Source organism: Streptomyces sp. NPDC053076 (assembly GCF_044546845.1).
Lineage (GTDB): Bacteria > Actinomycetota > Actinomycetes > Streptomycetales > Streptomycetaceae > Streptomyces.
In genome coordinates this window covers 651,769-709,439 of sequence record NZ_JBITZL010000002.1, presented here as the reverse complement: position 1 = coordinate 709,439, position 57,671 = coordinate 651,769, and the positions used below count along the sequence as shown (strand labels likewise).

General features: G+C 72.6%; 42 protein-coding genes and 3 tRNA genes (1 of these 45 running past the window's edge). 26 read left to right on the top strand and 19 right to left on the bottom strand.

Features of this window, described 5'->3' with window-relative positions:
• On the top strand, positions 1-625 hold the 3' portion of the coding sequence (locus tag ACIGYR_RS10380; RefSeq protein ID WP_399595830.1) for a pyroglutamyl peptidase. 617 nt of this gene lie to the left of the window's left edge; the window shows 625 of its 1,242 coding nt (coding positions 618-1,242); its start codon lies beyond the left edge, outside the window; the stop codon is at positions 623-625.
• Here the strand turns inward: ACIGYR_RS10380 and ACIGYR_RS10375 are convergent.
• The gene (locus tag ACIGYR_RS10375) at positions 615-1,421 is read right to left on the bottom strand and encodes an EI24 domain-containing protein (RefSeq protein ID WP_399595832.1); all 807 of its coding nucleotides are present in this window, start codon (positions 1,419-1,421) and stop codon (positions 615-617) included. The two genes, ACIGYR_RS10380 and ACIGYR_RS10375, sit on opposite strands and share 11 nt — an antisense overlap.
• 42 nt (positions 1,422-1,463) lie before the next feature.
• On the bottom strand, positions 1,464-1,901 hold the full coding sequence (locus ACIGYR_RS10370) for a MarR family winged helix-turn-helix transcriptional regulator (RefSeq protein ID WP_399595833.1): 438 nt from the start codon (positions 1,899-1,901) through the stop codon (positions 1,464-1,466).
• Positions 1,902-1,990: 89 nt separating this feature from the next.
• Between ACIGYR_RS10370 and ACIGYR_RS10365 the strand changes: the two genes are divergently transcribed.
• Together ACIGYR_RS10365 and ACIGYR_RS10360 are read left to right on the top strand one after the other, a co-directional pair.
• A complete protein-coding gene (locus ACIGYR_RS10365) occupies positions 1,991-2,989 on the top strand; it encodes an NADP-dependent oxidoreductase (protein WP_399596515.1) in 999 nt (332 codons plus the stop codon).
• Between the two features lie 95 nt (positions 2,990-3,084).
• A complete protein-coding gene (locus ACIGYR_RS10360) occupies positions 3,085-3,504 on the top strand; it encodes an organic hydroperoxide resistance protein (RefSeq protein ID WP_399595835.1) in 420 nt (139 codons plus the stop codon).
• A gap of 454 nt (positions 3,505-3,958) precedes the next feature.
• Here ACIGYR_RS10360 and ACIGYR_RS10355 read toward each other — a convergent pair whose 3' ends face one another.
• The gene (locus ACIGYR_RS10355) at positions 3,959-4,990 is read right to left on the bottom strand and encodes a hypothetical protein (protein ID WP_399595836.1); all 1,032 of its coding nucleotides are present in this window, start codon (positions 4,988-4,990) and stop codon (positions 3,959-3,961) included.
• Positions 4,991-5,190: 200 nt separating this feature from the next.
• On the opposite strand from ACIGYR_RS10355, the gene ACIGYR_RS10350 reads away from it, so the two are divergent.
• The 8 genes from ACIGYR_RS10350 to ACIGYR_RS10315 all read left to right on the top strand — a co-directional run bounded on the left by ACIGYR_RS10350 (position 5,191) and on the right by ACIGYR_RS10315 (position 15,615).
• Positions 5,191-6,348: a mandelate racemase/muconate lactonizing enzyme family protein gene (locus ACIGYR_RS10350; protein ID WP_391838604.1), complete on the top strand. Its 1,158-nt coding sequence runs from the start codon at positions 5,191-5,193 to the stop codon at positions 6,346-6,348.
• A complete protein-coding gene (locus ACIGYR_RS10345) occupies positions 6,345-7,349 on the top strand; it encodes a zinc-binding dehydrogenase (protein ID WP_399595838.1) in 1,005 nt (334 codons plus the stop codon). Before ACIGYR_RS10350 ends, ACIGYR_RS10345 begins: the two co-directional genes overlap by 4 nt.
• A 187-nt stretch (positions 7,350-7,536) precedes the next feature.
• Positions 7,537-8,538 carry a hypothetical protein gene (locus tag ACIGYR_RS10340; RefSeq protein WP_391838601.1) on the top strand — a complete coding sequence of 334 codons (1,002 nt, stop codon included), beginning with the start codon at positions 7,537-7,539 and terminating at the stop codon, positions 8,536-8,538.
• A 4-nt stretch (positions 8,539-8,542) separates the two neighbouring features.
• Positions 8,543-9,652 (top strand): multiple monosaccharide ABC transporter substrate-binding protein, encoded by a 1,110-nt coding sequence (chvE, locus tag ACIGYR_RS10335; protein ID WP_399595840.1) that lies wholly within the window; start codon positions 8,543-8,545, stop codon positions 9,650-9,652.
• Positions 9,653-9,696: 44 nt separating this feature from the next.
• Positions 9,697-11,247 (top strand): multiple monosaccharide ABC transporter ATP-binding protein, encoded by a 1,551-nt coding sequence (gene mmsA / locus ACIGYR_RS10330; RefSeq protein WP_399595841.1) that lies wholly within the window; start codon positions 9,697-9,699, stop codon positions 11,245-11,247.
• Complete coding sequence (gene mmsB, locus ACIGYR_RS10325; RefSeq protein WP_399595843.1) at positions 11,244-12,488, top strand: multiple monosaccharide ABC transporter permease; 1,245 nt, start codon at positions 11,244-11,246, stop codon at positions 12,486-12,488. The genes mmsA and mmsB overlap by 4 nt, the downstream gene beginning before the upstream one ends.
• A gap of 126 nt (positions 12,489-12,614) precedes the next feature.
• Entirely contained in the window at positions 12,615-13,781 is a 1,167-nt protein-coding gene (locus tag ACIGYR_RS10320; protein ID WP_399595844.1) for an aldose epimerase family protein, read from the top strand.
• 100 nt (positions 13,782-13,881) lie between these two features.
• Positions 13,882-15,615, top strand: a complete 1,734-nt coding sequence (locus ACIGYR_RS10315) for a pyridoxal phosphate-dependent aminotransferase (protein ID WP_399595847.1) — start codon at positions 13,882-13,884, stop codon at positions 15,613-15,615.
• 123 nt (positions 15,616-15,738) lie between these two features.
• Here ACIGYR_RS10315 and ACIGYR_RS10310 read toward each other — a convergent pair whose 3' ends face one another.
• Together ACIGYR_RS10310 and ACIGYR_RS10305 are read right to left on the bottom strand one after the other, a co-directional pair.
• On the bottom strand, positions 15,739-16,383 hold the full coding sequence (locus ACIGYR_RS10310; RefSeq protein WP_391838590.1) for a DUF4360 domain-containing protein: 645 nt from the start codon (positions 16,381-16,383) through the stop codon (positions 15,739-15,741).
• A 192-nt stretch (positions 16,384-16,575) separates the two neighbouring features.
• Positions 16,576-17,034, bottom strand: a complete 459-nt coding sequence (locus ACIGYR_RS10305) for an RrF2 family transcriptional regulator (RefSeq protein ID WP_399595848.1) — start codon at positions 17,032-17,034, stop codon at positions 16,576-16,578.
• A 74-nt stretch (positions 17,035-17,108) separates the two neighbouring features.
• Between ACIGYR_RS10305 and ACIGYR_RS10300 the strand changes: the two genes are divergently transcribed.
• The 3 genes from ACIGYR_RS10300 to ACIGYR_RS10290 all read left to right on the top strand — a co-directional run bounded on the left by ACIGYR_RS10300 (position 17,109) and on the right by ACIGYR_RS10290 (position 22,221).
• On the top strand, positions 17,109-20,063 hold the full coding sequence (locus ACIGYR_RS10300; RefSeq protein ID WP_399595850.1) for a beta-galactosidase: 2,955 nt from the start codon (positions 17,109-17,111) through the stop codon (positions 20,061-20,063).
• A 302-nt stretch (positions 20,064-20,365) separates the two neighbouring features.
• Positions 20,366-20,995: a toxin-antitoxin system, toxin component family protein gene (locus ACIGYR_RS10295; protein WP_399596517.1), complete on the top strand. Its 630-nt coding sequence runs from the start codon at positions 20,366-20,368 to the stop codon at positions 20,993-20,995.
• A complete protein-coding gene (locus tag ACIGYR_RS10290) occupies positions 20,992-22,221 on the top strand; it encodes an MAB_1171c family putative transporter (RefSeq protein WP_399595851.1) in 1,230 nt (409 codons plus the stop codon). Before ACIGYR_RS10295 ends, ACIGYR_RS10290 begins: the two co-directional genes overlap by 4 nt.
• 203 nt (positions 22,222-22,424) lie before the next feature.
• Here the strand turns inward: ACIGYR_RS10290 and ACIGYR_RS10285 are convergent, their stop codons facing one another.
• Entirely contained in the window at positions 22,425-23,270 is an 846-nt protein-coding gene (locus ACIGYR_RS10285; RefSeq protein WP_391838582.1) for an SMP-30/gluconolactonase/LRE family protein, read from the bottom strand.
• On the bottom strand, positions 23,267-24,040 hold the full coding sequence (locus tag ACIGYR_RS10280) for an IclR family transcriptional regulator (protein ID WP_391838580.1): 774 nt from the start codon (positions 24,038-24,040) through the stop codon (positions 23,267-23,269). The genes ACIGYR_RS10285 and ACIGYR_RS10280 overlap by 4 nt, the downstream gene beginning before the upstream one ends.
• 152 nt (positions 24,041-24,192) lie before the next feature.
• Here ACIGYR_RS10280 and ACIGYR_RS10275 point away from each other — a divergent pair, with 152 nt between their 5' ends.
• The gene (locus ACIGYR_RS10275) at positions 24,193-24,750 is read left to right on the top strand and encodes a hypothetical protein (RefSeq protein WP_399595852.1); all 558 of its coding nucleotides are present in this window, start codon (positions 24,193-24,195) and stop codon (positions 24,748-24,750) included.
• A gap of 12 nt (positions 24,751-24,762) precedes the next feature.
• On the opposite strand, the gene ACIGYR_RS10270 is transcribed toward ACIGYR_RS10275, so the two are convergent.
• Both ACIGYR_RS10270 and ACIGYR_RS10265 read right to left on the bottom strand, forming a co-directional pair.
• The gene (locus ACIGYR_RS10270) at positions 24,763-25,596 is read right to left on the bottom strand and encodes an oxidoreductase (RefSeq protein ID WP_391839698.1); all 834 of its coding nucleotides are present in this window, start codon (positions 25,594-25,596) and stop codon (positions 24,763-24,765) included.
• 207 nt (positions 25,597-25,803) lie between these two features.
• Positions 25,804-26,682, bottom strand: coding sequence for a RimK family alpha-L-glutamate ligase (locus tag ACIGYR_RS10265; RefSeq protein ID WP_399595853.1), 879 nt, complete (start codon positions 26,680-26,682; stop codon positions 25,804-25,806).
• A 447-nt stretch (positions 26,683-27,129) separates the two neighbouring features.
• On the opposite strand from ACIGYR_RS10265, the gene ACIGYR_RS10260 reads away from it, so the two are divergent.
• Together ACIGYR_RS10260 and ACIGYR_RS10255 are read left to right on the top strand one after the other, a co-directional pair.
• Positions 27,130-28,653 carry an acyl-CoA synthetase gene (locus ACIGYR_RS10260; RefSeq protein WP_399595854.1) on the top strand — a complete coding sequence of 508 codons (1,524 nt, stop codon included), beginning with the start codon at positions 27,130-27,132 and terminating at the stop codon, positions 28,651-28,653.
• Positions 28,646-30,085 (top strand): carboxyl transferase domain-containing protein, encoded by a 1,440-nt coding sequence (locus ACIGYR_RS10255; protein ID WP_399595856.1) that lies wholly within the window; start codon positions 28,646-28,648, stop codon positions 30,083-30,085. The genes ACIGYR_RS10260 and ACIGYR_RS10255 overlap by 8 nt, the downstream gene beginning before the upstream one ends.
• 1 nt (position 30,086) lies before the next feature.
• Here ACIGYR_RS10255 and ACIGYR_RS10250 read toward each other — a convergent pair whose 3' ends face one another.
• Positions 30,087-33,704 (bottom strand): S8 family serine peptidase, encoded by a 3,618-nt coding sequence (locus tag ACIGYR_RS10250; RefSeq protein WP_399595858.1) that lies wholly within the window; start codon positions 33,702-33,704, stop codon positions 30,087-30,089.
• Positions 33,705-33,927: 223 nt separating this feature from the next.
• On the opposite strand from ACIGYR_RS10250, the gene ACIGYR_RS10245 reads away from it, so the two are divergent.
• From ACIGYR_RS10245 to ACIGYR_RS10225, 5 genes are all read left to right on the top strand, one after another.
• On the top strand, positions 33,928-34,437 hold the full coding sequence (locus ACIGYR_RS10245; RefSeq protein WP_399595860.1) for a CU044_2847 family protein: 510 nt from the start codon (positions 33,928-33,930) through the stop codon (positions 34,435-34,437).
• Positions 34,437-36,257: a trypsin-like peptidase domain-containing protein gene (locus ACIGYR_RS10240; RefSeq protein ID WP_399596519.1), complete on the top strand. Its 1,821-nt coding sequence runs from the start codon at positions 34,437-34,439 to the stop codon at positions 36,255-36,257. The genes ACIGYR_RS10245 and ACIGYR_RS10240 overlap by 1 nt, the downstream gene beginning before the upstream one ends.
• A 40-nt stretch (positions 36,258-36,297) precedes the next feature.
• Positions 36,298-37,332 (top strand): AAA family ATPase, encoded by a 1,035-nt coding sequence (locus ACIGYR_RS10235; RefSeq protein ID WP_391838566.1) that lies wholly within the window; start codon positions 36,298-36,300, stop codon positions 37,330-37,332.
• Positions 37,322-40,975, top strand: a complete 3,654-nt coding sequence (locus ACIGYR_RS10230; protein WP_399595862.1) for an SAV_2336 N-terminal domain-related protein — start codon at positions 37,322-37,324, stop codon at positions 40,973-40,975. Before ACIGYR_RS10235 ends, ACIGYR_RS10230 begins: the two co-directional genes overlap by 11 nt.
• Positions 40,976-41,134: 159 nt before the next feature.
• A complete protein-coding gene (locus ACIGYR_RS10225; protein WP_399595863.1) occupies positions 41,135-42,172 on the top strand; it encodes a rod shape-determining protein in 1,038 nt (345 codons plus the stop codon).
• Positions 42,173-42,421: 249 nt separating this feature from the next.
• Here the strand turns inward: ACIGYR_RS10225 and ACIGYR_RS10220 are convergent, their stop codons facing one another.
• The 5 genes from ACIGYR_RS10220 to ACIGYR_RS10200 form a co-directional block, all read right to left on the bottom strand.
• Positions 42,422-43,813: a protein kinase gene (locus tag ACIGYR_RS10220; protein ID WP_399595864.1), complete on the bottom strand. Its 1,392-nt coding sequence runs from the start codon at positions 43,811-43,813 to the stop codon at positions 42,422-42,424.
• A gap of 367 nt (positions 43,814-44,180) precedes the next feature.
• Positions 44,181-44,576, bottom strand: coding sequence for a RidA family protein (locus ACIGYR_RS10215; protein WP_399595865.1), 396 nt, complete (start codon positions 44,574-44,576; stop codon positions 44,181-44,183).
• 563 nt (positions 44,577-45,139) lie between these two features.
• Positions 45,140-45,213, bottom strand: a tRNA-Ile gene (locus ACIGYR_RS10210).
• Positions 45,214-45,387: 174 nt separating this feature from the next.
• A tRNA-Asn gene (locus ACIGYR_RS10205) sits at positions 45,388-45,460 on the bottom strand.
• A 6-nt stretch (positions 45,461-45,466) separates the two neighbouring features.
• A tRNA-Asn gene (locus ACIGYR_RS10200) sits at positions 45,467-45,539 on the bottom strand.
• Between the two features lie 158 nt (positions 45,540-45,697).
• Here ACIGYR_RS10200 and ACIGYR_RS10195 point away from each other — a divergent pair.
• From ACIGYR_RS10195 to ACIGYR_RS10180, 4 genes are all read left to right on the top strand, one after another.
• Positions 45,698-46,003, top strand: a complete 306-nt coding sequence (locus ACIGYR_RS10195) for a YtxH domain-containing protein (protein WP_391838556.1) — start codon at positions 45,698-45,700, stop codon at positions 46,001-46,003.
• Between the two features lie 58 nt (positions 46,004-46,061).
• Positions 46,062-47,513, top strand: a complete 1,452-nt coding sequence (locus tag ACIGYR_RS10190; RefSeq protein WP_391838554.1) for an FGGY family carbohydrate kinase — start codon at positions 46,062-46,064, stop codon at positions 47,511-47,513.
• A gap of 153 nt (positions 47,514-47,666) precedes the next feature.
• The gene (locus ACIGYR_RS10185) at positions 47,667-49,400 is read left to right on the top strand and encodes an ABC transporter ATP-binding protein (protein ID WP_399595868.1); all 1,734 of its coding nucleotides are present in this window, start codon (positions 47,667-47,669) and stop codon (positions 49,398-49,400) included.
• Complete coding sequence (locus ACIGYR_RS10180; protein WP_399595870.1) at positions 49,400-51,325, top strand: ABC transporter ATP-binding protein; 1,926 nt, start codon at positions 49,400-49,402, stop codon at positions 51,323-51,325. Before ACIGYR_RS10185 ends, ACIGYR_RS10180 begins: the two co-directional genes overlap by 1 nt.
• Before the next feature lie 34 nt (positions 51,326-51,359).
• Here ACIGYR_RS10180 and ACIGYR_RS10175 read toward each other — a convergent pair whose 3' ends face one another.
• The 4 genes from ACIGYR_RS10175 to ACIGYR_RS10160 form a co-directional block, all read right to left on the bottom strand.
• Positions 51,360-52,604 (bottom strand): RNA polymerase sigma factor, encoded by a 1,245-nt coding sequence (locus ACIGYR_RS10175; protein WP_391838549.1) that lies wholly within the window; start codon positions 52,602-52,604, stop codon positions 51,360-51,362.
• A 289-nt stretch (positions 52,605-52,893) separates the two neighbouring features.
• Positions 52,894-54,804, bottom strand: a complete 1,911-nt coding sequence (gene dnaG, locus ACIGYR_RS10170) for a DNA primase (protein WP_391838547.1) — start codon at positions 54,802-54,804, stop codon at positions 52,894-52,896.
• Between the two features lie 125 nt (positions 54,805-54,929).
• Positions 54,930-56,195, bottom strand: coding sequence for an NAD(P)/FAD-dependent oxidoreductase (locus tag ACIGYR_RS10165; protein ID WP_391838545.1), 1,266 nt, complete (start codon positions 56,193-56,195; stop codon positions 54,930-54,932).
• Positions 56,196-56,299: 104 nt separating this feature from the next.
• Positions 56,300-57,574, bottom strand: coding sequence for a deoxyguanosinetriphosphate triphosphohydrolase (locus ACIGYR_RS10160; protein ID WP_399595872.1), 1,275 nt, complete (start codon positions 57,572-57,574; stop codon positions 56,300-56,302).
• Positions 57,575-57,671 lie beyond the last annotated feature (97 nt).

Sequence of the window (57,671 nt, the reverse complement as noted above, 5' to 3'; positions counted from 1 at the left end):
CGTCTTCCCGGTGCGCTGGCAGGACTTCGCCGAGGGCACGGTGGAGCGGACGCTGCGGCCGTATCTGCCGAAGGCCGACCTGTTCACCACCGTGAGCCAGGGCCGCGCCGGCCGGTTCGACATCGAGCGCACCAACGGCGCCTGGCGGGGCGGCTTCCCGGACAACGACAACGTCTCGCGGACGGAGACGGTCCCGGTCGACGACCCGGCGACGCGGCCCCAGTGGACGAGCACGACCCTGCCGTACGCCGCCGTCGTGGCCGCGCGGACGGGACGCTTCCCCGTCTACGACCACACGGAGGTGACCGAGATCCCGGCGGGAGGCGCCGGTCCCGTCGTACGGCCGGACGGCCCGACCCCCGGTTCGACGGCCCGTGCCGGGGGCGGCGGCGACTACCTCTCCAACGAGATCGCCTACCGGGCCACCCTGCTGCGGGACCGGCTCGGGCTGCACGGCACCCTGCCCGGCGGGCACGTGCACACGCCGGTCCTCCAGTTCGGCACCGGCAACACCGACCCGGCGACCGGTACCGTCACCGACCCGGAGTTCGTACGGAACCGGCTGGACATCATCGCGCAGGTGCGGTCGATCGTGACGGTCGCGCTCGACGCGGTCACGGGGTGACGTCCTCCGCGTCGATCCGCCCGCCGGGGGCGGTGGAGTCGTCGGCGGCGCTTTCCTCGCCCAGCAGGTCGCGGGCGAGGAGCGTGGCGCCCGCGACCGCGCCCGGCATCAGGAACACCGCGACGAACGGCACCAGGAAGGCCAGGCCCAGGGGGGTGCCGAAGCCCCAGACCAGGGTCTTGCGGGAGCGGAGCAGGGTGAGACGGGCGCGCAGTTCGACGCCCCGGCGCTGCATCGCCACGGCGGCGAGTTCCTCGGTGAGGAAGAAGCCGGTGACGAAGAACCCGATCACGGGGACGACGGTCTGCCCGACGAAGGGCAGGAACCCGAGGGCGAAGAGCAGCACCCCCCACACGCCGGCCCGGACCAGCACGCGCAGGCTGTCCCGGGCCGATATCCACAGCTCGCGCCAGAGCGGGAGGTCCGACTGGACGGCGGTGCCGTCGGGTGAGACGTCGGCGTCGACCCTCTCCGAGAGGTTCTCGTAGAAGGGCTGGCCGACCAGCAGGGTGACGGCCGTGAACGTCAGCACGGCCAGCAGCAGGCCGAGGGCGAAGAGCACGGCCGTCAGGAAGCCGCGGAACAGGCCCTGCCAGGGGCCGGCCCAGTCGTCCGCGAACGGGGTCGCCCAGGTGACGGCGTCCGCCCCCCAGACGGCTAGCGCGACCAGCGCGGCCGCGTACAGCACCAGTGTGATCAGGCCGGGCAACAGCCCGAACCCGAACTGGCGCCCGTGCCGCGTCACCCACCGCTGGCCCTTCAGCAGATAACCGAAACCCACCCCAAGATCGCGCATGGCGAGGACTTTACTGGGCTCGGCGCGTGGCCACGCGGGCGCTCAGCCCGCCAGCATGCGGCGCAGCAGATCCCGCAGGGAGCGCCGCTCCTCGTCCGACAGCCCGGCGAGCGGCTCGCGGGCGAAGTGGAGTCCCTCGCGCAGCTCCCGGGCCACCTGGCAGCCCTCCTCGGTGGCGGCGGCCACCTTCACCCGGCGGTCGGCCGGGTCGGGGCGGCGCTCCACCAGGCCGCGGGACTCCAGGCGGTCCACGATCCCGGTCACGTTCGACGGCTCGCACTTCAGCTTCTGCGCCAGCTTGCGCATCGGCAGCGGCTCCTGCGAGAGCAGGCTGAGGAGCCGGGCCTGCGGGCCGGTCAGCGCGTGCTCGCCCGCCGCCTCCTCGTAGTCCGCGTAGAAGCGGGCCACGACGTCACCGATCAGCTCGACGACCTCCATGGTGAGGGCGTCGGGGCGACGGGTCTTCGATGGGGTGGACATGCCCACCAGGATACCCGGTTACTTGACATCATGAAATATTCAGGCGCATGGTTGTTTCAGGTACTGAAGTAACTATGGAAGGCTCCGTCATGATCAACCGCGAGTGGCACCTGCTCAGCCGTCCCGTCGGCTGGCCGAAGCCCGAGGACTTCGCCCTGGTCGAGGCGCCGGTCCCGACCCCGGGTGAGGGCCAGGTGCTGGTGCGGAACAAGTACCTCTCGGTCGACCCGTACATGCGCGGCCGGATGAGCGCCGCGAAGTCGTACGCCGCCCCGTTCGAGCTGGACAAGGTCATGCAGGGCGGTGCGGTCGGCGAGGTGATCGAGTCGAACGCCGAGGGCGTCGCGGTCGGTGACCACGTCCTGCACTTCTTCGGCTGGCGCGAGTACGCGGCCATGGACGCCAAGCACGCCGTCAAGGTCGACCCGGAGGCCGCGCCCCTGTCGACGTACCTCGGCGTCCTCGGCATGACCGGCCTCACCGCCTACGCCGGCCTGCTGCGCACCGCCTCCTTCAAGGAGGGCGACGTGGTGTTCGTGTCGGGCGCGGCCGGCGCCGTCGGCAGCCAGGTGGGGCAGATCGCCAAGCTCAAGGGCGCCTCCCGGGTCATCGGCTCGGCCGGATCCGACGAGAAGGTCAAGCTGCTGGTGGACGAGTACGGCTTCGACGCCGCGTTCAACTACAAGAACGGCCCGGTCGCCGAGCAGTTGCGGCAGGCCGCCCCCGACGGCATCGACGTCTACTTCGACAACGTCGGCGGGGACCACCTGGAGGCGGCCATCGGGTCGCTCAACGAGGGCGGCCGGATCGCGATCTGCGGCATGATCTCGGTCTACAACAACACCGAGCCCGCCCCCGGCCCGAAGAACCTCGCCCGGCTGATCCAGACCCGCGGCCGGATCGAGGGCTTCCTGGTCGGCGACCACTACGACCTCCAGCCGCAGTTCGTCCAGGAGGTCGGCCCGTGGGTCGCCTCGGGCGCGCTGAAGTACCGGGAGACCGTGGTCGAGGGCATCGAGAACAACCTCGAGGCGTTCCTCGGGGTCCTGCGCGGCGACAACATCGGCAAGATGGTCGTCAAGCTCTAGCCTTCACGACGTTTTCGGTATGCGGTAACTTCTTTCCGAAATCCGTCGCCGATCGTGGGCGCGAGTCGCGGCGGACCGAGGAGGAAGACAACCGCATGCCCATCACGCAGTCCGACGTCCTGTACACCGCCGTCGCCACCGCCGAGAACGGCCGCGACGGCCGGGTCGCCACCGACGACGGCAAGCTCGACGTGGTCGTGAACCCGCCCAAGGAGATGGGCGGCAACGGCACCGGCACGAATCCGGAGCAGCTGTTCGCCGCCGGATACAGCGCCTGCTTCCAGGGGGCGCTCGGTGTCGTGGCCCGCCAGGAGGGGGCCGACATCTCCGGCTCGACGGTCACGGCCAAGGTCGGCATCGGCAAGAACGACGACGGTTTCGGGATCATCGTGGAGATCTCCGCGAGCATCCCGAACGTCGACGAGGCCGCCGCTCGGCAGCTGGTCGAGAAGGCGCACCAGGTGTGCCCCTACTCGAAGGCGACGCGCGGGAACATCACCGTGACGCTGGCCTGACCTTCGTCGTTGCGTACAACGGCAGCCGCATCCCTGGACGTGGGGTGCGGCTGCGTCACGCCTGCGGCCTCCGCCGGGTGCCGGTGCGCCGTCGGGCGCGGCCGCCGGTGGCCCTCACGCGGTTCCCCGCGCCCCTTCAAGGCGTTGACGCTCGCGCAGTTCCCCGCGCCTCTTCAGGTCCCTGGTGCTCGCGCAGTTCCCCGCGCCCCTTCAGGCGTTGCCCGTGCCGCCCGGTGGATCGCGGTCGCCGGCGTGTCCGCCTTCAGCAGCGGGGCCCTGACCTCCACCTCGCTGACCATCGCCGCGTACATGCCCGCGAGGCCGCGAGCCGAGCCGGTCCCGCCCACCGAGGCGGGGCCCTTGGCACGGTTCAGCCACTCGTTCCCCGGACGGCGGAGGGCACGCGGTGCCGCCGGGTGCGCCTAGGAGGTGCCGCCGGGTGCGCCGGGGCGGATCAGGTGCACCACCACAGGAAGCGGTCGCAGGTTCTGGTCGGTGACGGCTCCGGGGTGGGATCGGCGGACGTCGGGGCCGCGGTGGGGGTGGCCGGCTGCGTGGCGGGCGGGGCGGCGGGGGTGGTGGCGGTCGTACCGGAACCCGCCGTGGCCGACTGGTGCGCCTTGTCCGTCGCCTCGGCGGAGGCGGAGGGGGACGCGGAGTCCTTGTCCCGCGGGGACGCGGAGGCGGAAGCGGAGGCCGAGGCGTCCGGGGAGGCGGACTCGTCCCGGCTCGGCGTGGCGCCGGAGACGGCGTCGATCGGCTCGGCCGTGCGGTCCGGCGCGGTGGAGGCGGCGCCGCCGTCCGCCGAGGTGTCCCCGGGCGGGGCCGGGGTGTCGCTGGAGAAGGGCGAGAAGGGCGCGTCCGTGCCGAGTTCGGCGAGGCTGAGTCCGCCGGCCGCGAGGACGAAGCCGGCCGCGACCAGCAGGGTGCGGCGTCGGCGGCGTCGGTGCACGGCGGCCTTGCGGTCCCGCCGGCTGCCGCCGGCACGGGCATCGGCCCGGGTGACGGCGCGCCGGCCGGCGCGGGCGTCGTCCTCGGTGGCCTCGTGGTCGTCCTCGTCGGCCCCCTCGGACCGGCCCGGCTCTCCCGGTCCGCCCAGCTCGTCCAGGCCACCCGATCCGTCCAGGCCGCCCGATCCGTCCAGGCCGCCCGATCCGTCCGGGCGGCCCGGCCCGTCCTGGCCGAGCTCGTCCAGGCCACGCGGTCCGTCCAGGCCACCCGGTCCGTCGTGCGGGGCGTGAGCGCCGTACGGCTCGCTGTACGGCTCGTACGGCTCGCTGTACGGATCGCCGTACGGCTGCTCGTACGGGTCACCCCCGTACGGTGCCGTCGCCTGTGCCGGACCCTGCTCGTACCCGTGCGTGTGCCCGTGCGCGTGCGCGGCCGGTGCCGCCGCCGGGACGGCGAGCCGGTCGGCCGGAGTTCCGCACCCGGGGCAGGCCAGGGCGCCGTTGAGGTGCCGTCGGCACGGGGGGCAGTAGTCCATGACGCGGGAAGACTAGAGTCCGCAAGGGTCCGGTTCCAGGCGCTGCTGTGAATGTTTCGTGCGAGGTCGAAAGAGTTCTCGAAAGCCTTGCCGAAACCGTTACCTGTTCGACCCATTGACACCCCCGCCGCCCCCTCCTTACTGTCACGCCAACATTTCGAACGTGTGACGAAATCTCGAACAGCTGAAGGGCAACTGCTGTGCGCATCACCGGAATCAGCACGCACGTGGTCGGCACGCCGTGGCGCAACCTGACCTACGTCCAGGTGCACACCGACGAAGGGATCACGGGCGTCGGCGAGACCCGGATGCTCGGTCACACCGACGCGCTCATCGGCTATCTCCGGGAGGCCGAGGCCAACCACATTCTCGGATCGGACCCGTTCGCCGTCGAGGACCTCGTGCGCCGCATGAAGTACGGCGACTACGGCCGCGCGGGGGAGATCGTCATGTCCGGCATCGCGGTCGTCGAGATGGCCTGCTGGGACATCAAGGGCAAGGCCCTCGGCGTGCCGGTGTGGCAGTTGCTCGGCGGGAAGGTGACCGACAGGGTCAAGGCGTACGCCAACGGCTGGTACACGACCGAGCGGACCCCGGAGGCGTACCACAAGGCCGCGCAGGGCGTCATGGAGCGCGGCTACCGGGCGCTGAAGATCGACCCGTTCGGCACCGGCCACTTCGAACTGGACCACCAGGAGACCCTGTACGCCGTCTCGCTCATCGAGGCGGTGCGGGACGCCATCGGCCCGGAGGCCGAACTGATGCTGGAGATGCACGGCCGCTTCTCCCCCGCCACCGCCGTCCGGCTGGCCGGGGAGTTGGCGCCCTTCCGGCCCGCCTGGCTGGAGGAGCCGGTGCCGCCGGAGAACCTGAAGGCGCTGGAGAAGGTCGCGGCCAAGGTCGACATGCCGGTCGCCACCGGTGAGCGCATCCACGACCGGATCGAGTTCCGCGAGCTGTTCGAGAGCCAGGCCGTGGACATCATCCAGCCCGACGTCGGCCACATCGGCGGCATCTGGGAGACGCGGAAACTGGCGGCCACCGCCGAGACGCACTACATGCTCGTCGCCCCGCACAACGTCGGCGGGTCCGTCCTCACCGCCGCCTCCCTCCAGGTCGGCTTCACCTCCCCGAACTTCAAGATCCTCGAGCACTTCAACGACTTCGCGGACGCGGAGATCAAGAAGGTGGTCAAGGGGGCGCCGGAGGTCGTGGACGGGTACTTCCAGCTGTCCGACGCGCCCGGTCTCGGCGTCGAGCTGGACGTCGACGCGGCGGCCGAGTTCCCGCAGCAGCAGGCCCGGTTCGACCTGTGGGCCGAGGGCTGGGAGCAGCGCAAGCCGAAGGGTGCGAAGTGAGTTCCCAGGTCCTGATCGAGGCGCCGGGCGCTCACCGGGTGGAGGAGCACACACCCCGGGACCCCGGTCCCGGCGAGGCGCTGGTCGCCGTGCACGCCGTCGGCATCTGCGGCAGTGACCGCGAGGTGTACCAGGGCAACCGGCCCGAGGGGTACGTCCGTTACCCGCTCACCCCCGGCCACGAGTGGTCCGGGACCGTGTGGGCGGTGGGCGCGGGCGTGCCGGAGAGCCTCGTCGGCCGCAAGGTCGTCGGCGAGGGATTCCGCAACTGCCAGGTCTGCGACCGCTGTCACGCGGGCGAGACCACGCTGTGCGGCGCGGGGTACGAGGAGACCGGCTTCACCCAGCCCGGCGCGATGGCCGGCACGCTCACCCTCCCGGCCCGGCTGCTGCACCCGCTGCCGGACGACGCCGATCTCACCGCCGCCGCCCTGCTGGAGCCGGCCGCCTGTGTCGCCGCCGCCGCGCTGAAGGCGAACGCCCGGCCGGGCGAGCGGGTCGCGGTGGTCGGCACGGGCACGCTGGGCATGTTCGCGGTGCAGTTCCTGAAGGCGGTCTCGCCGGTGGAGCTGCTGGTCGTGGGCACCCGGAACGACCGGGAGGAGCTCGCGCGGCAGTTCGGGGCGACCGGCTTCCGGCTCAGAAACCAGGAGCTGCCCGACGACTTCGACGTCGTGATCGAGACGGCCGGGTCGGCGTCCGCCGCGCGTACCGCCGCCGCCCTGCTCCGGCGCGGCGGGCGGCTGGTCCTGACGGGTATCCCGGCGCCCGGCGCGGACGGACTCGACCCGACCGGTCTCGTCGTACGGCAGCTGGAGGTGCACACGGTCTTCGGGGCGCCGCCGGCCGCCTGGGCGCACGCCGTACGGGTGTTCGGCGCCGGGTTGCTGGACCCGCTGCCCCTGGTCACGCACGAGCTGGCGCTGACCGAGTTCTCCCGGGCCATCGAGCTGGTGGGGGCCGGCGATCCGAAGGTGGGCAAGGTGCTGCTCCGCCCCTAGGGCCCGCCTCGCGGAATCTCGCCGGGGCCGCCCGGAGCCGGCCCGGTCCGCGCGAAGGGCCCCAGCCGTACGCCGGTCGGGGTGGGACCTGACGGCGCCCTGACCGGCGTACCACCAGCGTCTTTTCGTACCCAGAGCCGCGAACCTCGTCCGATATCTCGAACACCCAGGACACTAAGGACAGCTTGTGACCGACGCTTCCGCCCCGGCAGTCCGCAGGCCCGGCGAGCAGCCGCTCGCCGCACTCGGCCTGGGCGCGCCCGCCCTCGACCCCGCCGACGCCTCCACCCGCAGCTTCCCGGGCGGTGGTCGCTGGCGCACCGAGATCCCCTCGTGCGAGGGTCCCGAAGCGCTGGCGGTCGTCCTCAAGGAGGCATCGCGCCTCGATGTGCCGATCCACCGGATCAGTCAGGGAAGCGGCGTGTGGATGCTCACCGACGCCGAGATCACCGAGATGGTCGAGGCCACCGGTGAACGGGACATCGAACTCTGCCTGTTCACCGGCCCGCGCGGCACCTGGGACATCGGCGGCTCGGTGCGGTCGGACTCGAGGGGAGCCGGAGTGCGCGCCCGGGGCCACGACGCCGTCGCCGGCTGCGTCGAGGACGCCGTCCGGGCCACCGAGCTGGGCGTCGAGTGCCTGCTGGTCGCCGACGAGGGCGTGCTGTGGACCCTGCACCGGGCCCGCGAGGCCGGCATCATCCCGGCCGGCACCACACTGAAGGTCTCGGCGCTCATCGGCCCCGTCAACCCGGCCTCCTACGCCGTCTACGAACGGCTCGGCGCCGACTCCGTCAACGTGCCCAGCGATCTGACGCTGGACCACCTCACCGAGATCCGCCGGGTGTCCGGCGCCCCGATGGACATGTACATCGAGGCCCCGGACGACCTCGGCGGCTACGTCCGGATGTACGAGGTCGCCGAGCTGATCCGGCGCGGCGCACCGCTCTACCTGAAGTTCGGTCTGTCCAAGGCTCCCGGCATCTACCCGTGGGGCACCCATCTGCGGGACGTGACCCTGGACACCGCCCGGGAGCGGGTGCGGCGCGGCCGGCTCGCCCTGGACCTGCTCGCCCGGCACGGCGCGGACGGCGACATGGCGCCGCTCGGCTCCCGGCTGCCCGGCCCGCTCCACCGCTTCCCCGTCGAAGCACCCGCTCCCCTCAACGACGCGAACGACAAGGACTGATCCCATGCGCAACCGCAGAGCCGCACTCGCCGCGATAGCCGGAGCCGCCTCGCTCGCCCTCACCCTGACCGCCTGCGGCCAGAACAGCGAGGGCGGCAGCAAGGAGAAGCCGGGCGACGCCAAGGGCGCCACCATCGGCATCGCCATGCCGACCAAGTCCTCCGAGCGCTGGATCTCCGACGGCAAGAACGTCGTGAAGGACCTGGAGGCCAAGGGATACAAGACCAAGCTGGTGTACGGCGAGGACGACCCGGAACAGCAGGTCTCGCAGATCGAGAACCTGATCACGCAGGGCGTCAAGGGCCTGATCATCGCGGCCATCGACAACAAGTCCCTCAACAGCGTGCTCCAGCAGGCCGCGGACGCCGGCATCCCGGTCATCTCCTACGACCGCCTGATCCTCGGCAGCAAGAACGTCGACTACTACGCCTCCTTCGACAACGAGAAGGTCGGCCGGCTGCAGGGCACGTACATCGTGCACAAGCTGGGCCTGGACAGCGGCAAGAAGGGCCCGTTCAACGTCGAGCTGTTCGCCGGCTCCAACGACGACAACAACACCCGGTACTTCTTCGACGGCGCGATGAGCGTGCTGAAGCCGTACATGGACAAGAAGCAGCTCGTCGTCCGGTCCGGCCAGACCGCGCTCAACAAGGTCACCACGCTGCGCTGGGACGGCGCCACCGCGCAGCGGCGCATGGACGACATCCTCACTTCCTCGTACAAGAGCGAGCGGGTCGACGCCGTCCTCTCGCCCTACGACGGCATCTCCATCGGCGTGCTCTCCGCGCTGAAGTCGGACGGCTACGGCTCCGGAAGCAAGCCGCTGCCGGTCATCACCGGCCAGGACGCCGAGCTGGCCTCGGTGAAATCGATCATCGGCGGTCAGCAGACACAGACCGTCTACAAGGACCTGCGCAAGCTGGCCGAGGTCGCCTCGACGATGGTCGACGACCTTCTGAAGGGCAAGAAGCCCCAGGTCAACGACACCAAGTCCTACGACAACGGCACCAGGGTCGTCCCCGCCTACCTGCTCCAGCCGGTCAGCGTCGACAAGACCAACTACGAGGACGTGCTGGTCAAGGGCGGTTATTACACGGACGCCCAGCTCAAGTGACTCCCGCCCACCCGACGACCCCACACTGATTGGAAGGCACGACCATGGCGGGACCCGTCCTGGAAATGCGCTCGATCGTCAAGACCTTTCCCGGTGTCAAGGCGCTCTCGGACGTCACGCTGACGGTGCGTCAGGGCGAGGTCCACGCCATCTGCGGTGAGAACGGCGCCGGCAAGTCCACCTTGATGAAGGTGCTCTCCGGCGTCCATCCGCACGGCAGCTACGAGGGCGAGATCCTCTTCGAGTCGCAGCCCTGCCGCTTCCGGGACATCCGGGCGAGCGAGCAGCACGGCATCGTCATCATCCACCAGGAGTTGGCGCTGGTGCCGTACCTCTCCATCGCGGAGAACATCTTCCTCGGCAACGAGCACGCCACGCGCGGTCTCATCAACTGGAACGACACACTCAGGCACGCCACCGAACTGCTGCGCCGGGTCGGCCTGGGCGACCACCCGGAGACCCGCGTCTGCGACATCGGCGTGGGCAAGCAGCAGCTCGTGGAGATCGCGAAGGCGCTGTCGAAGAAGGTGAAGCTGCTCATCCTGGACGAGCCGACGGCGGCGCTGAACGACGAGGACAGCGGCAAACTGCTCGACCTGATCCTGGAGCTGAAGAAGCAGGGCATCACCTCGATCATCATCTCCCACAAGCTGGGCGAGATCCGCCGGGTCGCCGACTCGGTGACGATCATCCGTGACGGGCGGTCCATCGAGACGCTCGACGTGAGGGATCCGGAGACGACCGAGGACCGGATCATCAGCGGCATGGTCGGCCGCGACCTCGACCACCGCTTCCCCGAGCGCACCCCGCACCGGGCGGAGGAGGGCACGGCCCCGGCCCTGGAGATCCGCGACTGGACCGTGCACCACCCGATCGACCAGCAGCGCAAGGTGGTCGACCAGGTGTCGCTCCAGGTGCGGCGCGGGGAGATCGTCGGCATCGCGGGTCTCATGGGCGCCGGCCGCACCGAGCTGGCCATGAGCGTCTTCGGGCGGTCGTACGGCCGGTACGCGGGCGGCACGGTCCTCAAGGACGGCAAGGAGATCCGGACGAAGTCCGTCGCCGAGGCGATCGGGCACGGCATCGCCTATGTCACCGAGGACCGCAAGCACTACGGCCTCAACCTCATCGACACCATCAACCGCAACATCTCGCTGACCTCCCTCTGCAAGGTGGCCCGGCGCGGTGTGGTCGACGAGCACGAGGAGCGGCAGGTCGCCGAGCGGTTCCGCACGTCCATGAACATCAAGGCGCCGACCGTCTTCGAGCCGGTGGGCAAGCTCTCGGGCGGCAACCAGCAGAAGGTCGTCCTCAGCAAGTGGATCTTCGCGGGTCCGGACGTGCTGATCCTGGACGAGCCGACGCGCGGTATCGACGTCGGCGCCAAGTTCGAGATCTACACGGTCATCGACAAGCTGGCGGCCGAGGGCAAGGCGGTCGTCTTCATCTCCTCCGAGCTGCCGGAGCTGCTCGGCATGTGCGACCGCATCTACACGATGGCCGCGGGGCGGCTGACCGGCGAGTTCTCACGGGCCGAGGCATCCCAGGAATCGCTGATGCGCCAGATGACGAAGGACAAAGAGGTAACCCGATGAGCACGGACGTGACCGCCAGGACCCCGGCCCCGGCTCCGCCCGGGAAGAGCGGCGACCCGGCCTCCGGCGGCCTGCTGCGGCTGGTGCTGGACGGCCTGCGCAACAACATGCGGCAGTACGGCATGCTGATCGCGCTCGGCCTGATCGTGGTCCTGTTCTCGGTGTGGACCGACGGCGATCTGCTGCTGCCCCGCAACGTCTCCAACCTGGTGCTGCAGAACAGCCACATCCTGATCCTCGCGATCGGCATGATGCTGGTGATCATCGCGGGCCACATCGACCTGTCGGTCGGTTCGCTGACGGCGTTCATCGGCGCGTTCGCGGCCGTCCTGACGGTGCAGCACGGGGTGGCCTGGCCGGTCGCCCTGGTGCTGTGCCTGCTGGTCGGCGCGGTGGCCGGGGCGGTACAAGGCTTCATGATCGCGTACTTCGGCATACCGTCGTTCATCGTCACCCTCGCCGGGATGCTGATCTTCCGCGGTCTGACGGAGATCTTCCTGGAGGGCCAGACCCTCGGCCCGTTCCCGGACGGGCTGCAGAAGATGGGCAACGGCTTCCTGCCGGAGGCCGGTCCGAACACCAACTACCACAACCTCACGCTGCTGCTGGGCATCGTCCTGATCGTCTTCTCCGTCCTCCAGGAGATCCGCGACCGCAAGCGCCAGCAGGAGTTCTCGCTTCAGGTGGCGCCCCGCAACCTCTTCCTGCTCAAGCTGGTCGCCATCACCGCCGCGATCCTCGTCGTCACGATGCTGCTGGCCAGCTACAAGGGCGCCCCGATCGTGCTGATCATCCTCGGCGCGCTGGTGGTCGGGTACGGCTACGTCATGCGCAACGCCGTCTTCGGCCGGCACATCTACGCGATCGGCGGCAACCTGCCGGCCGCCAAACTGTCCGGCGTCAAGGACAAGAAGGTCACCTTCTACGTCTTCCTGAACATGGGCGTGCTCGCGGCCCTGGCGGGTCTGGTGGTCGCCGCCCGCCTGAACGCGGCCTCGCCGAAGGCCGGCCTCAACTTCGAACTGGAGGCCATCGCCTCGTCGTTCATCGGCGGCGCGTCCATGAGCGGTGGTGTCGGCACCGTCCTCGGCGCCATCATCGGCGGTCTGGTCCTCGGCGTGCTGAACAACGGCATGAATCTCCTCAGCGTCGGCACCGACTGGCAGCAGGTCATCAAGGGCCTGGCCCTGCTGGTGGCGGTCGGCTTCGACGTGTGGAACAAGCGCAAGTCCGGTTCATAAGCGGGTGCTCCGCTGGGGGGCCGTACGACGGCTGCGGGCCGTACGTGGCTGGTCACGCAGTTCCCGCGCCCCTTCGGGGCGCGGGCCCAGCGGGTGCCTTTCCACTCACCTCACGGGAGCCGCTCCATGGAACTGAACAGACGTACCGTCATCGCGGGCGCGGCCGCGGCGGGCCTGGCCGCGACGGGCCTGGGCACCGGAACAGCACAGGCGAGCACTTCGGGAGGCAGGGCACCGGTGAAGGAGCACTTCGGCACGCTCGCCGACGGCACCAGGATCTACCGCTGGTCGCTGGAGAACGGCGGCACCCGGCTGAAGGTGCTGAACTACGGCGGCGTCGTCCAGAGCCTGGAACTCCCCGACCGGCACGGCCGGTACGCCAACGTGGTCGCCGGCTTCGACGACATCGCCGACTACGTCGCCGAGAGCCCGTACTTCGGTGCGCTGATCGGCCGGTACGGCAACCGCATCGGCAAGGGGCGGTTCACGCTGGACGGCACCTCGTACCAGCTCTCCGTGAACGACGGCGTGAACAGCCTGCACGGCGGCGCCCAGGGCTTCGACAAGCACGTGTGGGACGTCGAGCCGTTCACCCACGGCCACGACGTCGGCCTGCGCCTGTACTACACGAGCGCCGACGGCGAGATGGGCTACCCGGGCACGCTCAGGACGACGGTGACGTACACCCTCACCCGGCACGGCGACTGGCGCATCGACTACGAGGCCACCACCGACCGGGCCACCGTCGTCAACCTCACCAGCCATGTCTACTGGAACCTGGCCGGTGAGGGCGGGGGCACGATCGAGGACCACGAACTCACGATCGCCGCCTCCCGCTACACCCCCACCGATCCGGGACTGATCCCCACCGGCGAACTGGCCGGGGTCGCGGGCACCCCGTTCGACTTCCGGCGCGTCAAGCCGATCGGCCGGGACATCCGCGCGGGCCACGAACAGCAGGTGCAGGCCAAGGGCTACGACCACAACTGGGTCCTGGACAAGGGGATCACCGCGAGGCCCGAGCACATCGCGACCCTGCGCGACCCGCGCTCCGGCCGCACCCTGAGGATCGCCACCGACCAGCCGGGCCTGCAGTTCTACTCCGGCAACTTCCTCGACGGGACGCTCACCGGCACCGGCGGCCGTACCTACCGCCAGGGCGACGCCCTGTGCCTGGAGACGCAGCACTTCCCGGACTCGCCGAACCAGGCGGACTTCCCGTCGACGGTCCTGCGGCCGGGGCGGACGTACCGGACGACGACGGTCCACGCGTTCGGCGTCCGAGGCGCGTGAAGACACTCACGCCCCGCGTGAGTTGAACACCACAGACGCCCCCTCCGTATCCAAGGGTGGCCCGTGCTCCCCCGCACGGGCCACCCGAACGGAGGTCCCCTTGTCCGGCAACGTCACCTCGTTGTTCCGCGGCACCGCCGCGCACAGCCCCTCCATGGCGGCGCTGACGCGGGAGGGCGGCGACGGGGCCGGCCCGGTGGACTTCTGCATCCCGTGCAACCCGTACTTCCCGACGCCCGCCATGTTCGAGGAGATGGCGGCCCGGTTGCGCGAGATCGTGACGTACTACCCGAGCGGGGCCGACACCATCACGGGTGAGCTGTGCGGGCTGCTCCAGCTGCCGCCGAGTTGCGTGGCGATGGGCAACGGCTCCACCGAGCTGATCACCTGGATCGACCACCTGCTGGTGCGCGAGTCGCTGGCCGTCCCCGTGCCGACGTTCGGCCGCTGGACCGACCAGCCGATGGAGACGGGCAAGCGGGTCGACATGTTCCCGCTCCAGGAGGCGAGCGGCTTCGCGCTGGACCTCGGCCAGTACGCCGAGTTCATCCGGGCCAGGGGCACCAGGGTGGCGGTGATCTGCAACCCCAACAACCCCGACGGGGGCTATCTGCCCCGCCGGCAGGTGGTGCAGTTCATGGACGCCATGGCCGACCTGGACCTGGTGGTGATCGACGAGTCGTTCCTGGAGTTCGCCGACGCCGAGACCGAGCCGAGCGTCGTCCAGGAGGCCATGCTCCGCCCCAATGTGATCGTGCTGCGCAGTCTCGGCAAGAACTTCGGTCTGCACGGCATACGCTTCGGCTACCTGGTCGCCAACCCGGCGCTCGCGGGCAAGGTCCGTTCGATGCTGCCCAAGTGGAACCTCAACTCCTTCGCCGAGCATGTGGTGTTCATGCTGAAGGAGCACGGCGCCGAGTACGCGCAGAGCCTGACGCAGGTCCGCCGCGACCGCCTGGAGATGGCCAGCCACCTCTCCGCGCTGCCCGGCCTCACCGTCTACCCCTCCCAGGGCAACTTCCTCTTCGTGCGCCTGCCCGTCGGCGCCGAGGGCACGGTGGTCCGGGACCGGATGCTCACCGAGCACCGGATCCTGGTCCGCGAGTGCGGCAACAAGATCGGATCCTCCAGCCGCTTCCTGCGGCTCGTGGTGCGCCCCCAGGTCGACGTGCGTCGCCTGGTGTCCGGCCTGGAACAGGTGCTCTACGGGTCCAGGAGGGGAGCCGCCGTACCCGAGCCGGGCACCGGGACCAGCTACAGCTCGGGTACGGCGGCCGTGGACCGGCTGGTCAGCGAGACCAACGGGGCCGGCATGCGGCTCACCGCGGCCGGCCCCGCCCCGGCCGCCGGCACCGGCATGCCGCTCCCCGCCGCCGTCACGCCGACCGGCGGCGGGATGCCGATGCCGGCGGCAGCCCAGCCGATGCCCGCCCCTGCCCCGCAGCCGGCGTTCACCCCTGCCCCGCAGCCGGCGTTCACCCCGGTACCGCAGCCGGCGTCCACGCCGGCACCGATACCGACGCCGGCCCCGATACCGACGCCGGTGCCCGCGCCGGCCGCCGCGGCACCGGCCGCGTCCGTGCCGCCGCTCCTTCCGGCGGCCCCGTCCGTGCCCCTCGCCGCGGCCGTCGGCACCCCCGCCCCGCCCGGTGTCCCCACCCCGCCCGGTGTCCCCACCCCGCCCGGTGTCCCGGCACGCGGCGGGCTCACCGCGGCCCAGGTCCGCGGCATGACGGGCCCGGCGCCCGCCGCGGGACTGACCCCGGCTCCGGCCACCGGCTGGCCCAACGCGCAGAGCTGGCCGAACGCGGCCGACATGGGGCAGGTGGGCTAGCCGGACCGCGGGGCGCGCCGCCGGCCGGGGTGACCGGCGGACAGGGGCCGCCGGGCGGCGGTCCGGCCGCCCGGCGGTGGCACGTATCCGCCCATCGCTCCTCTCATCGTCCCCGGGCAGGGGTTACTTGGGGCAGTGGTCCCACGCGAAGTGGTACGTCGTGCTGATGTCGCCGTCCGTCGAGTCCATGGTCATGAAGCTGACCTTGGACGGCGACGAGCCCGCGTTCACGCGCAGCTCGGTGTTGATGTTGAAGTTGCGCAGCACCCCGCAGGGGGCCCACACCATCTGGGCCCAGTCCGTGGTGTCCGTGGCCTGCCAGTCGTCGTTGTAGGGGCCCCGGTACGGGTGGGTCATGGGTACCGTCGACGACGAGCCCTGGAAGTAGTACGACGCCTTCTGCGTGGCCGTGGCGCCGGACTGCAGGGAGAGGAAGCCCCGGTAGTCGGCGCTGGCGATGGCGTAGGTGAAGCCCTGGGGGACGTGGACCACCAGGTTGAGCTGGCAGTTCTTGCGGAAGGCCGTGGGGTCGGAGTTGCCGCCGGCCTGCGCCAGGTAGTCGCTGTAGGTGACCGTGAACGCGGTGTTGTCCGGTGAGACGGCGACCGCCGCCGTACCCGCGGGACAGCCGGAGCCGTTCACCGTGGCCACGTCGATCACGATCTTGTCCGGGGGCGGGTCGTCGAAGACGGGGGAGGACGTCTGAGCGGGTAGCGCGGTGGTGAGAAGAGCGGCTACGGCGCCGCTCAGAAGAAGTCCACCAGCCATGGTTTCTCCCGGTTGTCGGGTGAGGGTGGGGGGTGTGCCTCCGGTCCGCCGGTTCCGCTGTTCAGGTTTGAAGAACTTGTGTCCCCACTGTGAAGGAACGGAGGCGTGGGCATCGTAGGAAGGCCAGGCCCGACACCGGGAGGGGGAACTCCGGCCATTCACTTCCGGGATTTCACGGCATCCGCGCGCCCGCTAGGGGTTCTCCCAGGCCGTCGGTTCCGCCGCCAGGGAGCGAACCGGCTCGGGCAGCGCGTCCGCCGCGAGGTCGGCGAGGGTGACGCCCTCCAGGATGCGGCGGACGTTCGCGCGCAGGGCGATCCACAGCGGCAGCAGGGGCTGGGCCGTACCCGTGTAGGCGAGGCCCGTCGGGCGTTCGCCGCGCACCGACACGATCGGGCCGTCCACCGCCCGGATGACATCCGCCACAGTGACCGAGGCCGACTCCCGCGCCAGCCGGTAGCCGCCGCCCCCGCCGCGCCGGCTGTCCACGATCCCGGCCCGCCGCAGGTCACCCAGGATGCCCTCGAGGAACTTGTGCGGGATGTCCTGCACTGAGGCGATTTCCTCTGCCTTCACGGGCCCGTTACCCTGCCGTACGGCCAGCTCCAGAACCGCCCGTACCGCGTAATCCGCCCGCGCCGAGATCCTCATGGACCCATTGTGAGGCGTGCCGCCATGGAGAATGGCCGGACCCGCGCCCCGTAAGCACGCCCGGAGGATCCACCTTGGCGCTCAGCAGACGAACCTTCAGTGCCCTGGCCGGCTCTGCCGCGCTCGGCCTCGCCCTGGGCGGCAGCGGCGGCCCGGGGGCGTTCTCGGCGTACGCGGGCGGCGGTGCGCGGACCGGCCCGGCGCCGGCCCCGCCGAGCGCCGACGGCGAGCGGCACACCATCGGGTACGACCGCTACTCGCTGCTCGTCGACGGGCGGCGGCTGGTGGTGTGGTCCGGTGAACTGCACCCCTTCCGGCTGCCGAGCCCGTCCCTGTGGCGGGACGTGCTGCAGAAGATGCGGGCGCACGGCTACAACGCCGTCAGTATCTATGTGGCCTGGAACTACCACTCGCCCGCTCCCGGCGCGTACGACTTCTCCGGCGTGCGGGACCTCGATCTGTTCCTGCGCATGGCCGCCGAGACCGGGCTGTACGTCATCCTGCGGCCGGGCCCGTACATCAACGCCGAGGTCGACGGCGGCGGCTTCCCCGGCTGGCTGACCGCGACCCGGGGCACGGCCCGGACCGACGACCCGACGTACCTGTCGCACGTCGACGAGTGGCTGACGCAGGTGAACCGGATCGTCCGCCGGCATCTGTACACGCAGGGCACCGGCACCGTCCTGCTGTACCAGATCGAGAACGAGTACGACGCCCACGCGCGGGATGCCACCGGCCGGAACTACATGTCCCACCTGTACAAGAAGGTGCGGGCCGACGGGATCGACGTCCCGCTGTTCCACAACGACAAGGGGCGCAACGGCTACTGGACCCCCGGTTCCTTCGGCACCGGCGGCGAGAAGGGCGGCTGGCTGTACGGGTTCGACGGGTACCCCTCGCCGTCCCAGACCCCGCCGGACTGGGGGCACTACGGCCCCGGCGGCCTGAAGGGCGGAGCCACCGCCTCGCCCGCCACGCCCGGGTTCGTGCCCGAGTTCGGGGGCGGCTGGTTCGACCCCTGGGGCGGGGCCGAGTTCGACGGCAAGGGATACGCCGAGTCGCGGCGCACCCGGGACGCGGCCTACGAGCGACGCTTCTACCTGACCAACCTGGCCAACGGACTCACCCTGCACAACGTGTACATGACGTTCGGCGGGACCTCGTGGGGCTGGCTGCCCGCGCCGGTCGTCTACACGTCGTACGACTACGGCGCCGCGATCGACGAGGGGCGGAACGTCACCGACAAGATCGCCCCGATGCACCAGCTCGGGCATCTGCTCCAGCGCGTGCCGGACTTCGCCAAGCTGGACCGGGCTGCGGACGTCACGGCCGCCGGGCTGAAGGTCTACCACCTCACCAACCAGGACACCGGCGCGCACGTGTACGTCGCCCGCAACGACGGCACGGAGGCGGTCACCACCCGCCTGCCGACCGCCGCCGGCGCCCTGCCGATCACGGTGCCCGGCAAGGACGCCAAGCTGCTGGCCACCGGGCTGTCGCTGGGCAGGCGCACCCTGAAGTACTGCACCGCCGCGCCCATGCTGTGCCTGACGGCGGGCCGGCAGGACATCGCCGTGTTCACGGGCCGGCGCGACGAGATGGCCGAGCTGGTGCTGGACTGCCCGGCCGAGCCGTTCGTGGAGCGGCTGGACCCGGAGGCCGGCTGGGTCTACGACCGGGGCGAACTGCACGTGAACGTTCCGCTCGGCCAGGGCGGTCTGACCCGGGTGCTGGTGCAGAAGGGTGAGAGCGACACGCCGCTGCTGCTGCTCTTCGCCGACGACGCCACCGCCGTCCGCCTGTTCCCGTACGACACCCCGTCCGGGACCCTGCTGGCGTACGGCCCGGCGCTGCTGCGGCACGCGGAGCTGCGCGGCTCGGAGGTCCACCTGACCGGTGACATCACCGAGCGGACGACCCTGGAGGTGTGGGCTCCGCGCGGGATCGACACCCTGGTGTGGAACGGGCGCAAGCTGTCCACCCGGGTCACCCGCTCCGGCAGCTTGATGACCACCGAGATGGTGCCGGACGTGCCCGAGGTACGGCTGCCGGAGCTGGGCGGCTGGCGGATGCGGACGGAGAACCCGGAGGCGGGCCCGAACTTCGACGACTCGTCGTGGAAGGCGGCCGACAAGACCTCGTCGTTCAGCACCACGGTGGTCCCGGACGGCGGGCCCGTGCTGTTCGCCGACGACTACGGCTTCCACTACGGCGACGTCTGGTACCGCGGCACCCTCACCGGCACGACCGGTGTCGAGGAGGTCTCGCTCGCCTACAGCACCGGCACGCAGGGCCTGCTGATGGCCTGGCTGGACGGCGAGCCGCTGGGCACGCACCGGATGCCCGTGCCGGACAAGGGCGCCACGGTCCGCAAGGGCAGCTGGACGGCCACGGCGGCCTTCCCGGTGGACGAGCGGCTGCGCTCCCCCGGGCGGCACGTGCTGTCCGTGCTCGTCCGGCGCATGCAGCACGACCAGGACGGCAAGGCGCTCGACACGCACAAGGCGGCCCGCGGCCTGACGGCGGTCACCTTCAAGGGCGCGGCCCCGAAGGTGAGCTGGCGCATCCAGGGCGAGGGTCCCGCCGACCCCGTCCGCGGGCCGATGAACAACGGCGGCCTGTACGGCGAGCGGGAGGGCTGGCACCTGCCCGGCTTCCGGGACCGGGACTGGACGGAGGTGACCCTCCCGCGCGCCGCTCGGTACCAGGGCGTGACCTGGTACCGGACCACGTTCCGGCTCTCGGTGCCGGCCGAGGTCGACGCGTCGATCGGCCTCACCCTGGACGACGACCCGTACCGGGCCTACCGCGCGCAGATCTTCCTCAACGGCTGGAACATGGGTCAGTACATCAACGACGTCGGCCCGCAGCACACCTTCGTCCTGCCCAACGGCATCCTGCGCACCCGGGGTACCAACACCCTCGCGCTGGCGGTCCTTTCGGAGTTCACCACGCTGTCGGGCCCCGGGTCGGCACGCCTGTCACTGCTCGGCAGGGCGACCGGCGGAGTGCCGGTCAGACCGGTCTGATCACGCTCCGGTACGGCGGTCGGGGTGCCGTCCGCCAGGGCGGTGCCCCGACCGGGTGCGCGGGGACGCGTTCGTGGCCGGTCGGGGGGTGCGGCCGTCGGGGCCGGCCGCGAGGGCACAGCGCTCGGTGCGGACGCCGGTTCCGGGCCGCTCGGAGCGTGTGCGCGTCGACGGGCCGGCCACAGCCCGCAAGTCGTTTCCCCTTGAACGACGGTGGTGTGAAGGCATGACGCGGACACATCCAGGCGCGTACCCTCGGACCACCCGTGACCGGGCGGAAGAAGGCGGGAGAAGGGGGTCCGATGGGCATCGCGGGCGCGCGGCAGCGAGCCGCACGGCTCGCCTCGCGGCTGCGCCGCCCCGGCTCCGGTTCGGCGATGCGCTCCCTGGCCGGCGGCCTCTCCGCCGCCGTCCGCGCCCGGCCCGAGCCGCCCGAGGGCGTACGGGAGTTGTGCCGGGCGCTGTGCGAGGAGATGAGCGCGCTGCGCGACGGCCGGCCGGTCGAGCTGCGGTTCGAGCGGTTCCCGGACGAGATCGAGGTCAGTGGACTGTGGGTCGAGTTCGCCGACTTCGACCTGGTCATCGTGGAGGAGCGGGCCGAGGCCGTGCAGCAACTGGTCATCCTGGGGCACGAGCTGTGGCACCTGCACGCCGGGCACCGCCACCACCATCTCGCCGGCGCCGCCGCGGCCCGCGCCCTCGCCGACGCGCCCGGATGGCGGGAGGCGGCCCTCACGGTGGCCGCCCGCAACGGTTCCCGGGAGACGGACGAGGCCGAGGCCGACGACTTCGGGCACCGCCTGGCCACCCTGTTCCGGGGCCACCTCCCCGGGAGTCGCCCCGCCCCGCCGCACCCCGTCCAGCGTTCCCTCGGCTATCGCGGACGCGAGCGGGCGAACCGGGTGTTCAGGACCCGGGGAGCCCCGCGGTGACTGCGCCGGCCCTCGACCCCTCGGGTGTTCTGGGCGAGTTGTACATCTCCTTCTGGATCCCCACGGCCGTGCTCACCGCCGCACTGGTGATCAAACTGCCCACGATCATCCGGCTGTGGCGGGACCCGCTGCTGCGCGCGGTCGGCGGGCTGCTGCTGCTCGCCTGCGCGGTTTTCGTGTTCTGCACCCCGTCCACCATCGCCCAGGTCAACCGGCTGACCGGGGTGCCCAACATCTCGGCGCCGTGGTGCTATTCGCTCATCACCGCGTGCTGCGGCTCCTGCCTGCTGCTCACCATCACCTGGCGCAACGGCCTGTCCGACCGCTCGGCCGCCACCCGCCGCGCGATGCGCTGGGTGATCTGTGCGTACTCGGGGGTGATCGTCGCCCTGTGGGTGCTGTTCCTGCTCGCCGGCCCCCATGAGGAGCGGCTGCGGGACCTCGACACCTACTACGCCACCACCCCGTTCCTGCGCGAGGAGATCCTGCTCTACCTCGTCGCGCACGCCGTGGCGTGTCTGATCAGCGCCCGGCTGATCTGGAACTGGGTGCGCACCGAGGGCCTGGACGCCTGGCTGCGCTGGGGGCTGAAGCTGCTGGGGGCCGGCTACGTGTCGAACCTGGTCTTCGACGCGACCAAGCTGACCGCCGTCGCCGCGCGCTGGTCCGGGTCGAACCTGGACTGGCTGAGCACCGGCCTCGCGCCGCCCGTCGCCGCCCTCTCCGCCATCCTCATCGCCGTCGGCTTCATCCTGCCGCACGCCGGCCAGTACCTGCGCGACCGCTGGCGGGTCCGGCTCGCCCACCGCGAACTGCGGCCCCTGTACCGGCTGATGCGCGCGGTGAACGGCGAGGGCGTGCCGTTCGTGCTGCGCGCCACGCCCGAACTGCGGCTCACCCGGCGCGAGACGTTCATCCGGGACGTGCTGCTGCCGCTGGCCCGGCACATCGACACCGGCCTCGGCACGCGGTCGTACGAGGCCGCTGTATCCCTGGGTCACCCGCCCGAGCGGGCCCGGGCGCTGGCCGCCGCGGTGTGCGTCCTGGACGCCGTCGGGACCAGGGACCGTACGCCGCAGCCGGCCGAGCCGGTCGCCGGGCCCGACACCATCAGCCTGCTCCAGGAGATCGGGGCCGTCTCCCGAGCGCTGTGCCGTGCCGACGACATCGAGGCGGTACGCGCGCGTGCGGGCGTCGCAGCGGAGAGCGTTGCCGTTCCTGAGTGATCACAGCCCCACCGCCGCCGCACCCGGCAACTCCCTCCCCGGCCTGCTCACGGCGCATGCCCTGGCCACCGACGGTACCCAGGTGACCGTCCCCGAGCCCTGCCCGCCGGCCCAGCACCCCTGGGGGCCGCCGTGGCGGGTTTTTGCAGCCGGGGACGGGGTCGGGGGTGGGTGGCGCGGCCGTCCCGCCGTACCGGTCCGGTTCAGCCTTGGAACGCCGGCTGGGGCAGGCCCTTGCCCGCCCCGGGGATCACCAGCAGGGAGCCGGCGACGGGGTGGGGCGACCGGAGGCCCGTGCGCGCGGTCGTGATGTAGAGGTCGGTCAGGTCGGCGCCGCCGAACGCGCACGCCGTCGTCCGCGGCGTCGGCAAGGTGATCACCCGGTCCAGCTCGCCGGCAGGCGTGTAGCGGCGTACCGCTCCCCCGTCCCACAGCGCCACCCACACACAGCCCTCCGCGTCGACCGTCAGACCGTCCGGGAAGCCCGCGCCCTCCTCGATCTCCACCAGCGGGCGGCGGTCGTGGACGCCGGCCGTGTCGTGGTCGAAGACGTCGACGCGGCGGGTCGGGGTGTCGATGTAGTACATGAGACGGCCGTCGGGGCTCCAGCCGGTGCCGTTGCTGACCGTGACGTCGGGCAGGACCGTCCGCACGGTGCCGTCCCCCGTCAGCCGGGACAGCGTGCCGCCGCCCGTCGCCTCGTCGTAGCGCATCGTCCCCGCCCAGAGGGAGCCGTCCGGGGCCACCGCGGCGTCGTTCGCACGGCGGCCCGCGACCGGCTCGTGATGCAGCCAGCGGAACGTGCCGTCGGGGTCCAGCAGGCCGACACCGTCGCGCAGGTTCAGCACCAGGCCGCCGCCCGCGCGGGGCTTGGCCGCGCCGATGTGCTGCGGCGCCGTACGGATCGTGCGGCGGCCGGTCACCGGGTCGTAGGTGTGCAGCCGCATGCCCAGGATGTCCAGCCAGACGAGCCGGCCCGTCGCCTCGTCCCAGGTCGGGCCCTCGCCGAGCGCCGCCTGCGCCCGTACCGCGACCTCGTACGCCGTCATGCCGCGCTCCGGTGGCCCAGCCGCTCCGACAGCTCCGCCGCGCCCTTCACGGCCAGCTGCTCCAGCTCGGCCCGGCGTTCCTCGCTCCAGCGGATCATCGGCACGGAGATGGACAGCGCGGCCACGACCTGGCCGGTGCGGTCACGGACGGGCGCGGCCACGCAGGAGACGTCCGGGTTGGACTCGCGGCTCTCGACCGCGATCCCGCGCTGCCGGATCCCGGCCAGGGCCTCGCGCAGGGCGGCCGGACCGGTGATGCTGTTGGGCGTCATGGCGGTCAGCTCGGCGCCGTCCGGAATCCGCGCGGCCAGCTCCGGCTCGGGGAGCGAGGCCAGCAGCATCTTGCCGACGGACGTGCAGTGGGCGGGCAGCCGGCGGCCCGCCGCGGAGACCATGCGGACGGCGTGCGTGGAGTCCACCTTGGCGATGTAGATGACGTCGGTGCCCTCCAGGATCGCCACGTGGACCGTCTCGTCACAGGTCTCGGCGACCGAGCGGGCCACCTGCTGGCCCTCGGCGGCGAGGTCGAGCTGCTCGGCGTAGCGGCTGCCGAGCTGGTACGGGCGCACGCCGAGCCGGTAGCGTCCGGGTTGTCCGGGCAGCGGCACGATGTACGACCGCGCGGCGAGCGTGGTGACCAGCTCGTGCACGGTGGTGCGCGGCAGTTGCAGCTTGCGCACGATGTCAGGGGCGGAGAGCGTCCCGTCCCCGTCGAGGAACAGCTCAAGAATGTCGAGAGCCCGGGTCACGGCAGGCACGAGGCGTCCCACGTCCGGCCCCCTCCCTTGGGTCTAAGCGCCTGTTCGCGACCTCGGCCACCAGGGCGTTCGAGATTTCAACAGGCGATCGGCATGACGAACACAGGCTAGTCAGGGAAGGTGGCCCGGGCAATGGCGGGGACGGGCCGGGCACCATGGATGTCATGCGTCTCGACTTCCAGCTCGTGCTGCTGCGCCGCATGGCCGACCACAATCCGGACCTCGTCGAGGACGCCCGGCGGCGGCTGGGCGCGTCGCTCGCGGACATGCGGGAGGCCAACAAGCGGTGGCAGGCGATGGTCCGCTCACCGCGTGCCCGGGGCGCCGCCGCCCGGTACCGGGCCGTCCTCGGCGAACCCGAGTCGGTCCTGCCCCGCCGCCTCGGCGACGTCGACTGCGAGGCCCGTCGATGGGCGCTGCCGCTCTGGCCCGGCCTGCGCTTCGAGGTGCTCGTCGGGCCCGACGGCGGGGTCTGGAACGAGTGGCTGGTACGGGCGCCCGACGCGCCCGCCCCGCGCCTGCGCACCCTGGCGGATCTGACCCCTTGGTCCTGCACGGTCGACGAGGCCGCCCGCGCCTTCGCGCCCGCCCGCCCGCTGGAGGGGACCGCCCCCACCCGGTGGGGGCTGGCCTTCGCCGCCCCCGACGGGGCCGGCGTACGGCACGAGGTGGTCGCCGAGTTCACCTGGGGGCTGCTGCAGCGGACGGCCGTCGGCGCCTGAGCCGCACGCCTCCTACGGGGCGTCGAACCCCGTCGCCCTCGTTCGCTTCTCCCACTCGGTGACCTCCGCGCGGACCTGGTCGAGATGGGCCAGGACCGCGCTCACCCCGTCGTCGCCGAGCGGCAGCCGCAGCGGGGTCGGCTCGGCCTCCAGCGCGGCCAGGATCACGGCCGCCGCCTTGGCCGGGTCGCCGGGCTGCGTGCCGTCGCCGCCGGAGACGAACCCACGGGTCTCGTCCACCTTGGCGTACACCCCGCTGTCGGGACTGGCCCCGGCCCGGCCGGTGGTGAAGATGGAGGTCCGGAACGCGCCCGGCTCCACGATCAGCACCTTGATGCCGAACTCCGCCACCTCGTCCGCGAGCGCCTCGGAGATGCCCTCCAGCGCGAACTTCGTGCCGCTGTACGCGCCGAAGCCCGCGAAGGACATCTGGCCGCCCATGCTGCTCATCTGCACGATCGCGCCGGAGCGCCGCTCCCGCATGTGCGGCAGCACCGCCCGCACGAGCGCCACCGGCCCGAAGACGTGCAGGTCGAACAGGTCCCGCAGCTCGGCGTCGGTGGTCTCCTCGACCGCGCCGACATGTGTGCGGCCCGCGTTGTTGACCAGCACGTCGATCCGGCCGTGCCGGGCCACGACGTCCTGTACCGCGGCGTCGACCGCGGCCAGGTCGGTCACGTCCAGGCGCAGCGCCTCCAGCCGGCCGGGGTGGGCGGCCACCAGGTCCTGAAGTGCCTCCGGGTGGCGGGCCGCGCCGACCACCACGTCGCCGGCGGCGACGGCCGCCTCGGCGATCTCCCGCCCGAAGCCACTGGTCGCCCCGGTCACCAGCCACACCCTGTTCACGGCATCCGCCATGTCGTCACTCGTCTTCTTCCGTGAGCCGTCTTCGCACGGGCACCAGCCTGCTGCCCCGGGCGTCCGCGGTCCAGGCGGCACGGCGAGGACCGCTGCCCCGGGCGTCCGCGGTCCAGGCGGCACGGCGAGGACCGCTGCCCCGGGCGTCCGCGGTCCAGGCGGCACGGCGGGGACCGACGGCGGGCCGGGGCGCCGTCAGGCCGGGTGCCCGGCCGCCGTCAGGATCGCCTCCGTCACGCGCGGCAGCGAGTCCGGGTGCAGCCACAGGAACAGGTTCGGCTCGACCAGCTCCAGTTCCATCAGCCGGGGCTCGCCGTCGTCGCCGTCCACCAGGTCCACGCGCGCGTACAGCAGCTCCGGCGCGCCGGGCACGGCCGCCAACGCCTTCTCGGCCACGGCCAGTTCGACGTCCGTGGGCTGCCAGCGCGCCAGGTCGGGGTGGGCCACCTTGTCGGCGTCGTAGGGGGTGCCGGGCGACAGGACGGCGCCCTTGCGGCTGGCGTGCAGCAGCCGCCCGCCGAAGAACTGCAGCGCCCGCTCCCCGCGCACGTCGATGCCCGGCATGTACGGCTGCACCATGGCGGTGAAGCCCTCCGCGTGCATCCGGGCGAGCTGCCGTAGCGCGCCCTCGTGCTCGGCGGGCGAGTAACGGGCGGCGAACCGGGCGCCCGCGCCCGAGGTCGGCTTGATCACGAACTCGTGGCCGACGGGCAGGCCGGCCGGTTCACCGGGCGCCATGTAGCGGGTGGGGACGGTGGGGACACCGGCCGCCGCCAGCTCTCCGAGGTAGCGCTTGTCGGTGTTCCAGCGCACGACGTGGGCCGGGTTGGCCAGCCGGGTCAGTGTGCCGGTGCGCTCCACCCAGGCGGCGAACTCGGCGGCCCGCCAGCTGTAGTCCCAGGTCGAGCGGATGACCACCAGGTCGTACCCACCCCATTCCACCGCCGGGTCGTCCCAGTACCGCGCCTCCGCCTCGGCGCCGGCGGCCGTGAGCGCCCGCACCAGCACGGGCAGGTCGGTGTCCTTGCCCGGCTCGGCTCCGGGGTCGTAGGTGGCGAGGGCGATGCGGGGCACGGCGGGCTCCCTGTCGTACGACGGTTCGAGGTCGGTGCGGCTGTGAGGCTAACAAGCACGACGGCCACCGGGACACCGCATTCGGCCTTCCCGGACCCGGAGCGCGGGGCTCGTCGCCGTCGATGGACGCCATGAGGACGCTGACGGTCGGCACCATGAGCGGGATCTCGAAGAGGACGTACGCTCGGAGCAGGCGGTCGTGGAAGGCCGGCCCGTCCGGGGGCTCCCGGCCCCGACCGCCGCCACGGCGATCAGCAGCCCGCCGGCACGGCTTCTGTCCGGGGCGACGCGGCTGTTTCCCAGTCAGTCCCCTTCGCCCACGCGGGACGGCCGGTCACCGCCCGGGGGTGGCACCCGGTGCCCGTCCACGGAACGATCCGCTCCTGGTGTAGGAAGGGTGCTGTCGTCCCGGCAAGTCGGCACCGCCGACAGTAAGGAGTGCGCCGCGTGTCCTCTCTCTTCCCCGCCCTGACGAACGGTCCGGGTGAGCGCAGCGAGACGGGGGTCCCCCCGGACGAAGTCTGGGGAAGGGTCGCCCTGCGGTTCGGGCAACGGACCCTGACGTACGGCGAACTCGCGGGCGCCGCGGGTGCCCTCGCCGCCCGGATCGGCGGGGCGGGCCGGGTCGCCGTGTGGGCCACCCCGGAGCTGGAGACCGCCGTCGCGGTGACCGGCGCGCTGCTCGGCGGGGTGGCCGCGGTGCCGCTCAACCCGAAGTCGGGCGAGAAGGAACTGGCGCACATCCTCTCCGACAGCGCACCCACGCTGGTCCTGGCCGCACCCGGGGCGCAACTGCCGCCCGCCTTCGGCGACCTGCCCCGGATCGACGTCGACGCCTCCGCCGCCGGCCCCGCCCCCGCTCCCGGGGAGCGGGCGGCGGACGGTGACCCGGCGCTGGTCGTCTACACCTCCGGCACCACCGGCCCGCCCAAGGGCGCGGTCCTGCCCCGCCGGGCCCTCGCCACCACCCTGGACGCACTCGCCGACGCCTGGCAGTGGACCGGCGACGACGTGCTGGTGCACGGGCTGCCGCTGTTCCATGTGCACGGCCTGGTGCTCGGCATCCTCGGCCCGCTGCGCCGCGGCGGCTCGGTACGGCACCTGGGGCGGTTCTCCCCCGAGGGCGTGGCCCGCGAGCTGAACGACGGCGCGACCATGGTGTTCGGCGTGCCGACGATGTACCACCGCATCGCCGAGGCACTGCCGGACGACCCGGAGCTGGCCAAGGCGCTCGCGCGGGCCCGGCTGCTGGTCTCGGGCTCGGCCGCGCTGCCGGTCCACGACCACGAGCGGATCGCGGCGGCGACCGGCCGGCGCGTGATCGAGCGGTACGGCATGACGGAGACGCTGATGCTGTGCTCGTCCCGGTGGACACCTCCGGACCCCCGGCCCGGTGTGCGGGCCGAGGGGGAGGCCCGGCCCGGCACGGTCGGGGTGCCGCTGCCGGGCGTGCTGCTGCGGCTGGTGGAGGAGGACGGCACGGAGATCACCGCCTACGACGGGGAGACCGTCGGCGAGATCCAGGTGCGCGGCCCGAACCTGTTCACCGAGTATCTGAACCGGCCCGACGCCACCACCGCCGCGTTCACCGCCGACGGCTTCTTCCGCACCGGGGACATGGCCGTGCGCGAGCCCGACGGCCATGTCCGCATCGTCGGGCGCAAGGCCACCGACCTGATCAAGAGCGGCGGCTACAAGATCGGTGCCGGTGAGATCGAGAACGCTCTGCTGGAGCATCCGGGGGTGCGGGAGGCCGCGGTCACCGGGGAGCCGGACGCCGACCTGGGCGAGCGGATCGTGGCCTGGATCGTCCCGGCGGACGCGGATGCCCCGCCCGGCGCCGAGGAGCTGGCGGACCACGTGGCCCGTCGCCTCGCCCCGCACAAGCGCCCCCGCGTCGTCCGCTACCTGACGGCGCTCCCGCGCAACGACATGGGGAAGATCATGAAGCGGGCCCTGGCCGATGCCTGAGCGGCTCTCGGCGCGGGAGGTCCTGGCGCTGGTGGCGGACACGGACAGCTTCCGTGAACTGCCCGCACCGGCACGGGAGTCGCGGCCGGACGGCCCCCTGGGCTGGCAGGGCTACGACACCTCCCGCGCCCGTGCCGCCGAACGCACCGGCGAGCAGGAGTCGGTCGTCTGCGGCACGGCGAGCGTCGAGGGCACCCGGGCCGTGCTGATCGCCTTCGAGTTCGGCTTCCTGGGCGGCTCGCTGGGCGAACGGACCGGGGACCGGCTGGAGGCGGCGTATGTCCATGCCCGCCAACACCGGTTGCCGGTCGTGCCGTTGATCGCGACCGGGGGCAGCCGGATGCAGGAGGGCATACTCGCGCTGACCCAGCTCCAGCGGGTGGCCCGGCAGTCCGTGCTCACCCGGGAGGCCGGCCTGCCCCAGATCGCGGTCCTGCGGGACCCGACGACCGGCGGCGGCTGGGCCACGCTCGGCGCGGGCGCGGACGTCGTCCTGGCGCTGCCCGGCGCCCAGGTGGGCTTCGCCGGCTCGCGCGTCCGCCCGCCCGAAGCCGATCCCTCCGCCTACACGGCTCAGGCGCAGGTGGCAGCCGGCTCGGCGGACGCGGTGGTGCCGGTGCGGGAGCTGAAACACACGCTGGGCCGGTGGCTGGGCCTGTTGCCGGGCCGGCCGGGCCTGTTGCCGGGCCGGCCGGTCCCGGCCTCGCCGGGTGCCGGGCCGGGGCCCGGAGCCGGCGCGCCCGTGGGCGGGCCGGCGGTCGCCCCCGCCCCGGTGCCGTTCGCCCTCGGGGCGGCGGGGCTGCCCGCCACCGGGTGGGACGCCGTCGGCCGGGCCCGCGCGCCCGAGCGCCCGCGGGCGCAGGCGTACCTGGACGCCTACTTCACGCACCGGGTCCTCATCAGCGGTGACCGGTGCGGCGGTACCGACCCCGACGGGATGCTGTGCGGGTTCGGCGAGCGGGACGGCCGTACCGTGGCCTACGCGGCGCAGACCGGGACGGCGACGCGGCCCGCCGGTTATCGCACCGCCGCGCGGCTGATCCGGCTCGCCGACCGGCTCGGGATCCCGGTGCTGACGCTGGTGGACACCCCGGGTGCCGCCAACGGCGCGGAGGCGGAGCGGCAGGGGGCCGGGGCCGCGATCGCGGAGGTGTTCGGGGCGGTGGCCGCCGCACGGGTGCCGGTCACCACGCTGGTCATCGGCGAGGGCGGCTCCGGCGGGGCGCTCGCGCTGGCCGCGCCGGGCAACACCTGGGCCACTGCGGACAGTTACTTCTCGGTGATCGCGCCCGAACTGGCGGCGGCGATCCTCAAACGCCGGCCCGCGCAAGTCGAGGCTACCGCGGACCAGTTGCGCATCCGGCCGCAGGACCTGGTGGAGCTGGGAATGGTCCGGGGCATCGTCGAGCCCGCGGACCACCCCCGGACCTGAGCTACCGCACCGCCACCGCCCGGACGATCTCCTGGGTCACCGAGCCGCCCTTGTCGTCGTGGACCGAGGCCCGCAGGGAGACATGGGCGGCACCCCGGGGCACGGTCAGCGTGCCGTGCCAGGAGGCGCCCCGGCCGGCGGTCAGCGGGACGGTCCGCCAGGTCGTGCCGTCGTCGTACGACACCTCCAGCCGGCCGCCGCCGAGGGTGCCGGTGCCGGCCGCCTCCGCCACGTACCGGGCGCCGATCCCGACCCTCGTCCGGTGTCCGCCGCGCACCTTGCCGGCGAGGTCGGTGTCGACGTCGAAGGCGAGGTTGATGAGCGGCAGGCAGGTCCGGCGGTCCTCCGGGGTGGCCGCGGACCGGAAGGTCCACTCGGTGTGGCCCTTCGTGGCGGGCTGCCACCGGCCGGCGTCCAGGGCGGTGTCGGTGACCACCCGGTAGGCGTGTTCGTCGGCGGGGGCGTCCCAGACGTAGGCGGCGGACCCGGTGCCCTGGTCGACCAGGGTGCCGTCCAGGTAGACGGCGGTGGTCTGGCTCATCCCGCTGCCGTCGCTCCACACGTCGCCGAAGCCGGTGTGGTCGGGTCCGGAGTCACCCCAGCCGGGGGTGTTCAACTGGATCTGGTTGCCGGCTCGTTGCTGTCCCCAGCCGAGCCCGGTGCCCAGCCACGGGTGCCACACCGGACGGAACCAGTTCAGCTCCGGCCGCGACCCGCCGTCGTACCGCACCAGACCGCTCCGCTCCTCCAGCGCGCCGTCGCGTGCGGTGACGGACTCGTGCCACAGCTGGCCGGGGCCGGTGGAGACGTAGTCGGTGCGCTCGGCGGGCAGGTCGACGCGCTCCTGGAAGCCGAGGCCGATCGGGAAGGTGTCCGTGATCGAGTACCGGAACTCGCCGCCGCTCACCGGCTGCGCGGCGTGGAACCTGACCCGCACGGCGGCGAGTCGACGGCCGGAGGGGGCATAGGTGAGGTCCCGGTCCGGGATCGCGCCCCGGTGGCCCTCGGACAGGTCGTACACGTACGGCGAGTTGTGGGTGCCGGTCATGTCGACCCGGCCCGCCGCCCGTAGCCGGGCCGCGTCCGCCCTGTTCACCGTGGCGATCTGCAGGGGCCGGTCGGCGTTGTCGTCGGTGCCCCACCAGGCCGTCAGCCGGCCGGGCGCCCCGTCCGTCACGAACAGCGCCTTGGCGCCCGCGTCCTGCGCGGCCTGTGCCAGCGCGGCCGGGTCGGCACCGTCGGCGAGGCGGGCGAGCACCGCCTTGCCGGACACCCCGGTCAGCGGCCCGTCGCCGACGTCGACCAGGGGCAGCTTCGTCCGCCCTCCGATCAGCGTGCCGCCGGCCTGTACGGTCGCCTCGCCGACTCCCTTGACCTCCAGCCGGGGCTTGGCCAGCCGCCACACGGTCCGGTACTCGAAGGTGCCCTGGGTGACCTTCTTCGTGGGCGCGGCGAAGACGCTGTCGTAGGTCAGCGGCACCTGGACCGCGCCGAACAGGTCGGCGCCGCCTGCCGCCCGGTCGTACTCCATGAGCAGCTGGTGCGTCTCGGTGCGCCGGTCGACATCGGCCTCGACCTCCCGCAGCCCGCGTCCGTCCAGGGTGACTTCGCGGTCGCGGTCGAGGGAGATCTCGGGGGCCGCGAGGAAGCCGAGGCCGAGCGAGTCGGCGCCGTGGCTGCCGCGCACGTCGAGGAAGGAGGAGAGGCTGTACGTGCCCGGCTTCAGGCGCAGCTCCAGGGTGCCGGAGTCGCCGACATGCGCGGGCCGGGCGTCCTCGCCCGCGGCGAGCCGCTGCACGGTGAGGTCGGCGGCCGTGGGTGCGCCGTCGCGGTCCTTCACATGGACGGTGAGCGTGTACCGCTCCTCCTCCTTGACCAGGCCGAACACGGTGTGCGCGAGAGGCGTGCCGTCGGGGCCGGTGGCCACGATCTGCCCGCTCGTCTCGCCCACCGGCGCCTTCGAGCCGTCGCCGGTGACGGTGGTGGAGGCGGTGCCGTGGGCGGGGACGGTGAGGGTGTCCCGGGCGAGGGCGGCGACACCGTCCGGCGCGCCCCGCACGGACAGCTTCAACTCGACCGGCGCGTCGGACCCGTTGGTGTAGGTGACGGTCCGGGTCACCGGCTTGTCCGCGTCGTACGGCCAGCTGTGGAAGCCCAGGTCTGCGCTTCCGGTCGCGGTGACGTCCGCCTTCAGGGCGTCGGGCACGCTCACCCGGCCGGCGCCCAGCAGATAGGCGGACGCGTCGAGTCGCCCGGAGCTGGACATCAGCGCGTCCTTCAGCTGGGCTCCGGTCCAGTCGGGGTGCCGCTCGGCGAGCAGGGCGGCCACTCCGGCGACATGCGGGGTCGCCATGGAGGTGCCGCTCATGGAGGTGTAATAGCCGCTGCCGGGCACGAGCTGGGAGCGGGCGGCGAGGATGTCGACTCCGGGCGCGGACATGTCGGGCTTCAGGGCGTTGTCGCCGTACCGGGGCCCGGCGGAGGTGAAGTAGGCCGGCTGGTCGGCGGAGTCCACCGCGCCCACGGTGAGGGCGGCGTCGGCGGCGCCGGGCGAACCGATGGAGGAGGGGGCGCCGGTGTTGCCGGCGGCGACGACGAACAGTGCGCCGGTCTCCTTCGACAGGGTGTTCACCGCCTGCGCCATCGGGTCGGTGCCGTCGCTGGCCTCCGTGGACCCCAGGCTCATGGAGACGATCCTGGCGTGCACGTCCCGTGCCGCCCACTCCATCCCGGCGATGATCTGGGACTCGCTGCCCGAGCCCTGGTCGCTGAGCACCTTGCCGACGGCGAGCGCGGCGCCGGGCGCGACCCCCTTCTCCTCGCCGTCGGAGGCGGCGCCGCTGCCGCCGACGGTGGAGGCGGTGTGGGTGCCGTGTCCGTTGCGGTCGGCGACCTCCTGTCCGTCGATGAAGCTCCTGGAAGCGGTGACCCGGCCCTTCAGGTCGGGGTGGCCGAGGTCGGCGCCGGTGTCCAGGACGGCGACGGTGACGCCCTTGCCGGTCAGCCCCGCAGCCCAGGCCGCCTGCGTGCCGATCTGGGCGTTGCTCTCGGCCATGTCGGCCTTCACCCGGCCGTCCAGCCACACCTTGCCGATGCCGGCGGCCCGGGTGAACGACCGCCAGAAGGTGCGTCCCTTTCCGGCCGCCACGGCGGCTCCGCGCAGGCTGGGCAGGGCGCGGGTGCGCTGGGCGCCGGCGGGGGTCGCGGCCCGCGCGTTCCTGTCGTAGGTGACGATCAGCGGCACCGCGTCGGTCTCGGCGTCGGTGAGCCCCTGCCGGATCAGTCCGCTGACGTCGAACAGCCGCCGGTCCAGTGTGCCGGCGCGCAGATACGGCAGCGCCTCGTCCGGTACGACGGTGAGGTGACCGCCGTTCGACCCGGTCCGTACGGCGCCGGTGGCCCCGCGGGGCCGCTGCACGGTGACGGTCCTCCTGCCGTGGCCGAGGTCGGTGACGGTCACCTTGTCGCCGGTGACGAGGGTGACGGTGGTGGGGCCGGGGGTGCGCGGGGTGTGCGCGACCGAGGCTCCTCGGGCCGTCGCCGGGCCGGCCGGGAGCAGGGCGCTCACCAGCGCCGCCGCCAGCAGTGCCGTCCCGCGTCTGACTGGTCCTGTGCTCATCCACGCCTCTTCTCGTGTGTGTCGAGCGTGTCGCGTGCTGGGACGAGTGTGATGTGCCTCTTGCGAGACAGGAGTTGACCGTTCCTGACGGAAAGACGCCTGGCGGGTTCTCGCCAACCTCGGAGCCGTACCCGCCACGCCCGTTCGAAGATGTGACACCCGAAGCACCGTCCGTAACATGGGAGTTGTCACGAGTCACGGATGAGGGGGAGCGAGCGTCACCATGGACGGGTTGGTGGAGTTCAGGACCGAGGACGGCGCGCTGGTCGTGGTGGAGGGCGTCGCCACCAGGTCGGGCGCCCGCCTCGTCTCGCGCGGCGACGGCCCCGCCCAGGCGGCGCGCACCTTCGAAGGAGCGCTGGACGGCGTACGCGCGGCGGCGGCAGCCGCGCTGCGGGTCTTCCGGGACGGCAGTCTGCGTCCCGACGCGGTGGAGATCGAGTTCGGCGTACGGCTGTCGGCGGAGGCCGGTGCCGTCATCGCGAAGGGAACGGCGGAGGGCCACCTGATCGTCAAGCTCAACTGGTCCCCGGGGCAGACTCCGGAAGGGACCGCACCAGGGCCGACCACGTCGGAGGGGACCGCACCTGGGCCGGCCGCACCGGTACCGACCGCACCGGAACCGGCCGCACTCCAGCCGACCGCACCGGAACCTGCCGCTCCGGTACCGGCCGCGCCGGCACCGTCCGTTCCGGGCCAGAGCGTGCCTGGGCCGGAGTCCGCCGACCGGTGATGCACAGCGCCACCTGGCACGCCCGGATCGCCTGCGGCAACGAGGTGGGGGCCGGGTTCCTGATCGCCGGCCGCCGGGTGCTCACCTGCGCCCACGTCGTCAGGTGGCGCGACAGCGCGGCGGTGACCGTCACCTTTCCGCACGCCAGGGAACTGGGCGAGCTGTCCGCCTCGGTCGTCGCCCACGGCGGCTGGGCCGGCGCCGTCACCGACCCCGGCGATGTCGCCGTGCTCGAACTGGACCGTGCCGTCCCCCTCGCGCCGGCCGGCTTCGCACCGCCCGACGCCGCGTACACCGAGCCGTACCCCAAACTGATCGCGTACGGCTTCCCCGAGGGCTACGACGAAGGCACGCTCGCCGAATACCAGGCGGTCTCGCCCCAGTTGATCGCCGGCGAGTGGCTGGAACTGGTGGCGTGGAACGGGCACGGGCAGCCGCTCGTGGCCGGTTTCAGCGGGGCGGCGGCGACGCTGCCGGACGGCACGGTGGTCGGCATGGTCACCGCTGCCTCGGACTCGCCGGACGTGCGCAAGGGCCGGATGCTGCCGCTGGACGTGATGGCCCGGTACTGGCCCGAGCTGGGCGAGCTGGTGCCCACCCCCGGCCACCGGTACGACGCCCGCCGCCGCCTGTACGCCCTGCTGCGCCGGGCCGCGGCCGACGCCGGCCGCGGGTGTGATCCGAACCGGATGTACGTGGACGCGGTGGGCGCCTTCGGGCCGCCTCTGCCCCCGGGCGGTTTCCCCTCCCTGTGGGCGGCCGCCGGCTATGTGCAGTGGGAGGTCCCGGATCCGGAGGCGGTGAGCCGGTTCGCCGACCGGCTCAGCGAACTGCTCGACGGGGAACCGGCGTTACCGCGTCAAACGCCGTCGGCCCTGTCGGCTCCGTCTGCTCGGTCGGCTCCGTCTGCCGCCCCGCCGTCACCGGCATCGCCGCCCACGTCGGCCGCCCCGCCCATGCCGATGGCGCCGGCCACGTCGGTGGCGCCGGCCTGGTCCCCGGTCGTCGTCGAGATCGATCACAGCGGTGCCGGTCCCGACCAGGTGACCGTGGAGGTGTCCGCGTACCGCGAGGGGCGGCGCCGGCCGGTGGGCGCCCGCCGGCTGCCGCGCACCGGCGTGCGGGCCTACGTCCAGAGCCGCATCGACGAGGCCGTCGCCCATCTCGCCCCGGACGCCGACGAGCTGGTGACGTTCGTCCTGCCACGCGAGTGGCTCAACGAGGCGGTGGCGCGCTGGGAGTGCGGCGCGGACGACAGCACACCCCTCGGCTGCGCCTACCCGCTCGTCGTGACCGACCGTGCACGCCACCACAGCGGCCGGCTGCGCCACCAGTTGCGCAAGAAGTGGCAGAAGCTGGACTTGGGAGGCGGCGTCGAGGTGCACCGCGTCGAGTGCGGCACCCGGGAACGGCCGCCGAGCCTGCGCAAGCGGCTGTGGGACGGCGAGGCCGGACTCGCCGGCTACGCGGCCCCGCCCACGGCGGCACGCACGCACTTCGAGGTCGGTCTCACCGTGCCCGTACCGGTCCTGCTGTGGCGCCGGACCGGCTCTCCGTGCCCCGCGCACGAGGCCGCGTCCTGCCCCGGCGCCGGGCCCGAGGAGCCACCCTGCCCGGGCACCGCGTTCCTGGACCAGCTCACCGCCTCGGTCGCCGACGTCCCGCTCTCCGAACTCCCCCGGCACATCCTCTCGCTGCGGATGACCGCGGACGCCGACGACGAGCCGGACCGGCACTGGGCGAGAGATCTACAGCTGCTCTGGGACGACCCGCGCTGCTTTCCCGAGACCACCGCGAGCCTGCACTCGCCCGTCGCCTGACCGCCCGCACGACCACGCCCCCCACGGAGAAGAAGAGCCCATGCCCCTGTGGCCCGTCTACACCGGTACGAACGAGCCGCACGACGGCATCACCGAGCTGCCCGCGCCGCCGCCCTGGCGGGCCTTCGACGGCGGCCCGGTGCTCACGGCGCCGAACGCGACCGCCGACGCCTCCGCCGTGTCCCCCGACCGCACCCACCGCGCCGAGACGTACCAGGCCACCCAGGAGACGGTCCAGCTGGTCAACGCGGCCCTGTACCTGCGCCGCCCGCTGCTGGTCACCGGGCCGCCCGGCACCGGCAAGTCCTCCCTCGTGTACGCGGTCGCCCGGGAGCTGCGGCTCGGCCCGGTGCTGCGCTGGAACATCACCAGCCGCAGCACGCTGCACGACGGCCTCTACCAGTACGACCCGCTCTCGCGGCTGTACGCGGCCCGGCAGGAGGCCGCCCGGCAGGACCGGGCGCAGGGCACGGACGACCGGTCGGGCATCGAGCACCATCTGCGCCTGGGCCCGCTGGGCACCGCCCTCCTGCCGTACGCCCTGCCCCGCGCGCTGCTCATCGACGAGATCGACAAGAGCGACCTCGACCTGCCCAACGACCTGCTGAACGTGCTGGAGGAAGGCCAGTACGAGATCCCCGAACTGGTGCGCGCCTCCCGGCTCGCGCCGGACGGCATCGCCGAGGTGCTGGCCGACGGCACCGACGAGCGGGTCCCGGTGGCACACGGCCGGGTCCGCTGCCGGGCCTTCCCCTTCGTCGTCCTGACCAGCAACGGCGAGCGCGAGTTCCCGCCCGCCTTCCTGCGTCGCTGCGTCACACTGCACCTGCGGCAGCCGGACGACCGGCACCTCGCCGAGATCGTCCGCGCCCACCTGGGGGAACCCGACACCTACGCGCGCACCCTGATCGACCGTTTCCTGTCCCGGTCGGGCGTCGGCGACCTGGCCACCGACCAGCTCCTCAACGCGATCTACCTGGCCCGCTCCGCCGACCTGGACGCCGAGTCCCTGGACCGGCTGGCCGAGCAGCTGATGCCGTACCTGGGACAGAGCACGCGGTCCGATGCCTTCTGAGCACCCCGGTGCCCCGGATCCCCTGGTCCGCCTGGCCGACGTCCTGGCCGAGGCGACCGACGGGATGCGTCCGACGCCACGCGAACTGGCCGAACTGCTCTGGCTGGCCCGGCACATGGGACCCGGCACCGACGGCCACGGACCAGGGGTGTCCGACGTCCCGGAGCAGGATGCGCCGTCGCCGCCCCCGCCGCCGGTACCGCCACCCCGGCCGGACCCCGGGGAGACACGCCCGGAGGCCCCCCGGACACCCACGCCGCCCACGCCGCCCGCCCGCGTCCCCCTGCACCTCCCCTCCCACCGTCCTCCCGACCCCTCGGCGCACCGGCCGCACACCCCCCTGCTGGCGCCGGCGCCCCCGATGCTGCGTCACCCGCTGGCGCTGCAGCGCTCGCTGCGCCCGCTGGGCCGCCGGATCGACGCGCCCGTGGGCCACGAGCTGGACGAACGGGCGACCGCCGACCGCATCGCCCGGCTGGGCGCCGACCCCATGTGGTGGCTGCCGGTCCTGCGCCCGGCACGCGAGCGCTGGCTGCGCCTGCACCTGGTGTACGACGCGGGCCCGACCATGCCGGTCTGGCGCCCCCTGGTCCGCGAACTGCACACGGTGCTGTCCCAGTCGGGCGCGTTCCGCACGGTCTCCCTGTACCGCGCCGCCGCGGACGGCACGGTGCGCGGTCCGGACGCGTCCGCCCCCGCCGACGGCCGGACCGTCACCCTCTTGATCAGCGACTGCATGGGCCCGCAGTGGCGGGAGGGCCCCGCCGGGACCCGCTGGTACGCCACCCTGCACCGCTGGGCGCGCCGCATGCCCCTGGCCGTCGTACAGCCGCTCCCGGAGCACCTGTGGCGGGACACGGCCCTGCCCACCACTCCCGGCCGCCTGTCGGCCCCGCACCCCGTGGCTCCCACGGCGACGCTCACGTTCACCCCGTACGAGCAGGGCGGGCATGACGAGCAGTTCGAGGGGTGCGGCCGGCACGAGCAGTTCGAAGGGGGTGGCCGGCACGAGCAGTTCGAGGGGAGCGGCCGGCACGAGCCGTACGGGCGGTTCGGATCCGCCGTGGCCGGGGGCGCGGTGCCCCTCCCCGTGCTGGAGCCGGAGCCGCGGTGGCTGGCGCACTGGGCCGCGCTGCTCACCGCACCGGGGGGAGCGGAGCTGCCCGGCGCCGTCGCCGGGCTGGGCCGGCCGCTGCCTGCGGACGCCGAGGACCGCACGGACGTCGGGCTGCTGTCCGCCGAGGAACTGGTCCTGCGGTTCCGCGCGACCGCCTCGCCCGAGGCGTTCCGGCTGGCCGGCCATCTCGCGGTGGGGCGCCCCGACCTGCCGGTGATGCGTCTGGTCCAAGCCGCGGTCGAACCGGATCCGCGCCCCCAGCACCTGGCCGAGGTCATCCTCAGCGGCATGCTCACCACCGTCCCGGGCGGCGTGCCCGGCTCCTACGCGTTCCGGGACGGCGTCCGGGAGCTGCTCCTGCTCGGGCTGCCCCGCACGGACCGCAACCGCACCTCCGAACTCCTCGGCCGCATCGGCGAGTTCATCGACCGCAGGGCGGGCCGGGCACCGGGTGAGTTCCGGGCGTCGGTCCCGTCCGCGCGGGGTGCGGGGACGGCCGTGGAGGGCGATCCGTTCGCCACGGTCAGCGAGGACAGCGTGCGGCGGCTTTCGGCGGAAGCGCCGACGGAAAGCCGAGCCCAGCCCGCGGCCACAACGGAATCGGCAGCCGAAGCCCCGGCTCAGCCCGCACCCGCGACCGAAGCGGCAGCCGAACCCCGAACCGAGGCCACAGCCACTGCCGAAGCGGAAGCCGAGGCCACAGCCGAGGCGGAAGCCCCCACCGAAACCGACACCACCACCCAAGCCGGAGCCCAAGCCCAAGCCGAAGCCACACCCCAAGCGGAAGCCCCCACCGAAACCGACACCACCACCCAAGCCGGAGCCCAAGCCGAAGCCGAAGCCGAAGCCGCCGTGGGTCTGTCCGAGATCCGGTTCAGGGCCGACGAACTCACCGGCCGCCCGGAAGCCCGGATCACCCTGGAAGCCGCTGTGCACGAGATCCTCGTCCGCGGCTCCCTCGGCCCCCGCCAGTACGCGATGGACGTCCGCCCCGACGGCTATCTGGTGCGCGTCGAGCCCGGCGCCTATCTCCTGCCCGTCCTCGTGGCCGTCCTGCGGGAACTCCCCCAGGCGCTCGCCCGGCTGGCCGACCCACCGCGGCTGCGGGTCACGTTCGGGCAGCCGTCCGTCCCCCCGCCGGAGACGGCCGCGGACGTCATGGTCGTCGTACCGCCCGCGCTGTACGACGACTTCGCCGCCAGCTCCGCCGCCCAGCGCTCCCAGCGCTTCCGGCCGCTCTTCAGCGACGGCGCCCCGGACAGCCCGCCGGCCGCCTGGTACTGCCCGCTCGGGCCACGGTCCCCCGAGCCCGGGGAGCGCGACCTGGTCCAGGGCCCGTTCATCACGCACGACCTGCACGAGCTGGGCGTCCCCACGCCGGGCCGCACGGCCGTGGTCCACACCCGCCCCGACGGCCCGCTCACGCTGCTCGACCCGATCCAGCCGTACGGCACGCGTCCGCCCCGCCCGGAGACGTACTACTCGGTCGACCTCACCCCGCACGAGGCCCGTCACATCGTGTCCCTGCCGAGCTCAGGCAAGGGCGCGTTCAAGGCCGCGGTGATGCTGTCCTGGCGCGTCGCCGATCCGGTCGCCTTCGTCCGGGGTGAGGCCGCCGATGTCCCCGATGTCCTGCTGCAGCACCTGTGCGCCGCGGCGGCCCCCCTCACGCGCCGCCATCCGCTGCGCCGGGCGGGCGCGGCCCAGCGGGCGGTGAACGCGGAGGTGGCCGACTGGCCGGTGCCGGGGCTCGCGGTGTCGTACACCGTGCAGCTGGTCCCGGAGTGGGCGGCCGCACCGGCCGCGGAACCGCCGGTTCCGTCGCGTCGTCGGCTGTCGGACCGCCTCACCGACGCCGAGACCGTGCTGATCGGCTTCGAGGGGCCCCTCGCCCGGCTGTTCACGGCGCACACGGCGCGGGAGGCCGTTCTCGACCTGCTGTCGGTCGTGGCCGACCACCGCGACCCACGGGACTCGCTGACGGGCCGGCCGCTGCCCGTGGCGAGCGCCGTCGGCCGGGAGGCGTTCGCGCATCCGCTGGATCTGCTGCGCGCCTTCGCGCACGACCGGCTCGGTCCCCTGTTGCGGGCTCGCCTCGACGACCTCGAACTGGCCGCCGTCCCCGACGCGCCGGCCACGCACCGCTCCCTCGCGCTGGTCCGCGCGCTGTACCGGTCCGGCCGTAACGTCAGCGTGGTGACGGACGTGTGCACCCCGGCCGTCCGGCGCTACCTGGAGCCCTACCGGCTGCCCCTCGCGGGCGTCCACGGCCGCCGTGACGATCTCGGCCTGCTGACGCCGCACCCCGACTGCCTGCTGCGCGCCCTGGACGCCCTGCGCACGCCGGCCCGCCGCGCCGTCCTGATCAGCTCCTCGGTCGCCGAGCTGACCGCCGCCCAGCAGCTCGGCCTCCGCTTCATCGCCTACGCCCCCACCGCGGCCGGGCGCCGGCGTCTGCGCGAGGAGGACAGTGCGGTCATCGTGTCGTCCCTCGACCCGCTGCTGGAGGCCGCGCGCTCGTTCTGACGCGGGCGACACACCGAAGCGGCCGGAAATTACGCCCGTTCAGCGGCGCCCCGCCCGGCCGCCCACAGAAGGCGCCCGCTCCCGGCCTCGCGGCAGGATGCCAGTGGGACCGCCGATCAGGTGGGTCCCGCAAGGCCCGCGCACTCGGAAGGATCTGCCGTGACCGTCAGCCTGGAGCAGTTGCGCCGGTGCCACTTCGCCGTCGACCTGGGCGCGGCCCGTACCCGGGTGTACGTGAAGGGCGCCGGGCTCGTCGTGGACCAGCCCTCGGCGGCCGCCGTGAACACCCGTACCGGTGCGCTCATCGCCGTCGGCGAGTTCGCGGAGAAGATGACAGGGCGGACCCCGGACTTCATCAAGGTCGTACGGCCCATCGCCGGCGGCACGGTGGTCGACATCGAGATGGCCCAGCGCATGCTGCGGCATCTGCTCGGTGACAAGATGCGCCGGACGCTGCGCCGCAAGCCGCGGCTGCGGGCGGCGGCCTGCGCCCCGCACGACGCCGACCCGCTGGCCCAGCGCGCGACGATCGAGACGCTGGTCGGGCTGGGGGCGCGGCGGGTCGAGCTGGTGGACACGCTGATCGCCGCCGCGGTGGGGTGCGGACTGCCGGTGGAGCGGCCCGAAGCCAGCATGATCATGGTGTGCGGGGCGGCGGCCACCCAGGTCGCGGTCCTCTCGCTGGGCTCCCTCGTCACCGCCGAGCGCATCCCGGTGGGCGGCGAGGCCGTGGACCACGCGATCGTGCAGCATCTGCGGCACGAGCACGAGCTGATGCTGCCCAGCCAGTCGGTACGGCCGCTGCAACTGGCCCTGTCCGGCAACGGCCTCACCCCGCACGGCCCGGCGTCGACCGAGATCCACGGCCGGGACGTGGCCACGGGGCTCGCCCGCAGTGTGCGCGTGGACACCGCCGCCGTGCGCGACGCGATCCAGACGCCGCTGACGGCCGTCCTGGACGGCATCGGCAAGGTGCTGCGCGACTGCCCGCCCGACCTGGTCGCCGACCTCGCCGACCGAGGGATCATGATGGTCGGCGGCTCCGCGCTGCTGCCGGGTTTCGACCAGATGCTGCGGCAGGCCACCGGGATGCCGGTGCACATCGCCGAGCGGCCCGGCATCTGCGCGGCTCAGGGCCTGGGCGCCATGCTGGAGGGCCGGATCGAACCGCTGATCCTGGACCCGCTGGCCGCCTGAACCGCCCGGCAGCCCGCCCGGTTCAGTACGGCAGTACGCGCCCGGACGGAGTCCTGCGGTCGATCTCCTGCCCTCGCGGGGCGGAGGGCCGCCGGCTGACACGTACCCGGATCCGACGGTCCATGACGCCCTCCTCCTGCCGACACCGACCGGCGATGGGCACCGGTAGGAGGTCCGTGCCCAGGAGTTGACCGGTTCAAGCCTGTACGCCTCAAGTCTTGCGCGAGAAGGCGTGGTTGCGCCCGCGCGCTACCGGGTCAGGTAGCGGGCGAGGACCGGGTCGAGCCGGGCCAGCCAGGTGCGGAGCCGGGCCTGTCGGCGGGCGTTCAACTCGCAGGAGTACACACCGCCGTCCCACAACCGCACGGTGATGGTGAGGCGGTTGCCGCGCCAGCTGCGTTCGACGCGCGCGATCTCGTGCCACGGGAAGTCCGCGGTGGCGCCCTCCACTTCGAGCAGCACTCCGGCGGCATTGACGACCACGCCCGCGCCGTCGTCGGCCAGCACGACCTCGGGGTCCGGACCGGCGTACGGGTTGCCGTACGGGATCGGCGGCCCGAAGCCGTAGGGGGCCGGCTGCGCGGTGGCGGGCTGCGCGGGCAGGTGCGGCGGCGTGGCGGGCTGTACGGGCAGGTGCGACGGCGTGGCGGGCTGTACGGGCAGGTGCGACGGCGTGGCGGGCTGTACGGGCTGCTGGTACGGGGGCGTCGCGGCCCGGACCGGCGGCTGCGGCGGTGTGGCGGGCGGCGGGGGCACGGCGGCCTCCGGTGAGGACACGGGGGACGCCTGCGCGGGTGCGGGGGCCACCTGCGAAGGCGCGGTGTCCGCCTGCGGGTACGGCGGTGTCTGCGGCCGGGACGGGGACGAGGACGCGTCCGTCAGCAGGTCCAGCAGCGCGCCGGGCGTGGGCCGGTCCGCGGGCTCCTTGGCCAGGCACGCGGCGACCACGTCCGCCAGTGCGGCGGGTACGGCGGACATGTCCGGCGGCTCGTGCACGGAGCGGTACATCAGCCCCATCGGCGTGCCCTCGCCCCAGGCGCTGCCGCCCGCCGCGGCGACCAGCACGGCACCGAGGGCGAACACGTCGGCGGCGCCGGTCACATCGTGGCCGAGTGCCTGTTCGGGCGCGAGGAAACCGGGCGTGCCGAAGGCGGTGCCGGTCGCGGTGAGACGACCGGACTCGACGGCCCGGGAGATACCGAAGTCCAGGACGCGCGGCCCGTCGGCGGCCATGATGATGTTGCCCGGCTTGAGATCGCGGTGCACCAGGCCGCAGGCGTGGATGGACTCCAGCGCCTCGGCGAGCGCGGCGGCCAGCGCCCGCAGCTGTGGCTCGTCCATGGCGCCCTCGGCGGCGAGCCGCTCCGCCAGGGTCGGCCCGGGGATGTAGGCGGTGGCCAGCCACAGCGGGTCGCCGTCGAGGGCGGCGTCCACCACCGGTGCGGTGTGGAAGCCGCCCACCGCGCGGGCCGCCTCGACCTCGCTGCGGAACCGCTCCCGGAAGACCGGGTCGGCCGTCAGTTCGGCCTTGGCCACCTTCAGCGCGACGGCCCGTCCGCCGCGCGTGCGCGCGAGATACACCGTCCCCATGCCGCCCTCGCCGAGCTTCCTTTCGACGAGGTACCCCCCGATGTGTTCCATGCGGACCAGTATGGCCGCCGGCCCTGACACGTCCATGCCCGGCGTCCCGGTACGGCGACGTCCATGCCCGGCGTCCTGGTACGGCCCGGGCGGGGCCGTCGTGTTCGCGCAGCATCCGCATGACGGTGGCGGGCGAGGGGTGCCGGCCTTCTTCGTGCCGGTGGTGACGACGAGCCGTCCGGCGATGCCGCGCGGGCCCGTCTCCTGGTTGCCCGGGTGGAGGGCCATGGACAGCGGGTGGTCGTCGGTGACGCCCGCGCCGCCGGCGGTTCGGCCGTGCCTGCGGGCGCGCCAACCGGGGCGAGTCCTCTGTGGGCTTGGGCGTTCCCGGGGTTCCGCCGGGGGCATGCTTCAGTGGGTCCAACCGCTATCCAGCGCTCGGTGCCACGGCCCATGCGTCGATCTCGACCCTGAAGTCCGGGTGAACCAGGCCGGCGACCCTCACCAGGGAGCAGGCGGGCGGGTGTTCCGCGTCCTGGTACTCGTCTCGCACCTTGCGGAACGCGCCCAGATCATCCAGATCGGTCAGGTAGACCGTCAGTCTGACGACGTGCTCCAGGCCGGAGCCTGCCGCCTCCAGTGCGGCGGTCAGGTTCGCGTAGACCTGCCGGACCTGGGCCTCAGCGTCCTCTTTACCGACGAGATTGCCGTCGCCGTCCACCGGGACTTGACCCGAGACGGCGACCATCGCTCCGGTGAAGGCGACCGCGTGGCTGTAGCCGTTGACGGGCGGTGTGCCGTTGGGACGTATGAAGTGCTTCATGGCGCCGATCATGCCACCGGAAATCGGCTCCCTACCGGCACAGGAGGTCGCCCCTCACGATTCACACCCGGGCACTCACGGATCAGCCGAACGGCAGCTCGCTGTCCTCGGTGACCGGCAGGGCGTCCATGTCGGGGCGCAACAGGATCGTCGGGCCGTCGGCCGCACCGGTCAGGGCCGCGGTCACGGAGGACGGGGCGCGACCGGTGCCGATCTCCGGGCCGAGGCCGTCGAGCGCGTTCAGCAGCAGGCGCCGGAGGTGTCATGCGGCCGTTCTCCTTCCCCGGGGCCGGCCCGCAGCGGCGGCACACGAAGAGGCGCCACTTTTGCACCGTAGGGACGACGGTACCGGCCGGACCGCCGCGACAGGGCGGGGCGACGACCGCGTCAACCCCGTCAGCGGGCCGCGGCCGAACGAGTAATGGGTGATCGTGATACGCCGCGCCTGGCAGCCGCGGTCGCTTACCGGCCAGAAATTCCGCAGAGCCGCCGTAACCCCGTGCGACCGCCGGGGGTTAACGCTTCGGCACAGGTGAAAACGTTCCTGCACCGAAGCGCCTCGGTGGGGCGGGTGGGACTCGAACCCACGGCCGACGGATTATGAGTCCGCTGCTCTAACCGGCTGAGCTACCGCCCCATAGCGGCGTGTCGCGTACACGTGTGCGCGCCGTCTGCCGCAGCATAGCCGCTCATACGATCTCCTGCTTCGGATGGTCGGCTTCCGCGCTGCTCATGACCTCGAGGACATCCCCGCAGGCGCGGCGGTTCCCGCGGACATGAAAAAGGACCCCGGAGGGGTCCTCGTTCAGCGCTCCCCCGACTGGACTCGAACCAGTAACCTGCCGGTTAACAGCCGGCTGCTCTGCCAATTGAGCTACGGAGGATCGAAGCTCCCCCGACTGGACTCGAACCAGTAACCTGCCGGTTAACAGCCGGCTGCTCTGCCAATTGAGCTACGGAGGATCGCCTCGTTGCATCGAACGTACCTACCTGGGTATTCGCCAGGGGGCGGGCGCTCGCTGCGACACATACATTAGCGCAAGCAGGGGGGTGCTCCGCCAATCGGTACTCCTCGGCGCCAGCGCCGCACCAGAGACCTACACACGGGAAGGGTGGCAGCCATGCGCTACCGGCTCATGTTCCTCGGCGGACTGGCCCTCGGTTACGTACTCGGCACGAGGGCCGGACGCGAGCGCTACGAACAGCTGAAGAAGTCGGCCCGGCAGATCGCGCAGAACCCGGCGGTGCGGAACACCGCCGAGTCGGCCGCCCAGCAGGGCCGCGTCTACGCCGGCAAGGCTTTCCACACGGTCAGCGACAAGGTCGGGGACCGGGTCCCGGAGTCCGTGGCCCAGCGGGTGCGGTCCCTGCGGGACCGGAGCGTCGACGGAACGGCGGAGGACGACTGGGGCACGAGCAACACCTGACGATCACCGAACCGCCCTCGGCCGAAGCAAGCCCGGCGATGCGGCAAAATCCCTAGGCATGGGGATAGTCGCCGGCTTGGACAGCTCGCCCGATTTCACGCGCATCGTCGTCTGTGACACAGACACCGGCGCCGTACTCCGCCAGGGATACGCACCGCACCCGGCCGAGGCGCCGGACGGTGCGCGCCCGAGCGATGTCGACCCGCAGGCCTGGCTGCTCTCCCTGGGCGAGGCCGCCGGGGGCGGTCTGCTGGAGGGCGTGCAGGCCATCGGTGTCTCCGCGCAGCAGAACGCGCTGGTGCCACTGGACGCCCAGGGCAACACCGTCCGCCCGGCCCTGGTCGGCGGCGACAAGCGCGCGCAGGTCGCGGCGGCCGATCTGGTGGACGCGCTCGGTGGCCGGGAAGCCTGGGCCCAGGCGGTCGGATGCGTGCCCCAGGCGGCCCAGCCGGTCACCAAGCTGCGCTGGCTCACCAAGAGCGAGCCGGAGAACGCGCGACGTACAGCCGTCCTGCTCCAGGCCCACGACTGGCTGGTCTGGCAGCTGCTCGGGCGGCCCGTGCGGCGGACCACCGACCGAGGCGGGGCCTCCGGCACCGGGTACTGGTCGGCCGCCACCGGCGCCTACCGGCCCGAACTGGTCGAGCTGGCGCTCGGCCACCAGGCGATGCTGCCCGAGGTGATCGGCCCGTCCGACGCGGCCGGTACGACCCCGGAGGGGCTGCTGATCTCCGCCGGCACCGGGGAGACCATGGCCGCCGCGTTCGGGCTCGGGATCGGGCTGGGGGACGCGGTCGTCTCGCTCGGGGCCTCCGGGTCCGTGATGGCCGTGCATCCCGAGGCGCTCGCCGACCAGTCCGGGATGATCACCTCCCTCGCCGACGCCACCGGCATGCACCTGCCGGTCGTCACCACCCTGAACGCCGTACGCACCCTGCGCGGCACCGCCGAGCTGCTCGGCCTGCCGGACCTGGAAAGCCTGTCCGACCTGGCGATGAAGTCCACCCCGGGGGCGCACGGGCTGGTGCTGCTGCCGTATCTGGAGGGCGAGCGGACGCCGAACCTGCCGCACACCGCGGGCACCCTCGCGGGGCTGCGGCGCGAGTCGATGAAGCCCGAGCACCTGGCGCGGGCCTCCTTCGAGGGCATGCTGTGCGGGCTCGCGGACGCGCTGGACGTGCTGCGCGGGCGGGGCGTGGAGGTGCGGCGGATCTTCCTGCTGGGGGCGGCCGCCGAGCTGCCCGCCGTGCAGGCGGCGGCGCCCATGCTGTTCGGCGCGCAGGTCGTCGTACCGCAGCCGGCGGACTACGCGGCGATCGGCGCGGCCCGGCAGGCTGCCTGGGCGCTCGGTGTCTCGCAGGGCACCCTCGATCCGCGCACCCCGCCGGCCTGGCAGGGCGCGGCGGCGCAGGTGCTGGAGCCGGGCGAGGAGCTGGCCGTGGGGCAGGCGGTACGGCAGCAGTTCACCGCGGTGCGCGAGCAGACGCACCCCGGAGCGTTCAACTCATAGGGGAACAGAACCGGGCGCAACACCCCAAAGCCATAAGGGCGCAGGACAGGCCACCGGCGGGTTAATCGGTTGAGGTAACGCGGGTGGAGTGTTCGACGATAGGGGCCAGGGGCAACCGAACCGGCCCCTGTCGCCGACCCCGAGAGACGTAGCGTGCTCATACGACTTCTGCGGACCTATCTCAGGCCCTACAAGAAACCCATCGCCCTTGTGGTGGCGCTGCAGTTCGTGCAGACCTGCGCCACCCTCTACCTGCCCACCCTGAACGCGGACATCATCGACAACGGTGTCGTGAAGGGTGACACGGGTTACATCCTGTCCTTCGGCGCCCTGATGATCGGCATCTCGCTGGCTCAGGTCGTGTGCAACATCGGTGCCGTGTACTACGGCGCCCGGACCGCCTCCGCGGTCGGCCGAGACGTGCGCGGTGCCGTCTTCGACCGGGTGCAGTCCTTCTCCGCGCGTGAGGTGGGTCACTTCGGGGCGCCCTCGCTCATCACCCGTACGACGAACGACGTGCAGCAGGTCCAGATGCTGGCCCTGATGACGTTCACCCTGATGGTGTCGGCGCCCATCATGTGTGTGGGCGGAATCGTGCTGGCACTCGGTCTGGACGTACCGCTGTCCGGGGTGCTGGTCGCGGTCGTACCGGTGCTCGGCATCTCCGTGACCCTCATCGTGCGCCGGCTGCGCCCGCTGTTCCGGTCGATGCAGGTCCGGCTGGACACGGTCAACCGGGTGCTGCGCGAGCAGATCACCGGCAACCGGGTCATCCGCGCCTTCGTCCGGGACGAGTACGAGCAGGGCCGGTTCGGGAAGGCCAACGGCGAGCTGACCGACATGCAGCTGGCCACCGGCCGGATGCTCGCCCTGATGTTCCCGATCGTCACCACGGTCGTGAACCTGTCGTCCATCGCGGTGGTGTGGTTCGGCGCCCACCGGATCGACGACGGCGGGATGGCCATCGGCGACCTGACCGCGTTCCTCGCCTATCTGATGCAGATCGTCATGTCCGTGATGATGGCCACCTTCATGTTCATGATGGTGCCGCGTGCGGAGGTCTGCGCCGAGCGCATCCAGGAGGTCCTGGGCACCGCCTCCAGCGTCGTACCGCCGACGGCTCCGGTCACCGAGCTGCGCGCGCACGGGCACCTGGAGATCCGGGGCGCGGGCTTCCGCTATCCGGGGGCGGAGGAGCCGGTGCTGAAGTCCGTCGACCTTCTCGCCCGGCCGGGCGAGACCACCGCCGTGATCGGCTCCACCGGCAGCGGCAAGTCGACGCTGCTGGGACTCGTCCCCCGGCTCTTCGACAGCACCGAGGGCGAGGTCCTGGTCGACGGCGTGGACGTCCGGGACGTCGAACCGCAGCTGCTCGCCAGGACCGTCGGGCTGGTGCCCCAGAAGCCGTACCTGTTCGCGGGCACGGTCGCCACCAACCTGCGCTACGGCAACCCGGACGCCACCGACGAGGAGCTGTGGCACGCGCTGGAGGTGGCCCAGGCCAAGGACTTCGTGCGGAAGCTGGAGGGCGGCCTGGACGCGCCGATCGCACAGGGCGGCACCAATGTCTCCGGCGGTCAGCGGCAGCGGCTCGCCATCGCCCGCACGCTGGTGCAGCGCCCGGAGATCTTCCTCTTCGACGACTCCTTCTCGGCGCTCGACTACGCCACCGACGCCGCCCTGCGCGCCGCGCTGTCCCAGGAGACCGCCGAGGCGACCGTCGTCATCGTCGCCCAGCGGGTGTCGACCATCCGGGACGCCGACCGGATCATCGTGCTGGAGGAGGGCCGGGTGGTCGGCTCCGGCCGGCACGCCGAACTGATGGCGACCAACGAGACCTACCGGGAGATCGTGCTCTCCCAGCTGACGGAAGCGGAGGCCGCCTGATGGCCGGGCCCATGGGACGCATGATGGCCGGGGGACCCGACCAGCGCTCGATGGACTTCAAGGGGTCGGGCAAACGGCTCGTCGCCCAGTTCAGACCGGAACGGTTCACGATCTACGGCCTCTTGCTGTGCGTGGTCATCAGCGTGGGCCTGAACGTGGTGGGTCCGAAGATCCTCGGCAGGGCCACCGACCTGGTGTTCTCCGGCATCATCGGCCGGCGGATGCCGGAGGGCGCCACCAAGGAGCAGGTGCTCGACTCCATGCGGGAGCGCGGCCAGGGTCAGGTCGCGGACATGCTCAAGGGCACCGACTTCACCCCCGGCAAGGGGATCGACTTCGACGCCGTCGGGCACGTCCTGCTGCTCGCGCTCGGTACGTTCCTGGTCGCGGGCCTGCTGATGGCGGTCGCGACCCGGCTGGTGAACCGGGCCGTGAACCGCACGATGTACCGGCTGCGGGAGGACGTGCAGACGAAGCTGTCGCGGCTGCCGCTGTCGTACTTCGACAAGCGCCAGCGCGGTGAGGTGCTGTCCCGGGCGACGAACGACATCGACAACATCGGGCAGACGCTCCAGCAGTCGATGGGCCAGCTGATCAACTCGGTGCTGACCATCATCGGCGTCCTCGTGATGATGTTCTGGGTCTCCTGGCTGCTGGCACTGGTCGCGCTCGTCACCGTGCCGCTGTCGTTCGTGGTGGCCACCCGGGTCGGCAAGCGGTCGCAGCCGCACTTCGTGCAGCAGTGGCGCACCACCGGCAAGCTGAACGCCCACATCGAGGAGATGTACACCGGGCACACCCTGGTGAAGGTGTTCGGACGGCAGGAGGAGTCGGCGAAGCAGTTCGCCGAGCAGAACGAGGCGCTGTACGAGGCCGGGTTCAAGGCGCAGTTCAACAGCGGTGTGATGCAGCCGCTGATGATGTTCGTGTCGAACCTGAACTACGTGCTGGTGGCGGTCGTCGGCGGCCTGCGCGTCGCTTCCGGCGCCCTCTCCATCGGTGACGTCCAGGCGTTCATCCAGTACTCGCGGCAGTTCTCCATGCCGCTGACGCAGGTCGCGTCGATGGCGAACCTGGTGCAGTCGGGTGTCGCGTCGGCCGAGCGGGTCTTCGAACTCCTCGACGCGGAGGAGCAGGAGGCCGATCCGGTGTCGGGTGAGCGGCCCAAGGAGCTGCGCGGGCGGGTGCGCCTGGAGCACGTGTCGTTCCGGTACGACCCGGAGAAGCCGCTGATCGAGGACCTGTCGCTCACCGTCGAGCCGGGACACACGGTGGCGATCGTCGGCCCGACCGGCGCGGGCAAGACCACGCTGGTCAATCTGCTGATGCGGTTCTACGACGTCTCCGGCGGCCGGATCACCCTCGACGGGGTGGACATCCGGAAGATGTCCCGGGACGAACTGCGGTCCGGGATCGGCATGGTGCTCCAGGACACCTGGCTGTTCGGCGGCACCATCGCGGAGAACATCGCGTACGGCGCCTCCCGCGAGGTCACCCGGGGCGAGATCGAGGAGGCGGCGCGGGCCGCGCACGCGGACCGCTTCGTCCGTACGCTGCCCGACGGGTACGACACCGTGATCGACGACGAGGGCACGGGCGTCAGCGCCGGCGAGAAGCAGCTGATCACCATCGCGCGGGCGTTCCTGTCCGATCCGGTGATCCTCGTGCTCGACGAGGCGACGAGCTCCGTGGACACACGCACGGAGGTGCTGATCCAGAAGGCGATGGCCAAACTGGCGAGCGGCCGTACCTCGTTCGTGATCGCGCACCGGCTGTCGACCATCCGGGACGCCGACACGATCCTCGTGATGGAGAACGGGTCCATCGTCGAACAGGGCGCGCACACGGAGCTGCTGGCGGCCGACGGGGCGTACGCCCGGCTGTACAAGGCCCAGTTCGCGCAGGCCGTGGCCGAGGTGGACTAGACGCACGGGGGGGGCCGCCGCACGGCGGTCCCCCTCAGTCCAGGTAGCCCCTCAGCTGATCCGCGAAGGCGTGGTCCCGGAGCTTGTTGAGGGTCTTGGACTCGATCTGCCGTATCCGCTCCCGCGTCACGCCGAAGATGCGCCCTATCTCCTCCAGCGTGCGCGGACGGCCGTCGGCCAGCCCGTACCGGAGCTGTACGACCTTGCGTTCCCGCTCGCCCAGCGTGGACAGCACCGCTTCCAGGTGCTCGCGCAGCAGCAGGAACGCCGCCGATTCGACCGGGCTCGCCGCGTCGCCGTCCTCGATGAGGTCCCCGAAGGCGACGTCGTCCTCCTCGCCGACCGGGGCGTGCAGCGACACCGGCTCCTGGGCCAGGCGCAGCACCTCGCCCACCCGCTCGGGCGGCAGGTCCAGATGGGCGGCGACCTCGTCCGGGGTCGGCTCGCAGCCGCGCTCCTGGAGCATCCGCCGCTGGACGCGGACGACGCGGTTGATCAGCTCCACCACATGCACCGGTACCCGGATGGTGCGCGCCTGGTCGGCCAGGGCCCGGGACATGGCCTGGCGGATCCACCAGGTCGCGTACGTCGAGAACTTGTAGCCCCGGGCGTAGTCGAACTTCTCCACGGCCCGGATGAGCCCGAGGTTGCCCTCCTGCACCAGGTCGAGCATGGTCAGCCCGCGGCCGACGTACCGCTTGGCGACGGAGACGACGAGCCGCAGATTGGCCTCGATGAGCCGGCGCTTGGCCATCCGGCCCATGACGACGAGCCGGTCCAGGTCGAGCGCGAGCTGGCTGTCCAGGTCGGGGGTGCTGCCCAGCTTCTCCTCCGCGAACAGGCCGGCCTCCACCCGGCGGGCGAGTTCCACCTCCTCGGCGGCGGTGAGCAGCGGAATACGGCCGATCTCGCGCAGGTACTGGCGGAACAGATCGGCCGAGGGGCCCCCGGAGTCGGCCCGGGCGGCGGCCGGCGCCTCGGCGGGCTCCTCGATCTCCTCGGGCTCCTCCGTGAGCGCTTCGGCGGGCGGTTCCGTCGGCTCCGCGGCCGCCGCCTCCGGGTGACGGGCGGCTCGGCTCTGCGGGGGCACGGCCACGAGGGCGTCCGCCTCCTTGTCCGGCTCGTCCGCGCTGGTGCTGGTGGCGCTGGTGCTGCTGTCGGTCTGAGTGAGGGTCTGGGTCTGCACGGGGGCGACCTCCAGGTGATCGCTGCCGACGGTGTGCGGCAGCGGTGTTCGGGAGCGGAGAGTCGACGGCCTGCGCTCCGAGGACTCGGGCACCGCCCCCAGTGTGGGGTACGACACAACTCCGCCACGAGGGGCGTGCGGTGACTTTTTGCGTCCGGTCGGTGACGGGGCGGTGACCCGGCTCGCCGGACTATGCGAGGGGCAACTGCGCACCGGCGCTCCGCGGGAATGCGGGGGATGCCGGGGATGCCGGGGATCCCGGGGGATGCCGGGGAAGGTGGACGGCGGGGGGGAGAGGGAGGAGCCGCGGCGGCGTCCAGAGGTGCTTGGGCCGCCTCGGCGTCACGGGCGCGCCGTCACCTGAGGACCGGGCCCGCGCCCGTCACAGCGCCTCCGCGCCCCGCTCGCGCAGTGCCTGGTCGTACTGCTGGAGGACCCACAGCTCGTTCTGTACGGCGGCCAGCTGGGCGGGGTCGCCGCCGGCGGCCAGGCGGGTCAGCTGGGACTGGACGTCGCGGATGCGGCGCTCCACGGCCCGGCGGCGGATCTGTACCAGGACCGTGCCGGCGTACGTCTCGTCCACCGTGCGGCGCAGGATCGGCTCGACGGCCAGCTCGGTGACCATCGCGCGGACCGTGTCGTCGGGCGCGGCCTCGCGGACCCGGACCAGGTACTCCTGCGGATCCGGCACACCGTACTCGGCGCCGCCCGCCTCCGCGACGGCCTGCCGCACGGCGGCGTACGGCGGGGCGGTGAACTCGTCCACGCCGTAGGCGTCGAAGGCCGGGGATACGAGTTCGGGGCGCTGAAGGGCGAGCTTGAGCAGTTCGCGCTCGGCGGCGAAGACCGGGTTGCGCAGGGTCAGCGCCGGGCCGCCGGCCGCCGGGCGGGGCGCCTCGGTCCACTGCCGGCCGGCCGGTCGGGGCCGCCCCTGCTGCGGGTCGCCCTTGCCGCCCCGGTCCCGGGCCCAGCGGGCCAGCTGGGCCACCCGCCGGACGACGAACTGGGTGTCGAGGATGCCGAGCATGCCGGCCAGTTCGACGGCGACCTCGTGCTGGGCGCCGCTGTTCTTGATCCGGGCGACGATCGGGGCGGCCTCGTCCAGGGCGGCGGCGCGGCCCGCCGGGGTGTCCAGGTCGTATCGGCGCACGATCTGGCGGAGCGCGAACTCGAAGAGGGGGGTGCGGGGTTCGACCAGATCGGCGACCGCCTCGTCGCCCTTGGCCAGTCGCAGGTCGCACGGGTCCATGCCGTCGGGCGCGATCGCGATGTACGTCTCGGCGGCGAACTTCTGGTCGTCCTCGAAGGCGCGCAGGGCAGCCTTCTGCCCGGCCGCGTCACCGTCGAACGTGAAGATCACCCGGGCCGAGCCGTTGTCCATGAGCAGGCGGCGCAGGATCTTGATGTGGTCGCCGCCGAAGGCCGTGCCGCAGGTCGCGATGGCCGTGGTGACCCCGGCCAGGTGACAGGCCATGACGTCGGTGTAGCCCTCGACCACCACGGCCCGGCTGGACTTCGCGATCTCCTTCTTCGCCAGGTCGATGCCGTAGAGCACCTGGCTCTTCCTGTAGATCGCCGTGTCGGGCGTGTTGAGGTACTTGGGGCCGTTGTCCGCCTCGTACAGCTTGCGGGCGCCGAAGCCGACGACCTCGCCGCCGATGTCCCGGATCGGCCACATCAGACGGCCCCGGAAGCGGTCGATGGGCCCGCGACGGCCCTCCTGAGAGAGGCCGGAGAGGAGCAGCTCCTTGTCCGTGAAGCCCTTGCCGCGCAGATAGCGGGTGAGGTGGTCCCAGCCCTGGGGGCTGTAGCCGACGCCGAAGTGGACGGCGGCGGCCTGGTCGAAGCCGCGCTCGGCGAGGAAGACACGGCCGGTCTCGGCCTCGGCGCCGGTGGCGAGCTGCTCCGCGTACCACTGCGCGGCGATCTTGTGGGCCTCGACCAGGCGGATGCGCTCGCCGCGCTGGTGGGCCGGGTTGTACCCGCCCTCCTCGTAGCGCAGCGTGATGCCGGCCTGGGCGGCGAGGCGCTCGACGGCCTCCGAGAAGGAGAGGTGGTCCACCTTCATGACGAAGGTGATGGTGTCGCCGCCCTCCTGGCAGCCGAAGCAGTGGAAGAGTCCCTTGCTCGGGCTGACCTGGAAGGACGGCGACTTCTCGTCGTGGAACGGGCACAGGCCCTTGAGGTTGCCGCCGCCCGCGTTGCGCAGCTGGAGGTACTCGGACACCACGGCGTCGATCGGGACCGCGTCCCGTACCGCCTTCACGTCCTCGTCGTTGATCCGTCCTGCCACGAGGTGATTCTACGGGGCCGGACCGACACTCCTGGGGCGAGATGTCCGGCCCCCGGCCGGGGCACGGGGGTTGTCCCCGGGATTCGCGGCACGGGGTGCCGTGCCGGTGACGGCCCTCGGAGGCGTCAGGGGATGAGGCTGTCGAGCGGTACGTGCGGGTCCGAGAGCGCTTCGATGTTCACCCGGGCCCGGGAACGGATCAGGTGCTGGATCCGCTCTGTGACATCCCACACGTTCACGTTCATCCCGGCCAGCACGCGTCCCTCCTTCACCCAGAACGCGATGAACTCCCGCTTGCCCGCGTCGCCCCGGATCACCACCTCGTCGTACGACCCGGGCGGCGCCCAGCCGCTGTACTCCATGCCCAGGTCGTACTGGTCGGTGAAGAAGTAGGGCACGCGGTCGTAGACCACCTCCTCGCCCAGCATCGAGCGCGCCGCGGCGGGTCCGCCGTTCAGCGCGTTCGCCCAGTGCTCGACCCGCAGCCGGGCGTCGAACAGGGCAAGCGGGAAGGAGGCGACGTCACCGGCCGCGTAGATGTCGGGATCGGACGTGCGCAGCCGCTCGTCGACGACGATGCCGCCGCCGTGCGCCCGGTCGGCGATCTCCAGCCCCGCCGCCTCGGCGAGCCCGACCCGGGGCGCCGCTCCGATGGCCGCGAGGACGTCGTGCGCCGGGTGCTCCTCCCCGTCGTCCGTGCGGGCCGCGAGGACCATGCCGTCCTGGCCGACGATCTCGGTGAGCCGCCTGCCGAAGCGGAAGCGGACCCCGTGCTCGTGGTGCAGCTGGGCGAAGACGTTGCCCAGCTCGGGGCCGAGGACGCCGTGCAGCGGGGTCGGCGCCGGTTCGATCACCGTGACCTCGGCGCCGTACTCGCGGGCCGCCGCCGCCACCTCCAGGCCGATCCAGCCGGCGCCGGCGATCACGATGTGGCCGTTGTCCCGGCCCAGGTGCTGCAGGACGCCCTTGAGGCGCTCGGCGTGCGCGCGGCGGCGCAGGTGGTGGACGCCCGCCAGGTCGGTGCCGGGGATGTCGAGGCGGCGTGGTTCGGCGCCGGTGACCAGCAGCAGCTTGTCGTAACGGACGAGGGTGCCGTCGTCGCCGAAGCGGACCGTCTTGGCCGTACGGTCGACGCGGTCCACGGTCTGGCCGAGATGCAGCTCGATGTCGTTGCGCGCGTACCAGGCGGGCTCGTGCACGAAGACGCTGTCGCGCTCCTCCTTGCCGAGCAGATAGCCCTTGGACAGCGGCGGGCGCTCGTACGGGTGGTCGCGTTCGTCGCAGATCAGTATCACCCGTCCGCTGTAGCCCTCCGCCCGGAGCGTCTCGGCCGCCTTCGCGCCGGCGAGGCCGCCTCCGACGATGACGAATGTCTGATCCGCGTCGACCACTTGATGCCTCCTCGTAAGGGTGCCGCCACATGCGAGCGTCCCGCACGCGGCGTGCTGCGGGAAGAGGGTGTGCCCCGTTCAGGCCACGGTGGGTCACGTACCTCTCACATATGCCCCGTCAGTCTCGCGTGCAGCGAGCGGGCGGCGGCGTCGGTGAGGGAGGCGATCTGGTCGACGATCACCCGCTTGCGTGCCCGCTCGTCGGCCGCCGCGTCGAACAGCGCCCGGAACTGGGGTTCCAGGCCGTCGGGCGCGCGGGCGGTCAGCGCCTCGGCCAGCTCCGCGACGATCACCCGCTGGTCGGCGCGGAGCAGCTCCTGCTCGGCCCGCTGCATCACATACCGGTCCGCGACCGCCTTGAGCACCGCGCACTCCATGCGGGTCGCACGGGGCACGACGAGTTCGGCGCCGTACCGGGTGAGCCGGCCGGTGCCGTAGGCGGCGCGGGTGGCGGACTCGGCGGCCAGGCAGAACCGGCCGATGAGCTGGCTGGTGGCGTCCTTCAGGCGGGCCTGGGCGGCGGCCGTGCCGTCGTATCCGTGCGGCCACCACTCCTCGTCCTGGAGGCGGTCCAGTGCCTCGGACAGCTCCGCCGGGTCGGTGTCCGCGGGGACGTAGCGGCCGATGGCGGCCTCGAAGACCCCCTGCCGTTCGGGTTCGGCGTGCAGGCAGTTGGGGTCGACGTGGCCGGCGTGCAGGCCGTCCTCGACGTCGTGCACCGAGTACGCCACGTCGTCCGACCAGTCCATGACCTGCGCCTCGAAACAGGTGCGGGTGCCGGGGGCGTACGCCCGGGCCCAGTCGAACACCGGACGGTCGTCCTCGTACACCCCGAACTTGCGCGACGCCGGGTCGGTCGGGTGGGCGCCGCGCGGCCAGGGGTACTTGGTGGCGGCGTCGAGGGTGGCGCGGGTGAGGTTGAGGCCGACGGAGCCCTCCTCGGTGAAGCGCTTGGGCTCGATGCGGGTGAGGAGCCGCAGGGACTGGGCGTTGCCCTCGAAGCCGCCGCAGTCGTCGGCGAACTCGTTCAGCGCGGTTTCGCCGTTGTGGCCGAAGGGCGGGTGGCCGAGGTCGTGGGCGAGACAGGCCGCCTCCACCAGGTCGGGATCACAGCCGAGGGCCGCGCCCAGCTCACGGCCGACCTGGGCGCACTCCAGGGAGTGGGTGAGCCGGGTGCGGGGGCTGGCGTCCCATGCGTGGCCGCGGGTGCCCGGGGTGACGACCTGGGTCTTGCCGGCGAGGCGGCGCAGCGCGGCGGAATGGAGGATGCGGGCGCGGTCGCGCTGGAAGGCGGTGCGGCCGGGGCGTTTGTCCGGTTCGGGGGCCCAGCGTTCGACTGACGTCGGGTCGTATGCCGTGGAGTGTGCGGTGCCTTCCATGATTCGACAGTACGGGTCGGCAGTGACATTGGAAGGACAGCCGGGTGCCCCATGGGCTGCCGGGTCCTGTCGTCGGACGGGTGCGGGAGACCGACGG

Excerpts from the sequence above, each read along its gene's own strand:
- ACIGYR_RS10375 (WP_399595832.1), bottom strand. The coding sequence starts at position 1,421 with ATGCGCGATCTTGGGGTGGGTTTCGGTTATCTGCTGAAGGGCCAGCGG.
- ACIGYR_RS10370 (WP_399595833.1), bottom strand. The coding sequence starts at position 1,901 with ATGTCCACCCCATCGAAGACCCGTCGCCCCGACGCCCTCACCATGGAG.
- ACIGYR_RS10365 (WP_399596515.1), top strand. The coding sequence starts at position 1,991 with ATGATCAACCGCGAGTGGCACCTGCTCAGCCGTCCCGTCGGCTGGCCG.
- ACIGYR_RS10360 (WP_399595835.1), top strand. The coding sequence starts at position 3,085 with ATGCCCATCACGCAGTCCGACGTCCTGTACACCGCCGTCGCCACCGCC.
- ACIGYR_RS10355 (WP_399595836.1), bottom strand. The coding sequence starts at position 4,990 with ATGGACTACTGCCCCCCGTGCCGACGGCACCTCAACGGCGCCCTGGCC.
- chvE (WP_399595840.1), top strand. The coding sequence starts at position 8,543 with ATGCGCAACCGCAGAGCCGCACTCGCCGCGATAGCCGGAGCCGCCTCG.
- mmsA (WP_399595841.1), top strand. The coding sequence starts at position 9,697 with ATGGCGGGACCCGTCCTGGAAATGCGCTCGATCGTCAAGACCTTTCCC.
- mmsB (WP_399595843.1), top strand. The coding sequence starts at position 11,244 with ATGAGCACGGACGTGACCGCCAGGACCCCGGCCCCGGCTCCGCCCGGG.
- ACIGYR_RS10320 (WP_399595844.1), top strand. The coding sequence starts at position 12,615 with ATGGAACTGAACAGACGTACCGTCATCGCGGGCGCGGCCGCGGCGGGC.
- ACIGYR_RS10310 (WP_391838590.1), bottom strand. The coding sequence starts at position 16,383 with ATGGCTGGTGGACTTCTTCTGAGCGGCGCCGTAGCCGCTCTTCTCACC.
- ACIGYR_RS10305 (WP_399595848.1), bottom strand. The coding sequence starts at position 17,034 with ATGAGGATCTCGGCGCGGGCGGATTACGCGGTACGGGCGGTTCTGGAG.
- ACIGYR_RS10295 (WP_399596517.1), top strand. The coding sequence starts at position 20,366 with ATGGGCATCGCGGGCGCGCGGCAGCGAGCCGCACGGCTCGCCTCGCGG.
- ACIGYR_RS10285 (WP_391838582.1), bottom strand. The coding sequence starts at position 23,270 with ATGACGGCGTACGAGGTCGCGGTACGGGCGCAGGCGGCGCTCGGCGAG.
- ACIGYR_RS10275 (WP_399595852.1), top strand. The coding sequence starts at position 24,193 with ATGCGTCTCGACTTCCAGCTCGTGCTGCTGCGCCGCATGGCCGACCAC.
- ACIGYR_RS10255 (WP_399595856.1), top strand. The coding sequence starts at position 28,646 with ATGCCTGAGCGGCTCTCGGCGCGGGAGGTCCTGGCGCTGGTGGCGGAC.
- ACIGYR_RS10250 (WP_399595858.1), bottom strand. The coding sequence starts at position 33,704 with ATGAGCACAGGACCAGTCAGACGCGGGACGGCACTGCTGGCGGCGGCG.
- ACIGYR_RS10245 (WP_399595860.1), top strand. The coding sequence starts at position 33,928 with ATGGACGGGTTGGTGGAGTTCAGGACCGAGGACGGCGCGCTGGTCGTG.
- ACIGYR_RS10240 (WP_399596519.1), top strand. The coding sequence starts at position 34,437 with ATGCACAGCGCCACCTGGCACGCCCGGATCGCCTGCGGCAACGAGGTG.
- ACIGYR_RS10235 (WP_391838566.1), top strand. The coding sequence starts at position 36,298 with ATGCCCCTGTGGCCCGTCTACACCGGTACGAACGAGCCGCACGACGGC.
- ACIGYR_RS10230 (WP_399595862.1), top strand. The coding sequence starts at position 37,322 with ATGCCTTCTGAGCACCCCGGTGCCCCGGATCCCCTGGTCCGCCTGGCC.
- ACIGYR_RS10220 (WP_399595864.1), bottom strand. The coding sequence starts at position 43,813 with ATGGAACACATCGGGGGGTACCTCGTCGAAAGGAAGCTCGGCGAGGGC.
- ACIGYR_RS10215 (WP_399595865.1), bottom strand. The coding sequence starts at position 44,576 with ATGAAGCACTTCATACGTCCCAACGGCACACCGCCCGTCAACGGCTAC.
- ACIGYR_RS10195 (WP_391838556.1), top strand. The coding sequence starts at position 45,698 with ATGCGCTACCGGCTCATGTTCCTCGGCGGACTGGCCCTCGGTTACGTA.
- ACIGYR_RS10190 (WP_391838554.1), top strand. The coding sequence starts at position 46,062 with ATGGGGATAGTCGCCGGCTTGGACAGCTCGCCCGATTTCACGCGCATC.
- ACIGYR_RS10180 (WP_399595870.1), top strand. The coding sequence starts at position 49,400 with ATGGCCGGGCCCATGGGACGCATGATGGCCGGGGGACCCGACCAGCGC.
- ACIGYR_RS10160 (WP_399595872.1), bottom strand. The coding sequence starts at position 57,574 with ATGGAAGGCACCGCACACTCCACGGCATACGACCCGACGTCAGTCGAA.